The sequence below is a fragment of the Pseudomonas sp. BBP2017 genome (assembly GCF_003024385.1).
GTDB lineage: Bacteria > Pseudomonadota > Gammaproteobacteria > Pseudomonadales > Pseudomonadaceae > Aquipseudomonas.
The window spans coordinates 56,029-101,273 of sequence record NZ_PVZN01000019.1 but is presented as its reverse complement, the minus strand read 5'-3'; the positions used below and the strand labels follow the sequence as shown (position 1 = coordinate 101,273).

The 45,245-nt window shown below is 61.6% G+C and carries 42 protein-coding genes and 1 other RNA gene (1 of these 43 running past the window's edge); 14 read left to right on the top strand and 29 right to left on the bottom strand.

All coding sequences use genetic code 11. The features are described from left to right. Positions 1–124 precede the first annotated feature (124 nt). The 10 genes from gcvP to C6382_RS20515 form a co-directional block, all read right to left on the bottom strand. On the bottom strand, positions 125–3,001 hold the full coding sequence (gene gcvP, locus C6382_RS20560; RefSeq protein WP_107026171.1) for an aminomethyl-transferring glycine dehydrogenase: 2,877 nt from the start codon (positions 2,999–3,001) through the stop codon (positions 125–127). Between the two features lie 81 nt (positions 3,002–3,082). Further along, complete coding sequence (gene gcvH / locus C6382_RS20555) at positions 3,083–3,466, bottom strand: glycine cleavage system protein GcvH (RefSeq protein ID WP_107026170.1); 384 nt, start codon at positions 3,464–3,466, stop codon at positions 3,083–3,085. A 46-nt stretch (positions 3,467–3,512) separates the two neighbouring features. Then, positions 3,513–4,595: a glycine cleavage system aminomethyltransferase GcvT gene (gene gcvT, locus C6382_RS20550; protein WP_107026169.1), complete on the bottom strand. Its 1,083-nt coding sequence runs from the start codon at positions 4,593–4,595 to the stop codon at positions 3,513–3,515. A 121-nt stretch (positions 4,596–4,716) separates the two neighbouring features. Next, the gene (locus C6382_RS20545) at positions 4,717–6,339 is read right to left on the bottom strand and encodes an iron ABC transporter permease (RefSeq protein ID WP_107026168.1); all 1,623 of its coding nucleotides are present in this window, start codon (positions 6,337–6,339) and stop codon (positions 4,717–4,719) included. Between the two features lie 136 nt (positions 6,340–6,475). Next, positions 6,476–7,477 carry an extracellular solute-binding protein gene (locus C6382_RS20540; protein WP_107026167.1) on the bottom strand — a complete coding sequence of 334 codons (1,002 nt, stop codon included), beginning with the start codon at positions 7,475–7,477 and terminating at the stop codon, positions 6,476–6,478. 115 nt (positions 7,478–7,592) lie between these two features. Continuing rightward, on the bottom strand, positions 7,593–8,810 hold the full coding sequence (locus C6382_RS20535; RefSeq protein WP_178082810.1) for a 2-octaprenyl-3-methyl-6-methoxy-1,4-benzoquinol hydroxylase: 1,218 nt from the start codon (positions 8,808–8,810) through the stop codon (positions 7,593–7,595). A gap of 9 nt (positions 8,811–8,819) precedes the next feature. Continuing rightward, entirely contained in the window at positions 8,820–9,302 is a 483-nt protein-coding gene (locus tag C6382_RS20530; RefSeq protein WP_107026165.1) for a DUF4442 domain-containing protein, read from the bottom strand. A 2-nt stretch (positions 9,303–9,304) separates the two neighbouring features. Further along, positions 9,305–10,498, bottom strand: a complete 1,194-nt coding sequence (gene ubiH / locus C6382_RS20525; protein WP_107026164.1) for a 2-octaprenyl-6-methoxyphenyl hydroxylase — start codon at positions 10,496–10,498, stop codon at positions 9,305–9,307. Continuing rightward, positions 10,495–11,829: a Xaa-Pro aminopeptidase gene (gene pepP, locus C6382_RS20520; RefSeq protein WP_107026163.1), complete on the bottom strand. Its 1,335-nt coding sequence runs from the start codon at positions 11,827–11,829 to the stop codon at positions 10,495–10,497. The genes ubiH and pepP overlap by 4 nt, the downstream gene beginning before the upstream one ends. Before the next feature lie 22 nt (positions 11,830–11,851). After that, positions 11,852–12,406, bottom strand: a complete 555-nt coding sequence (locus C6382_RS20515) for a YecA family protein (RefSeq protein WP_107026162.1) — start codon at positions 12,404–12,406, stop codon at positions 11,852–11,854. A gap of 151 nt (positions 12,407–12,557) precedes the next feature. Here C6382_RS20515 and C6382_RS20510 point away from each other — a divergent pair, with 151 nt between their 5' ends. From C6382_RS20510 to C6382_RS20495, 4 genes are all read left to right on the top strand, one after another. Then, entirely contained in the window at positions 12,558–12,767 is a 210-nt protein-coding gene (locus C6382_RS20510) for a TIGR02449 family protein (RefSeq protein WP_010221172.1), read from the top strand. Beyond that, on the top strand, positions 12,764–13,081 hold the full coding sequence (locus C6382_RS20505) for a cell division protein ZapA (protein WP_107026161.1): 318 nt from the start codon (positions 12,764–12,766) through the stop codon (positions 13,079–13,081). The genes C6382_RS20510 and C6382_RS20505 overlap by 4 nt, the downstream gene beginning before the upstream one ends. An 18-nt stretch (positions 13,082–13,099) precedes the next feature. Continuing rightward, a non-coding RNA gene (ssrS, locus tag C6382_RS20500) (6S RNA) lies at positions 13,100–13,277 on the top strand. An 83-nt stretch (positions 13,278–13,360) separates the two neighbouring features. Then, entirely contained in the window at positions 13,361–13,969 is a 609-nt protein-coding gene (locus C6382_RS20495) for a 5-formyltetrahydrofolate cyclo-ligase (protein ID WP_107026160.1), read from the top strand. Positions 13,970–13,988: 19 nt separating this feature from the next. Here the strand turns inward: C6382_RS20495 and C6382_RS24165 are convergent, their stop codons facing one another. Then, entirely contained in the window at positions 13,989–14,129 is a 141-nt protein-coding gene (locus C6382_RS24165; RefSeq protein WP_165392175.1) for a hypothetical protein, read from the bottom strand. A gap of 180 nt (positions 14,130–14,309) precedes the next feature. Between C6382_RS24165 and C6382_RS20490 the strand changes: the two genes are divergently transcribed. The 4 genes from C6382_RS20490 to C6382_RS20475 all read left to right on the top strand — a co-directional run bounded on the left by C6382_RS20490 (position 14,310) and on the right by C6382_RS20475 (position 19,650). Beyond that, a complete protein-coding gene (locus C6382_RS20490) occupies positions 14,310–14,759 on the top strand; it encodes an EVE domain-containing protein (protein ID WP_107026159.1) in 450 nt (149 codons plus the stop codon). Positions 14,760–14,852: 93 nt separating this feature from the next. Next, a complete protein-coding gene (locus C6382_RS20485; RefSeq protein WP_107026158.1) occupies positions 14,853–15,812 on the top strand; it encodes an HlyD family secretion protein in 960 nt (319 codons plus the stop codon). After that, positions 15,809–18,532 (top strand): ribosome-associated ATPase/putative transporter RbbA, encoded by a 2,724-nt coding sequence (rbbA, locus tag C6382_RS20480; RefSeq protein ID WP_107026157.1) that lies wholly within the window; start codon positions 15,809–15,811, stop codon positions 18,530–18,532. The genes C6382_RS20485 and rbbA overlap by 4 nt, the downstream gene beginning before the upstream one ends. Continuing rightward, positions 18,532–19,650, top strand: a complete 1,119-nt coding sequence (locus C6382_RS20475) for an ABC transporter permease (protein WP_107026156.1) — start codon at positions 18,532–18,534, stop codon at positions 19,648–19,650. The genes rbbA and C6382_RS20475 overlap by 1 nt, the downstream gene beginning before the upstream one ends. Before the next feature lie 12 nt (positions 19,651–19,662). Here the strand turns inward: C6382_RS20475 and C6382_RS20470 are convergent, their stop codons facing one another. Beyond that, positions 19,663–20,067, bottom strand: a complete 405-nt coding sequence (locus C6382_RS20470; protein WP_107026155.1) for a flagellar basal body-associated protein FliL — start codon at positions 20,065–20,067, stop codon at positions 19,663–19,665. 156 nt (positions 20,068–20,223) lie between these two features. On the opposite strand from C6382_RS20470, the gene C6382_RS20465 reads away from it, so the two are divergent. Then, positions 20,224–21,204 (top strand): NADPH:quinone oxidoreductase family protein, encoded by a 981-nt coding sequence (locus C6382_RS20465; protein ID WP_107026154.1) that lies wholly within the window; start codon positions 20,224–20,226, stop codon positions 21,202–21,204. 37 nt (positions 21,205–21,241) lie between these two features. On the opposite strand, the gene C6382_RS20460 is transcribed toward C6382_RS20465, so the two are convergent. The 5 genes from C6382_RS20460 to trxA all read right to left on the bottom strand — a co-directional run bounded on the left by C6382_RS20460 (position 21,242) and on the right by trxA (position 26,554). Further along, positions 21,242–21,898 carry a gamma-glutamylcyclotransferase gene (locus C6382_RS20460; protein WP_107026153.1) on the bottom strand — a complete coding sequence of 219 codons (657 nt, stop codon included), beginning with the start codon at positions 21,896–21,898 and terminating at the stop codon, positions 21,242–21,244. A gap of 275 nt (positions 21,899–22,173) precedes the next feature. After that, entirely contained in the window at positions 22,174–23,142 is a 969-nt protein-coding gene (locus C6382_RS20455) for a CDP-6-deoxy-delta-3,4-glucoseen reductase (protein WP_107026152.1), read from the bottom strand. Next, positions 23,143–24,609, bottom strand: a complete 1,467-nt coding sequence (gene ubiD / locus C6382_RS20450) for a 4-hydroxy-3-polyprenylbenzoate decarboxylase (protein ID WP_107026151.1) — start codon at positions 24,607–24,609, stop codon at positions 23,143–23,145. Positions 24,610–24,735: 126 nt separating this feature from the next. Further along, a complete protein-coding gene (gene rho, locus C6382_RS20445) occupies positions 24,736–25,995 on the bottom strand; it encodes a transcription termination factor Rho (protein ID WP_028942380.1) in 1,260 nt (419 codons plus the stop codon). Between the two features lie 229 nt (positions 25,996–26,224). Beyond that, positions 26,225–26,554 (bottom strand): thioredoxin TrxA, encoded by a 330-nt coding sequence (gene trxA, locus C6382_RS20440; RefSeq protein ID WP_045201042.1) that lies wholly within the window; start codon positions 26,552–26,554, stop codon positions 26,225–26,227. A 242-nt stretch (positions 26,555–26,796) separates the two neighbouring features. Here trxA and ppx point away from each other — a divergent pair, with 242 nt between their 5' ends. After that, entirely contained in the window at positions 26,797–28,299 is a 1,503-nt protein-coding gene (gene ppx, locus C6382_RS20435; RefSeq protein WP_107026175.1) for an exopolyphosphatase, read from the top strand. On the opposite strand, the gene ppk1 is transcribed toward ppx, so the two are convergent. Together ppk1 and hemB are read right to left on the bottom strand one after the other, a co-directional pair. Next, the gene (gene ppk1, locus C6382_RS20430) at positions 28,286–30,472 is read right to left on the bottom strand and encodes a polyphosphate kinase 1 (RefSeq protein WP_371919641.1); all 2,187 of its coding nucleotides are present in this window, start codon (positions 30,470–30,472) and stop codon (positions 28,286–28,288) included. The genes ppx and ppk1 overlap by 14 nt on opposite strands. 79 nt (positions 30,473–30,551) lie before the next feature. Then, positions 30,552–31,562, bottom strand: a complete 1,011-nt coding sequence (gene hemB / locus C6382_RS20425; protein WP_107026149.1) for a porphobilinogen synthase — start codon at positions 31,560–31,562, stop codon at positions 30,552–30,554. Between the two features lie 207 nt (positions 31,563–31,769). On the opposite strand from hemB, the gene C6382_RS20420 reads away from it, so the two are divergent. Together C6382_RS20420 and elbB are read left to right on the top strand one after the other, a co-directional pair. After that, a complete protein-coding gene (locus tag C6382_RS20420; protein WP_107026148.1) occupies positions 31,770–32,390 on the top strand; it encodes a DedA family protein in 621 nt (206 codons plus the stop codon). A gap of 153 nt (positions 32,391–32,543) precedes the next feature. Then, complete coding sequence (gene elbB / locus C6382_RS20410; RefSeq protein ID WP_107026147.1) at positions 32,544–33,212, top strand: isoprenoid biosynthesis glyoxalase ElbB; 669 nt, start codon at positions 32,544–32,546, stop codon at positions 33,210–33,212. Positions 33,213–33,258: 46 nt separating this feature from the next. Here elbB and C6382_RS20405 read toward each other — a convergent pair whose 3' ends face one another. The 5 genes from C6382_RS20405 to C6382_RS20385 form a co-directional block, all read right to left on the bottom strand. Next, a complete protein-coding gene (locus C6382_RS20405; RefSeq protein WP_107026146.1) occupies positions 33,259–33,720 on the bottom strand; it encodes a YaiI/YqxD family protein in 462 nt (153 codons plus the stop codon). Between the two features lie 60 nt (positions 33,721–33,780). Beyond that, positions 33,781–35,679, bottom strand: coding sequence for an FTR1 family protein (locus C6382_RS20400; protein WP_107026145.1), 1,899 nt, complete (start codon positions 35,677–35,679; stop codon positions 33,781–33,783). Between the two features lie 237 nt (positions 35,680–35,916). Then, entirely contained in the window at positions 35,917–36,549 is a 633-nt protein-coding gene (locus tag C6382_RS20395; protein ID WP_107026144.1) for a LysE family transporter, read from the bottom strand. A gap of 82 nt (positions 36,550–36,631) precedes the next feature. Then, complete coding sequence (locus C6382_RS20390) at positions 36,632–37,219, bottom strand: mechanosensitive ion channel family protein (protein ID WP_107026143.1); 588 nt, start codon at positions 37,217–37,219, stop codon at positions 36,632–36,634. Next, positions 37,219–39,129, bottom strand: a complete 1,911-nt coding sequence (locus C6382_RS20385; protein WP_107026142.1) for an ATP-binding cassette domain-containing protein — start codon at positions 39,127–39,129, stop codon at positions 37,219–37,221. The genes C6382_RS20390 and C6382_RS20385 overlap by 1 nt, the downstream gene beginning before the upstream one ends. A 50-nt stretch (positions 39,130–39,179) precedes the next feature. Between C6382_RS20385 and C6382_RS20380 the strand changes: the two genes are divergently transcribed. Continuing rightward, positions 39,180–39,662 carry a TIGR02444 family protein gene (locus C6382_RS20380; RefSeq protein ID WP_107026141.1) on the top strand — a complete coding sequence of 161 codons (483 nt, stop codon included), beginning with the start codon at positions 39,180–39,182 and terminating at the stop codon, positions 39,660–39,662. On the opposite strand, the gene C6382_RS20375 is transcribed toward C6382_RS20380, so the two are convergent. Further along, on the bottom strand, positions 39,638–40,630 hold the full coding sequence (locus tag C6382_RS20375) for an AlgP family protein (RefSeq protein WP_107026140.1): 993 nt from the start codon (positions 40,628–40,630) through the stop codon (positions 39,638–39,640). The two genes, C6382_RS20380 and C6382_RS20375, sit on opposite strands and share 25 nt — an antisense overlap. Positions 40,631–40,856: 226 nt before the next feature. Here C6382_RS20375 and C6382_RS20370 point away from each other — a divergent pair, with 226 nt between their 5' ends. Continuing rightward, positions 40,857–41,522, top strand: a complete 666-nt coding sequence (locus C6382_RS20370) for an FKBP-type peptidyl-prolyl cis-trans isomerase (protein ID WP_107026173.1) — start codon at positions 40,857–40,859, stop codon at positions 41,520–41,522. Positions 41,523–41,537: 15 nt separating this feature from the next. On the opposite strand, the gene rsd is transcribed toward C6382_RS20370, so the two are convergent. The 4 genes from rsd to C6382_RS20350 all read right to left on the bottom strand — a co-directional run. Next, on the bottom strand, positions 41,538–42,008 hold the full coding sequence (gene rsd / locus C6382_RS20365) for a sigma D regulator (RefSeq protein ID WP_107026139.1): 471 nt from the start codon (positions 42,006–42,008) through the stop codon (positions 41,538–41,540). A gap of 223 nt (positions 42,009–42,231) precedes the next feature. Beyond that, entirely contained in the window at positions 42,232–42,750 is a 519-nt protein-coding gene (locus C6382_RS20360; RefSeq protein WP_107026138.1) for a disulfide bond formation protein B, read from the bottom strand. Between the two features lie 216 nt (positions 42,751–42,966). Further along, positions 42,967–44,205 carry a heme biosynthesis protein HemY gene (locus C6382_RS20355; protein WP_107026137.1) on the bottom strand — a complete coding sequence of 413 codons (1,239 nt, stop codon included), beginning with the start codon at positions 44,203–44,205 and terminating at the stop codon, positions 42,967–42,969. Beyond that, positions 44,202–45,245: the 3' portion of a uroporphyrinogen-III C-methyltransferase gene (locus C6382_RS20350; protein ID WP_107026136.1), read on the bottom strand. 51 nt of this gene lie beyond the right edge of the window; only the last 1,044 of its 1,095 coding nucleotides appear in the window; its start codon lies beyond the right edge, outside the window; its stop codon occupies positions 44,202–44,204. Before C6382_RS20350 ends, C6382_RS20355 begins: the two co-directional genes overlap by 4 nt.

Below are 45,245 nucleotides of genomic sequence, written 5' to 3'. Positions count from 1 at the left end.
GAAAGGTGGATGGCAGCTTTGCTCCCACTCGTGCTTTAAGCACCGCGGACTCACAGCTTGCCATCCACCTCTCTCACCCTAGAGTTTACTTCCGGCCATAGACACAAGCGGGCTTGCCCCGCGATCAACTGCGGTAGTCCTCCACCGGCACACAGGCGCAAAACAGGTTCCGGTCGCCAAATACGTTGTCCACCCGATTAACCGCCGGCCAATACTTGTGCAGGCGCGCATGCTCACTGGGTGCAACGCCCTGGGCAATGCTGTAAGGCCGCTCCCACACCCCAAGCACATCCGCCAAGGTATGCGGTGCATGTTTGAGCGGGTTGTCTTCTGCCGGCCAGTTGCCGTCCTGCACCTCCCGGATTTCCGCTCGAATGCTCAGCATCGCCTCGATAAAGCGATCCAGTTCGGCCTTCGGCTCACTCTCGGTCGGCTCGACCATCAGGGTACCCGGTACCGGGAACGACATGGTCGGGGCATGAAAACCGTAATCCATCAATCGCTTGGCCACATCCTCCTCACTAATCCCGGTCAAGGCTTTCAACGGCCGCAGGTCGAGAATGCATTCATGCGCCACCCGCCCATTGCGCCCCCGATACAGCACCGGGAATGCGCCATCCAGCTGCTCGGCAAGGTAGTTGGCGCAGAGGATCGCCACCTCACTGGCGTCGGCCAGCTGCGGGCCCATCATGGCGATGTACATCCAGCTGATAGGCAGAATGCTCGCGCTGCCCCAAGGCGCAGCACTCACCGCAGAATTCTGCGGGTCCGGCCCGGGAACGGGTATCACCGGGTGGCTGGCAACGAACGGCGCCAGGTGGGCACGCACGCCAATCGGGCCCATGCCCGGGCCGCCACCGCCGTGGGGAATGCAGAAAGTCTTGTGCAGGTTCATGTGCGAGACATCGGCGCCGATGTCGGCCGGTCGGGTCAGGCCGACCTGGGCATTGAGGTTGGCGCCGTCCATGTACACCTGACCACCCTGGTTGTGGATGACCTCGCAGATTTCGCTGATGCCCTCTTCATACACGCCATGGGTCGATGGATAGGTCGCCATCAGGCACGACAAGCGCGCTCCCGCCGCCTGCGCCTTGGCCTTGAGGTCGGCCAGATCGACGTTGCCGGCCTCGTCACACTCGACGATCACCACCTGCATCCCCGCCATCTGCGCCGACGCCGGGTTGGTGCCGTGGGCTGACGAAGGAATCAGGCAGATATCGCGCTGAGGCTGATGGCGACTGCGGTGATACTTGGCAATGGCCATCAGCCCGGCGTACTCGCCCTGGGCGCCGGAGTTGGGCTGCATGCAGATGGCGTCAAAGCCGGTGATCGCACACAGCCAGGCTTCCAGCTCATCGATCATCGCCTTGTAACCCTGCACCTGCGCCGCCGGGGCAAACGGATGCAACAGGGCAAAGCCTGGCCAGGTAATCGGAATCATCTCGCTGCTGGCATTGAGTTTCATGGTGCAGGAGCCCAGCGGGATCATCGACTGGTTAAGCGCCAGATCTTTGTTCTCCAGCTGTTTGAGATAACGCAGCATCTCGGTTTCGCTGTGGTGCAGGTTGAACACCGGATGCGTGAGAAAGGTCGAATGCCGCGCCAGCGCCGCCGGAATACCTTCCGGCAAGGCCAGGGCATCGAGGGTGGCGATATCCAGGCCGTGGTCGGCGCCGAGGAAAATATCGAACAGGCGCAGTACCGTGGATTCGTCACAGGTCTCGTCGAGACTCACGCCCAACTGGCCACGACCGAGGATGCGCAGGTTGATTTGCGCCGCCTCGGCGCTTTTGATGATCGCCGTCTGACTGCCGCCGACCTCCAGGGTCAGGGTGTCGAAAAAGTGCTCGTTAAGGCGCTTGATGCCCTTGCTCTCCAGCCCTGCAGCAAGCACGAAGGTCAGCGCATGCACGCGCTGGGCGATGCGCTGCAGGCCTTCCGGACCGTGATACACCGCGTAGAAAGCAGCGATGTTGGCCAGCAGCACCTGCGCCGTGCAGATGTTGGAGTTGGCCTTCTCGCGGCGGATATGCTGTTCGCGGGTCTGCAGGGCCATGCGCAATGCCACGTTACCGCGGGCATCCTTGGACACACCGATGATGCGGCCGGGCATGGCCCGCTTGAACGCGTCACGACAGGCAAAGTAGGCGGCATGCGGGCCGCCATAGCCCATTGGCACGCCAAAACGCTGGGACGAACCCAATACCACGTCGGCGCCCTGTTCTCCCGGTGGGGTCAACATCAGCAGGCTGAGCAAGTCCGCGGCAACACAGGCCAATGCCTGCTGTTTATGCAGTTGCTCGATCAACGGCCGCAGGTCGCGGATCTCGCCATGAGTGTCGGGGTACTGCAACAAAGCCCCGAACACCTGGTAATTGCCGAGGTTATCCACAGCATCGACGACCAGTTCGAAGCCGAAACCTTCGGCGCGGGTCTGCAGCACCGACAGGGTCTGCGGATGGCAGTGCTCGTCGGCAAAGAACACATTGCTTTTCGCCTTGGCCATGCGTTTGGCCAGGGCCATGGCTTCAGCGGCCGCGGTGGCTTCATCGAGCAAGGAGGCGTTAGCCAGATCCAGACCGGTGAGGTCGATGATCATCTGCTGGAAATTCAGCAAGGCTTCCAGGCGGCCCTGGGCGATTTCCGGTTGATAAGGCGTGTAGGCGGTATACCAACCCGGGTTTTCCAGGACGTTGCGCAGGATGACGTTCGGCGTGACGGTACCGTGATAGCCCATGCCGATCAGGCTGGTCCACACCTGATTCTGCTCGGCATAGCCCCTGAGTTTGTTCAGGGCGGCCTGTTCATCCAGGGCGGGGGGCAGCTCCAGTGGCCGATTCAGACGAATGCCTGGCGGCACGGTCTGTTCGATCAGCTCACCGCGAGTACTCAGGCTAAGACGCTGAAGCATCGCCTGCTGCTCCGAGGCATCAGGCCCCAGGTGGCGACGCAGGAACGGATTGGGGTCGTGCAGTTGGCTGAGGGACGGCGACTGGGACATAGCGGCTCTCTCTTCCTAGACCAAGCCTCGAGCACTCGAGGCATATTGAGTCTAGGAAGAGATTGCCGCTTTGTGTGAAAACTATTCGCCGATGGCGGCTTGGTAACCGGCGGCGTCGAGCAGTTTGTCCAGCTCGGCCTTGTCGCTTGGCTTGAGCTTGAAGATCCAGCTGCCGTACGGATCGCTGTTCAGCGAATCCGGGCTGTCGGCCAGCGACTCGTTCACCGCGATCACTTCGCCGCTGACCGGTGCGTAGATGTCCGAAGCGGCCTTGACCGACTCGACCACGCCGGCAGCATCGCCTGCGGCGAAGACCTTGCCGACTTCCGCCAGCTCGACGAACACCACGTCACCCAGGGCTTCCTGGGCGTGGTCGCTAATGCCGACGGTCACAGTGCCGTCAGCTTCCAGTTTGGCCCACTCGTGGCTTTCGGCAAAACGCAGGTCGGCGGGGATATTGCTCATCTTGTTGTCCTCGATAGGGTCAGCGGTAGGCCCGCCAGAATGTGGTTCAGATCAGAATCTTGCCATGGCGCACGAAGGTCGGCTTGACCACCCGCACCGGGTACCACTTGCCGCGGATCTCCACCTCGGCACGCTCGGCGGTTGCCATTGGCACCCGCGCCAGCGCAATCGACTTGCTCAGCGTAGGAGAGAAACTACCACTGGTGATCTCTCCTTCGCCAATCCCGGCGACGCGAACCACCTGGTGGGCGCGCAGAACACCACGTTCCTCCAGCACCAGGCCGATCAGTTTCTGCTCGACACCGTGCTCGATTTCCGCCAGCAAGCCTCTGCGGCCAATGAAATCGCGCTCTGCCGGCTCCCAGGCGACACTCCAGCCCAGGTTGGAAGTCAGCGGCGTATGCGCTTCGTCAATGTCCTGACCATACAGGTTCATACCAGCCTCAAGGCGTAGTGTGTCACGCGCACCGAGACCGCTCGGCGCAATACCCGCACCTACCAGATCGTTGAAAAATGCGGGCGCCTGCACAGCCGGGAAGATGATCTCCAGGCCGTCTTCGCCGGTGTAGCCTGTACGGGCAATAAACCAGTCGCCATCAGCGCGGCCTTCGAACGGCTTGAGCTCACGGATCAGGGTCGCCCGTGGCGCACTGACCAGCTCGGTAACCTTGTTGCGGGCTTCTGGTCCCTGGATGGCGAGTATGGCCAGCTCCGCACGCTCATGGATTTTGACGTAGAAATCACCCTTGCAAGCATTCAACCAGGCCAGGTCCTTGTCGCGGGTCGAGGCATTGGCCACCAGGCGATAACCGTCTTCGTAGCGGTAGACGATCATGTCGTCGATGACCTTGCCCTGCTCGTCGAGCATGGTGCTGTACAGGGCCTTACCGGTATCTGTCAGACGAGCGACATCATTGGCCAACAGACGCTGCAGCCAGACAGTGGCCTGCTCGCCGTGGATATCGATCACGGTCATATGGGAAACATCAAACACCCCGCAGTCACGGCGCACCTGGTGGTGCTCTTCGACCTGCGAGCCATAATGCAAGGGCATGTCCCAACCGCCAAAATCGACCATCTTGGCGCCTAGCGCCAGGTGCAGGTCATACAAAGGCGTGCGCAGTCCCATGGGTTTCTCCTTCCGGGCGTGGCGAAGCCACGGCTGTTGGCAGCATTTCAGCTACCCGGTCTGTAGGACCGGCCGCAACGAATGCCGCGCATTGTAGCTGCAAGCTCGATGGCTGACATCCTCAGCGCGTTTGACCGACGTGCCTCGCTGATCGTCGTATCAGGCCGATGACCGGCAACAGGCCGACCAGGATCAGGGTCAAGGCGGGCAGCGAGGCCCGTGCCCACTCGCCTTCGCTGGTCATTTCAAACACCCGTACGGCCAGGGTGTCCCAGCCGAACGGGCGCATCAGCAAGGTCGCCGGCATTTCCTTGAGCACATCGACGAACACCAGCAAGGCAGCACTCAAGGCACCCGGCACCAGCAGCGGTAGATACACCTTGAAAAACAATCTTGGACCACTGACCCCAAGGCTGCGCGAGGCTTCTGGCAACGACGGGCGAATCCGTCCCAGGCTGTTCTCCAGCGGCCCGTACGCCACGGCAATGAAGCGCACCAGGTAGGCCAGCAACAAGGCATACAGGCTGCCCAGCAACAGTGGCTTGCCGGCACCGCCGAGCCAGCTGGACAATGGCACCACCACCTGGTTGTCCAGGTAACTGAACGCCAGCATGATCGACACCGCCAGTACCGAGCCTGGCAAGGCATACCCCAGGTTGGCCAGCCCGACCCCAACGCGGATGCCCGGCGCGGACGATTGCCGACGGGCGAACGCCAGCACCAGGGCGACACAGACAGTGATCAGCGCCGCCATGGCCCCCAGGTAGAGGGTGTGCAGAATCAGGCTGGTGTATCGCTCATCCAGATCGAAGCGCCCGCGTTGCCAGAACCACACCAGCAATTGCAGCAGCGGGATGACGAAGGCACAGGCAAATACCAACAGGCACCAGCCACTGGCCGCCAGCGCCTTGATCCCGCGCAGCTGATACAGCGCCTTGCCCCGCGGACGCTCATTACTGCCGCGCACGGCGCCACGGGCACGGCGTTCACCGTAGAGCACCAGCATCACCGCCAGCAGCAACAAACTGGCCAGCTGCGTGGCACTCGACAGGCTGAAGAAGCCATACCAGGTCTTGTAGATCGCCGTGGTGAAGGTGTCGAAGTTAAACACCGACACCGCGCCAAAATCGGCCAGGGTTTCCATCAAGGCCAGGGCGACACCGGCGCCGATAGCCGGGCGGGCCATGGGTAGCGCCACCCGCCAGAACGCTTGCAACGGCGAATGCCCAAGCACCCGCGCCGCCTCCATCAGGCCTTTGCCCTGGGCCAGGAAGGCGGTGCGCGCAAGCAGGTAAACGTACGGGTAGAACACCAGCACCAGGACGATGATCACCCCACCGGTGGAGCGTACCCGCGGCAGGTGCATCGGACCGAACCACTCACGCAGCAGGGTTTGCACCGGCCCGGCAAAGTCCAGCAAGCCGACGAAGACAAACGCCAGCACATAGGCTGGAATGGCAAACGGCAGCATCAGCGCCCAATCCAGCCAGCGCCGTCCGGGGAACTCGCACAGGCTGGTGAGCCAGGCCAGGCTTACGCCGAGCAAGGTGACGCCGACACTGACACCGACAACCAGGGTCAAGGTGTTGCCCAACAGGCGGCTCATCTGGGTATCGAGCAGGTGCGACCAGATTTGCATGTCGACCGACTGCCAGGACAGCAGCAGCACGCTCAGCGGTAGCAGCACCAGGGCGGCAATGGCGAAAACCAGGGGATACCAGCGGCGTTGGGCGGGGTGAGCCAAAAGGAGAAATCTCTGGGTAGTTCAATAACATCGCGGGGCAAGTTGAGTCGTCGCACCGCCGCTCCCACGGTGGGAGCGGCGGTGCGACGACTCGACTTGCCCCGCGATAGGGCCCCGGAAGGATAAAGCCTTGTGCTTAGTTCCAGCCAGCCCGATCCATCAGGCGAATTGCCTCAGCCTGACGCTTGCCAGCAATCTCAACCGGGATGGTGTCAGCCTTGAACGTACCCCAGGCCGCTACTTCTTCAGATGGTGCGACTTTCGGGTTGGCCGGGAATTCCTGGTTCACACCGGCGAAAATCTTCTGCGCTTGTTCACCGGTCATCCACTCGACCAGCTTCTTGGCCGCTTCAGGATGCGGCGCGTACTTGGTCAGGCCAATGCCCGACAGGTTGACGTGGACGCCACGGTCAGCCTGGTTCGGCCAGAACAGCTTGACCGCCAGGTTCGGGTTTTCCTTGTGCAGACGACCGTAGTAGTAGGTGTTGACGATACCGACGTCGCACTGGCCGGCGTTGATCGCTTGCAACAAGGCGGTGTCATCGGAGAACACGTCAGTGGACAGGTTGTTGACCCAGCCCTTGATGATTTCCTCGGTTTTCTTCTCGCCGTGGGTTTCGATCAGGGTCGCGGTCAGCGACTGGTTGTAGACCTTTTTCGCCGTACGCAGGCACAGGCGGCCTTCCCAGTTCTTGTCAGCCAGGGCTTCGTAGGTGCTCAGTTCTTCAGGCTTTACCCGCTCGGTGGAGTAGGCAATGGTCCGCGCACGCAGACTCAGGCCGGTCCAGTCGTTGGACGAGGCGCGGTACTGTTTGGGAATGTTGGCATCGATAACGTCCGATTTGATCGGCTGCAAAATGCCCATTTGCTCGGCTTGCCAGAGGTTGCCGGCATCAACGGTGAGCAGCAGGTCGGCGGTGGCGTTCTGCCCCTCGGCCTTGATCCGCTGCATCAGCGGTGCTTCCTTGTCAGTGATGAACTTGACCTTGACCCCGGTCTTGGCGGTATAGGCGTCGAACACCGGCTTGATCAGCTCATCGATGCGCGAGGAATACACCACCACCTCGTCCGCCGCCTGGGCGGTACCGCCCAACAGGGTCAGAGCCAGGGCGGCCAATACGTGCTTGCGTGGCAACATGGTGCAGTCCTCGGAGTTCAAATAGAGGCGCAAATGGTAGTTAATCCCATTTACCTTCTCAACCGAACTCACCGGAGAGGAGTTACCAAATGTTTCAGCAGGAGAAGCGCTGGCTTCAGGCTCTCGCCAGTTCTGGCAAATCACCACTGAGCCCCAAGGCCTGACGAACGAACAGCGCCTTTGCTTCAGGCAGTTGCTCGACCCATTTCAGGCCACTGTTGCGCAACCAGCGCAACGGCAACGGATCGGCCTGGAACAGGCGCTCAAAGCCTTCCATGGCCGCCATCAGCGCCAGGTTGTGCGGCATGCGACGACGCTCGAAGCGGCTCAACACGCGTTCATCCGCCAGTCGTTCACCGCGCTCATAGGCATGCAGCAGCTCTTCAGCCAATACCGCAGCATCAAGAAAACCCAGGTTGACCCCCTGCCCGGCCAGCGGGTGAATGGTGTGCGCAGCGTCACCGATCAAGGCCAGGCCTTCGGCCACGTAGCGTTTGGCATGGCGCTGGCGCAGCGGTACACAAAGCCGTGGATCGGCCTGCAACACAGCGCCAAGGCGCCCTTCGAAGGCCCGTTCGAGCTGTGTGCAGAATTCACCATCGTCGAGCTTCATCAAGCGCTCAGCCTGTTCCGGGGTGGTCGACCAGACAATCGAGCACCAATCCTGCTGACCATCGCGCAATAGCGGCAGGAAGGCCAGCGGACCGTCATCAGTAAAGCGTTGCCAGGCGGTAGCCTGATGCGGCTCGGCGCAACGCACGCTGGTGACAATGGCGTGGTGAAGGTAGTCCCATTCGCGGGTCTCGCAGCCGGTCAGGCGCCGCACTGCCGAGTTCGCGCCATCGGCCGCGATAACCAGCGGCGCGCGTAACGTGCGGCCATCGGCGAGGGTCAGCAGCCACTCGTCACCGGAGCGACGCATCTGCTCCAGCCGCGCGTTGGCCAGCAGGCCGACTTCACTGTCATGCAGGCGTTCCAGCAGACCATCCTGCACCACCCGGTTCTCGACGATATGCCCCAGCACCTGGGCATGCACGCTGGCCGCCGAGAAATGGATCTGACCGGTGCCACTACCGTCCCAGACGCGCATGTCCGAGTAGGGACTGATACGTCGCTGCTCAATCCCCTGCCAGGCACCCAGGCGTTCGAGGATGCGCTGGCTGGCCATCGACAGGGCACTGACCCGTGGCTCAAAGGCGGCCTGCTCATCAAAGGGTTTGATCGACAGCGGACTGCCGTCGAGCAGGAGAATCTCCAGACCACTGTGCTGCAATGCCAGGGCCAGGGCGCTGCCGACCATTCCGGCACCGACAATCAACAGATCTGCGCGCATTTCCATGCCTTAAGCCTGTCTCGCTTGCGGCTTGAGCCGCACGTAAAGGGTTTTGTCGACCTGCGCCACCAGCTCGCCGGCAGCGTCACGGATATCGACCTGAAGTCGTGGCAGATATTTTTTGCCGCCTGCCGTGTGCTCGCGGATATCAGCCAGCAACTGGTCATCGATGCGCAGCTCGGCGAACACCGGGCCTTTGCCCGGGGCGATGAAATCGATGCTGGCGGCCTTGTCCCAGACAATGTACTCGCGGCCGAGCAGCTCCATCAGCATCAGCATGTAGAACGGATCGACCATCGAATACAGGCTGCCGCCAAACTGGGTGCCGACCAAGTTGCGATTGAACCAGCCCAGGCCCAGGCGCACCTTTATCTGGCGCAAGTCCGGACTGATGCTTTGCACGTGAATGCCAGCACCGATGTAGGGCGGATAAAAGTTCAGCCGCCAGCGCAGCTTGCGCGCACGCCGTGCCAGTTTGCGCGGATCGCCCATGCTCAGCTCCGTGGGTCCGGACGGGTTCCCAGGCCCATCGCCTGACGGGCAAACCAACGCTTGGCCGGCGGCAACAGGTCGAGCCCGAGCAGTCCCAGGTTACGCCCGGTGGCAACCAGCGGTTGGGCGCTGCCAAACAGGCGAGTGACCCGGTCAGAGAAGCCTACAGTCAGGTCCTGGTCCAGGCGCTGACGCTCGCGGTAAGCCTGTAGCGTGGCAAAGTCCCCCGGAGTGGCGGGGCCTGCCAACAGGCCTTCGGCCAGCGACTGTACATCGCGCAGCGACAGGTTGAAGCCCTGCCCGGCAATCGGGTGCAGGCTGTGAGCAGCATTGCCCAACACCACCAGGTGCGGACGTACCTGCTCCTGGGCTTCGATCAGCGACAAGGGGTACAGGTGCCGTGCGCCGACTTGGCGCAACAGGCCCAAACGGTAGCCGAACACCCCCTGCAACTCGCTCAGGAAGCTGCGCTCGTCCAGCTCGGCCAGACGTTTGGCGTCCATCCCGGCGCGGGTCCAGACCAGCGCACAGCGGTTTTCCGGCAAGGGCAGCAAGGCCATCGGGCCCTCGTCGGTGAAACGCTCGAACGCCTGACCACAGTGAGCTTCGCTCGGGGTGATGTTGGCAATCAACGCGCTCTGGTTGTACGGGCGCTGGCTGACATGGATGCCCAATTGTTCGCGCAAGCCGGAGCGGCCGCCGTCGGCGAGCACCGCCAGGTCGCACTCAACCTGGGTATCGTCATTGAGCGACAGGCGATAACCGTCTTCCAGCGCCTGCATGGCTGTCACTTCAGCCGGGCAGCGCCAGCTCACCACCTCGGTATCAAGGTCTTTCCACAGGCACTGCCCGAGCCAGGCATTCTCCACCACATAGCCCAGGGCCGGCACCCCCTCCTCCAGGGCATCCAGGCGCGTGGCGCCAAAGCGGCCACGGTCGGAGACCTGGATCTGGCGAATCGGCTCGGCCCGGCGGCTGATCTGTTGCCACAGGCCCAGGCGTTCATAGATCTGTCGGGTGCCGAAGGACAACGCCGAGGAGCGTGCGTCATAGCTCGGCTGATAGGTGTCGCCCGGTGCGAAGGGCTCGATCAGCAAAATCTTCCAGCCGCGCGCCTTGGCGCCCGCTTGCAAGGCGAGCGCCAGGCTGGCGCCGACCAGGCCACCACCGATGATTGCCAGGTTCACCCGGTTCATGCCGCCGCACTGCGCGCGGCAGCCATCAAGGCTTCGATTTCAGCGACCGTCTTCGGCACACCTGAGGTCAGGATTTCACAGCCCTGCTTAGTTACCACTACGTCATCCTCGATACGTACACCAATGCCACGCCACTTTTTCGCGACACTCTGGTTATCGGCACCGATATAGATGCCAGGTTCCACCGTCAGCGCCATGCCGGGTTCAAGTACGCGCCACTGGCCGCCGACCTTGTACTCGCCGACATCGTGTACATCCAGGCCCAGCCAGTGTCCGGCGCGGTGCATATAGAAGGCCCGGTAGGCTTCGCATTCGATCAGTTCCTGGACCTTGCCCTTGAGCAGCCCCAGCGCTACCAGCCCTTCAGTGATCACCTGGACCGTCGCCTCATGGGCGTGGTTCCAATGCTTGCCTGGCGCAATGGCGGCAAACGCCGCCTCCTGAGCCTTGAGCACCAGCTCATAGATCGCCTTCTGCTCCGGCGAGAACTGCCCGCTGACCGGAAAGGTGCGAGTGATGTCACTGGCGTAGCAGTCGATCTCGCATCCGGCGTCGATCAATACCAGGTCACCGTCCTTGAGCAGCGCGTCGTTCTCCTGATAGTGCAGGATGCAGCTGTTGCGTCCGGCCGCGACGATCGAGCCGTAAGCCGGCATTTTCGCCCCGCCTTTGCGGAACTCGTAATCCAGTTCGGCTTCCAGGCTGTATTCGCGCAAGCCCGCACGACAGGCCTGCATGGCCCGCACGTGAGCCCGCGCGGAAATCGCCGCAGCCTCGCGCATCACTTTCACTTCCGCCGCCGATTTATACAGGCGCAGGTCATGCAGCAGATGATCCAGGGCAACGAACTCGTTCGGCGGCTGGGCGCCAAGACGCGCCTTGGAGCGGATGACGTTGATCCACTCCATCAGGTGACGGTCGAATTCCGGATTGCTGCCCATCGCCGAATAGACCCGGTCCCGGCCTTCGATCAGGCCGGGCAGGATGTCGTCGATATCGGCGATGGGAAAGGCGTCATCCGCACCAAAGTCGCGGATCGCGCCTTCCTGACCGGCGCGCAAGCCGTCCCACAACTCACGTTCCGGATTGCGCTCACGACAAAACAGCACGTACTCGCCATGCTCGCGCCCGGGTATCAACGCGATGACCGCATCAGGCTCGGGGAAGCCGCTCAGGTACTGGAAATCGCTGTCCTGGCGGTACACATGCTCGACGTCGCGGTTGCGGATGACAACTGCGGCGGCGGGCAGGATGGCAATACTGTTGGGCTCCATCTGCGCCATCAGCGCCTTGCGTCGACGGGCGTATTCCGACTTGGGGATATGGCTCATGGGCAGTGGAGTCCCTCAGCAATCAGTGCAACGAAGGTTTGGCGGCAGGCTCGACCGGCTTGGCCAGCTCCGTGTACAGCAGCAGCGGTGCGACGCGCAGGTATTCCATCACTTCCATGTAGTCGCTTTCGCCGTCTTCGGATTCTTCCAGGGCATCCTGGACCTGGGAGATCGCGTCCAGGTCCTGCAAAACTTCCTTGGCTTCACCGCTCAGGGTCAAGCCACCCGAGTTCAAGCCAAAGCCATAGAGAAAGCCTTTGCACCACTCACCCAGGGCCGCAGCCCGGTCAGCCAGCGTGGCGTCATCGCCCGGCAGCAGCAATACAACAGTGATATCGTCGCCGGTGAGTTCGCCCTTGACCATCTCCTGCAGGCCGATCAGAGCGTTACGAACGTTATCTGCCGGGTCGTTTTCCAACAGGTGGGCGGCGTCGGCCAGCCAGGCCTCGGCATCGAAGCCGGCACCGGCGCAGCTGCGGCCGAGCAACAGCCCGTGCAGTTCGGCAGGGGAAACAGGATGCCCATTGCTGCTGAGCAAGGTGGCGAAAGCGGTGTACGGCGAATTGGTATTGGGCATGGGCAACTAGGCGCCAGACGGCGCAATGACTAGAATGAAGACCTTGTATCCTAGCACCGGCAGGCGCGCCAAGACCATCGACGTGGCCAACTCGGGGCAGGCCGGGGCATAAACCGGGCAACTACCCCCAGAGCGAATCGAGTGGCAACCAATGCAAGAGAACGATCTGCAAGCGCTGATGGGCCGATTCGAACTGCTGATTGAGCGAGTCGAGCAACTAAAACGGCAAAACGCACTCCTATTAGCTCAGGAAAAGTCCTGGCGCGAAGAGCGCGCCCACCTCATCGAAAAAAACGAAATCGCCCGGCGTAAGGTCGAATCGATGATTTTGCGACTCAAGGCCCTGGAGCAAGACTCATGAGTTCAAGCAATAGCGTCACCGTTCAGATCCTCGACAAAGAATATTCGATCATCTGTCCGCCCGAAGAGCGCAGCAACCTGGTCAGCGCCGCGCGCTACCTGGATGGCAAAATGCGCGAAATCCGCAGCAGCGGCAAAGTGATCGGTGCCGACCGGATCGCTGTGATGGCCGCGCTGAACATCACCCACGACCTGCTGCACAATCAGGAACGCCCTGAAGCGCCAGCAGGCGGCGCCACCCGTGAACAGGTGCGTGACTTGCTCGAACGGGTCGATCAGGCGCTGGCCGACGATCAAGATTCAAATAAGGGCTGAGTATCGGTATACTGGCGCCACTCCCTGGAGTGCTTGCCAGTCGGTCATGTCCCTGAGCCGATACGCACAACCACGGGGGTTGCACGTGGGGCCGGTGTGCATGTCCGCTTGACGGAAAGCCTTAACGCCTCCTGCAATCTCCACCTTGAACTTTCGGGTTCAAGGGCTACACCGACAGCGGTTCGTCGGGGAGCCTGAATTGCCTTTGCTCGCGTCATCGCGTGGGCAAATCGAGCTGCCCCCCTGCGCGAGGCAGCCCTCTCTGGGAACGCCCGTGCCATGACCGACACCGCGCCGCTCACCCGCCCCCAACTGCGCCGCCTGTTACGCGATGCCCGCCGCGCCTTGAGCCCGGCCGAGCAACGTCAGGCCGCGCTTGGACTGTACCGGCAACTGGCCCAGCATCCGCTGTTCCGCCGCGCCCGCCACATCGCCCTGTACCTGCCCAATGATTGCGAAATCGATCCGCGTCTTCTGCTGCGCGAAGCCCAGCGGCGCGGCAAGCGCACCTACTTACCAGTGCTGCACGCCTGGCCGAGAAGCAAAATGGTCTTTCAGCGCATCGAGCACGGCGAGAAGCTGCGCCCCAACCGCTTTCGCATCGCCGAACCGCACATCAACCTGGCGCGGCAACGACCGATCTGGGCGCTGGACCTGATCCTGCTGCCACTGGTGGGATTTGACGAAGAAGGTGGCCGGTTGGGCATGGGCGGCGGCTTCTATGATCGAAGCCTGGCCTATCAGGCACGGCGCAAGGCGTGGAAAAAGCCTATGCTGCTGGGCTTGGCCCACGAATGCCAGAAAGTCGAACGACTGGCCCAAGCCAGTTGGGACGTACCACTACAAGGAACGGTCTCGGACCGCGGATGGTACCTGGCGCCGGTCTAAAAAGGCGCCAGCATGGCGGTCAACGCTGTTGCGGATTGACCGGCATTTCGTACGGAGCGTCAAGTTTGCGCTCCCAAAGGCTTTGCGCATAACCGGTAGTGACCACACCCAAACCGAACAGAAACACCAGAATCCAGAGCAAGTCCGGTTTGCGATTCATTGATTGCCCCCCTCAGGCAAACTGATCACGTTGTCAGCAACGTTTTTTAGTGGTTGCAGCAGCGTCAAGCTTGAAAGTGGCGCATTCTCCGACAACCTGAGACGACACGCAAACCTTGACGCCAACCGACTGTCGGTTTCATGCAACAGGTTATTTCAAATCTTTATCAGGAGCAGCCCCATGGCCTATTGGCTAATGAAATCCGAGCCCGATGAACTCTCGATCAAGGACCTGGCACGCTTGCAGGAAGCGCGCTGGGACGGCGTGCGCAACTACCAAGCACGCAATTTCCTGCGCAGCATGGCGCTGGGCGACCAGTTTTTCTTCTACCACTCCAGCTGCCCTGAGCCTGGCATCGCCGGTATCGCCCGAATCAGCGCCGCTGCCTACCCCGACCCGACAGCCCTGGATCCGCAAAGCCATTACTTCGACGCCAAGGCCAATGCAGAGAAGAACCCCTGGAGTGCCGTCGACGTTGCTCACGTAGAAACTTTCAGCACGGTGTTGGGCCTGGGTTACCTCAAACAGCAAGCGACCCTCGCCGAACTGCCACTGGTACAGAAAGGTAGCCGCCTCTCGGTCATGCCGGTGACCCCGGAACAATGGGCCGCGGTACTCGCTCTGCGCTAAAATCAGGTAGGGTACTATCAATTTGACCAACATCAACACACCTGGATTGGTGGTGCGTCACACTCTGACGTGAATGCAGCAGGATGCAGACTGATGAGCCAACATACCCCGAAATTTTTCGCCGGTGCCTTGATCGCCCTGCTTCTGGCCGCAGGTGGCCTGGGTTACTGGAAATCCCTGCACGATCGTCTGCCAGATGGCCTGAGCATGGGTAACGGCCGGCTTGAAGCCACTGAAGTGCAGATCGCCAGCAAGATCCCCGGACGCCTGGCTGAAGTGCTGGTCGACGAAGGCGACAAGGTTCGCCAGGGCCAGTTGCTGGCACGCATCGACACCCGCACCCTCGAAGCCCAACGCAACCAGGCCGAGGCCGAAGTGCTGCGGGCCGAGGAAAACTACGCCGCCGCCCAGGCCAACGTGCAGCTGCGCCAGAGCGAACTGCTGCTGGCCAGCCAGGAACTCAAGCGGGTGCGGGAAATCTTCCAGCGCAAATACGCCAGTCAACAGTTGCTCGACCAGCAGCAGGCACGCTACGACACCACCAACTCCGCCGTGGTCGCCGCGCGCGCGCAACTGGCCGCGATCAAGGCGGCGATCGGCGCCGCCCAGGCCCAGGTCGCGCAACTCACCAGCGAGATCGACGACAGCAGCCTGCGTGCGCCCATCGACGGCGTCATCCAGCTACGCCTGGCCGAACCTGGCGAAGTACTCGGCGCCGGTGGCCGGGTATTGATGCTGATCGACCCCAACGACCAGTACATGAACCTCTACCTGCCGGCCTCGACTACCGGTCGCCTGACCGTCGGCGATCAGGCCCGGGTGGTGCTCGACGCCCTGCCGGAAAAAGCCCTGCCGGCGAAAATTGCATTTGTCGCCGCCAAAGCCCAGTTCACCCCGAAACAGGTGGAAACCCGCGACGAACGCCAGAAGCTGGTGTTCCGGGTCAAGCTGCGCCTGACCGAACCCAGTGCCGTGCCTCAGGCCAAGCCCGGCATGCCCGGTGCAGGCTATGTGCGCAGCGCTGAAGTGGACTGGCCGGCCAACCTGCAATGAACGCACTGGCGCTGCAGGGCGAGGGCATCAGCCACCGTTACGGCAAGCTGGACGCCCTGCAGGACATCACTTTCAACCTGCCAGCCGGCATCCGCTGCGGCCTGATCGGCCCGGACGGTGCCGGCAAGTCCAGCCTGCTCGGGCTGATTGCCGGGGTGAAAAAGCTGCAAAGCGGTGAGCTGTCGGTACTCGGTGGCTCGATCCGCAAGCGCCGTCACCGCAACAGCCTGTACCCGCGCATCGCCTTTATGCCTCAGGGCCTGGGTAACAATCTCTACCCCGAACTGTCGATCAGCGAAAACATCCGCTTCTTCGCCACGCTGTTCGGCCTCAGCAGCGCCGAGTGCGAGCAGCGCATGCATAACCTGCTGCTGGCCACCGACCTCGCCCGCTTTGCCGAACGGCCTGCGGGCAAGCTGTCCGGCGGCATGAAGCAAAAGCTCGGCTTGTGCTGCGCACTGATCCATGAGCCAGACCTGCTGATCCTCGACGAGCCGACCACCGGCGTTGATCCGTTGTCACGCAGACGTTTCTGGGAGCTGGTCGAACAGGTTCGCCAGGAGCGCCCGCAATTGACCCTGCTGGTGGCCACCGCCTATATGGAAGAGGCCGAGCAGTTCGAACATTGCCTGATGCTCGATCGCGGCAGATTGATTGCCTCGGGGCTCAGCCACGAGCTGGCCAGTGTCACCGCCAGCGGTAAGCTGGATGATGCCTTCACCCACTATCAAGGTGACCGCACACACGACGCGCAGCCGCTGCAGATTCCACCGCGTCCTGACCGGGACGCAACAATTGCCATCGAAGCCCATGAGCTGACCCTGCGCTTCGGTGACTTCACTGCCGTGAACAAAGTCAGCTTCGCCATCGGCCGTGGGGAGATTTTCGGTTTTCTCGGCTCCAACGGCTGCGGCAAGACCACCACTATGAAGGTGCTCACCGGCCTGATGCCGGCCAGCGAAGGCAGCGCCATGCTGTTGGGCCGCCCGGTGGACGCCAAGGACCTGGCAACGCGCAAGCGGGTCGGCTTCATGTCCCAGAGTTTTTCGCTGTATGGCGAGCTCAGTGTGCGGCAGAACCTCGACCTGCATGCACGGCTTTTCGACCTGCCCAAAGCCGAAAGCGCGCCGCGTATTGCCGAGCTGATCGAGCGCTTTGATCTCGGCGCTATCGCCGACCAGCAATCCGACGCCCTGCCCTTGGGTTTGCGCCAACGCCTGTCGTTGGCGGTTGCGGTGCTGCATCGCCCGGAAGTACTGATCCTCGACGAACCCACTTCTGGGGTCGATCCGGCCGCCCGCGATGATTTCTGGCGCTTGCTGATCGAACTGTCGCGGGATCAGGGCGTGACCATTTTCCTGTCCACCCACTTCATGAACGAGGCGCTGCGCTGCGACCGTATTTCCCTGATGCACGCCGGCAAGGTGCTGGCCTGCGACACCCCGGCTGCGCTGCAACAACAGTTCGCCGGTGCGACCCTGGAAGACGCTTTTGTCACCTGCCTGGAACACGCTCAGGAACCGAGCGAAACGCCTGTAGTTACAGCCCAGCTGGATGCGCCGGCCTCGGCCACGCCAATGGTCATGTCGCAAGGTTTCAGCATCCGCCGCCTGTTTGCGGTGGCCACGCGCGAAGGCAAAGAACTGCTGCGTGACAAAGTGCGCCTGGCATTTGCCCTGCTCGGCGCGTTGTTCATGATGGTGATTTTCGGCTACGGCATCTCGCTGGATGTGGAGAATCTGGCCTTCGCCGTGTATGACCAGGACCACAGTCCGCAAAGCCGGGCCTACCTGGAAGCTTTCCGCGGCTCGCGCTACTTCGCTGAACAGACGCCTATCCGCGATTCGGCACAGCTGCACCAACGCCTGCAGCGCTCGGAAATCAAACTGGCCCTGGAAATACCCCCCGGCTTCGGTCGCGACCTGCACGCCGGGCGCCAACCGGTGGTGGCCGCCTGGCTCGACGGTGGCATGCCGTTTCGCGCCGAGACCAGCCGCAACTATGTCGAGGCGGTGCATCAGGCCAACCTCGAACAACTGGCGGCCCTGAGCAGCAAGGCGCAGCCCGGACAATCCCCGGTGCGCCTGGAAACCCGCTTTCGCTATAACCAGGACGTGGTCAGCGTCAACGCCATCGGCCCCGGGGTTATGGCACTGATTCTGGCCTTCATTCCGGCCATGCTCACGGCGCTCGGGATTGTCCGCGAAAAAGAGCTGGGCTCGATCACCAACTTTTACGCCACACCGCTGACCCGCCTGGAGTTCCTCCTCGGTAAGCAGGTACCGTACCTGGCGATCAGCCTGATCAACCTGGCGCTGCTGGTGGCGATGAACCGCTGGCTGTTCAGCGTGCCGTTCAAAGGCAGCGCCCTGGCCCTGGCCTGTGGTGGTCTGCTGTACCTGCTGGCAACCACCAGCCTGGGCCTGCTGATCTCTGCCTTCACCCGCACCCAGATTGCCGCGATCCTCGGCACCATGATCATCACCAGCCTGCCCACCATCCAGTTCTCCGGGCTGATCGTGCCGCGCTCCTCGCTCGATGGCTCGGCTGCATTGATGGGCCAATTGTTCCCGGCCGGCTACTTCCTCGATATCGCCGTCGGCACTTTCACCAAGGCCCTGAGCCTGCGTGAGCTGTGGCCACAGTGCCTGGCGTTGCTGGGATTCTTCCTCGGGTTCACCGGCCTGAGCCTGGCCATGCTGAAGAAGCAGGAGGTCTGATGCATCGCTTGGCACACACCCTGCGCCTAGGCCTCAAAGAGCTGACCAGCCTGCGCCACGACAGCGTACTGCTGCTGTTTCTGCTCTATGCCTTCAGCGTGGCGATCTACATGCCGGCGGCCGGATCGGTCATCGGCGTGCACAACGCCAGCGTGGCAGTGATCGACGAAGACCACAGCCAGCTTTCGCGCAAGCTGGCCGAGGCCCTGCAACCGCCCGAATTCCAGACGGCCGTGCCATTGGCCTATAACCATCTCGACCAAGTCATGGACAGTGGTCTGTACACCTTCGTCATCAATATACCGGTCAACTTCCAGGCGGACCTGCTCGCCGGGCGCTCGCCGGAGCTACAGGTCAATGTCGATGCCACGGCCATGAGCCAGGCGTTCATGGGCGCCGGCTACATCGGGCGAATCTTCGAACGCGAGCTGCTGGACTATGCCAACCAGGGTTCGGCAGCAACCAGCAGCCCGGCGCTGATCAGCCCAAGGGCGCTGTTCAATCCGAACCTGGAAGGTGGCTGGTTTCTGGCCGTGATCCAGATCGTCAACAACATCACCATCCTGGCCATTATCCTCACCGGTACCGCCCTGCTGCGCGAACGCGAACACGGCACCCTCGATCACCTGCTGGTATTGCCACTGACGGCGTTGGAAATCATGCTGGCGAAGATCGGCAGCAATGCCCTGGTGGTGGTGCTGTGCACCTGGGTGTCGCTGGAAGTAGTGGTCAAAGGGGCATTGGGCGTGCCGCTGGCAGGTTCGCTGGGCTTGTTCCTGGCCGTGACCGCACTGTACCTGTTTGCCAGTACCGCGCTGGGGATCTTCCTCGCCACCCTGGCCCGCTCGACCCCGCAGTTCGGCCTGCTGGCTATTCCGGTGATCATCCCCATGCTTTTGCTGTCCGGGGGCAGTACACCGCTGGACAGCATGCCGCAGTGGCTGCAGTGGGTCATGCAGCTTTCGCCCTCGACCCACTTTGTCAGCCTCAGCGCCGCGATCCTGTTCCGCGACGCCGGGTTGACAGTGGTCTGGCCCGACCTGCTGGCCCTGGCAGCCATTGGCCTGGCGTTTTTCGCCGTTGCCCTGGGACGCTTTCGCCGTAGCCTTACGTCCTGAGGGCCGGGCGGGTTACTGCACGATCAGGTTGTTGAACAGCAGATCATCAACCAGTGGCTTGCCTTCTTCATTCTCCAGTACCTGCTGGACCTGCTTCAGGGCTTCCTGACGCAGCTTTTCCTTGGCCTCGACATTGCTCATGCTTTCCAGATTCTGCTGGGTGAACAGCGCCACCAGCTGGTTACGAATCAGCGGCTCATGATGCTTTACCGCGGTCGCAGCAGCGTCGCTGTTGACCCGCAGGGCTACGTCGGCTTTGTACACATGCAGCTTCGGCCCACCACCCAGGGCGTAGTTACCCACGAACGGTGGGCTCAGGGAGATGTAGGAGACCTTAGGCTCCCCTTCTTTGGCTTCTTCGGCCATGGCCGCCATCGGCAGCATCAGCGCCAGTACCATCAAGATCCACGCTTTCACGAATTCGCTCCTCAAACAGTTGGCGCCAGCATACCCAGCGCACCGGTCAAACCCAAGCCCGGGCTTATGCCGGCCTATCAGGACGGATCATGCTCGTTGACCCGGCACCTGACCCACCTACACTTATCGGCCACTACGCGCAAAGGAATAGTCCCGATGAAAGCAGTGTTGTGCAAAGCCTTGGGGCCGGCTCAAAGCCTGGTCCTGGAAGAGGTAGCAAGCCCGGTACCGAAGAAGAACGAGATCCTCCTCGATGTGCATGCGGCCGGGGTCAACTTTCCCGACACCCTGATCATCGAGGGCAAGTATCAGTTCCAGCCGCCTTTGCCCTTCTCTCCCGGTGGTGAGGCAGCGGGGGTGATCAGCGCGGTGGGAGAAAAAGTCAGCGACCTCAAGGTCGGCGACCGGGTCATGGCCCTGACCGGCTGGGGCAGCTTTGCCGAGCAGGTGGCGGTGCCGGGCTATAACGTGCTGCCGATCCCTGAGCAAATGGACTTCACCCACGCCGCCGCCTTTGGCATGACCTACGGCACCTCGATGCATGCCCTGCAGCAACGCGCTCAGCTCAAGGCCGGCGAGACCCTGCTGGTACTCGGCGCCTCGGGCGGTGTCGGGCTGGCGGCGGTGGAAATCGGCAAGGCCATGGGCGCACGTGTCATCGCCGCGGCCAGCAGCGCCGAGAAGCTCGCCGTGGCCCAGGCCGCCGGCGCCGATGAACTGATCAACTACGGCGAGCACAGCCTCAAGGACGAAATCAAACGCCTGACCGCTGGCAACGGTGTCGATGTGATCTACGACCCGGTCGGTGGCGACCTGTTCGACCAGGCAGTACGCGCCATTGCCTGGAATGGCCGACTGCTGGTGGTGGGCTTTGCCAGCGGGCGCATCCCGCAGCTACCGGTAAACCTGGCACTACTCAAGGGTGCGGCAGTGCTCGGCGTGTTCTGGGGCGCTTTCGCGCAGCGTCAGCCAGCTGACAACGCGGCAAACTTCAAGCAGCTGTTTGCCTGGTTCGCCGAGGGCAAGCTCAAGCCACTGGTGTCACAAACCTTCCCGCTGGCCGAGGCTGGAGCGGCCATCGACCTGCTCGGTCAGCGTAAAGCGGTGGGTAAGCTGGTGGTGACCATGCCGGAATAGGACTGCTTCACAGCCGATCGCAGACTGCCGCCAGCGCCTACAGGTTATGCATTCGATCTTTGTGGCAACGTCGGAACCGGGCCTCCAGGTTACGATCCGGCATGGCATGCGTGCGCAATGCGTTGAGGGTCTGCTCGACGTAGTCACGTGTACTGCCGTAGCGCCCCTTGGCGTTGGCGAAAATCTGACTGAGCAGATCGTCAGGCAGGTTACCGGCGTAGCACGGCAAGTGTCGTTCCAGCACAAAACCCAAGGCCTGGACCTTGCTGCCATCATCGAGGCGGCAGTTCAGCCAATGTGGCCGATAGGCCGGATAGGGCATTTCGCGTTGCCACAGGGCCAGCAGGGAATCTTCCAGGCATTCGTCTGGCAGGCGGTAGGCAAAGCCGCTGCATGAACCGCCACGGTCAAGGCCGAAGACCAGGCCCGGGCACTCCGGGGTCCCCCGGTGCTCGTGCGACCACAGGTAAAGCCCGCGATGGTAACCATGCACCCTGGCACGCCGACGCTCGGCGGCATTGCACTCCGGGCGCCAGATCAGCGAACCGTAGGCAAACAACCAGACCGGACCACCCTGGTGGCGCGACAGGGTGTGCTGAACTGAAAGTTGAAGTTGCTCGCGAGACAGTTGCTGTCCGAAATCGAGCAACGGAGGATACGCCACAGGCAAAGATGCAGTTTCAATCGCCGACATAGCTGCCGCCAGAATTCCCCGTGAACTACTGAAGTGAGTCACTGTAAACGAATACGTTATCAGCGTACTTACCGTACGGCAGATTGGGTATTGAACACAAGCCTCACCTCGCCCCGGAAACTCTCTGCAGCAAGGCGTTGAGCAAACTGCCGGGTGTCATTTCAAGTGTAGCGAAAGTTAATTACGCTGCCGGTAATAATAATTGCCTATGCCCGGTACAAACAGCCGCGGTTATTTAGCCCGGCACGCTATTGCAGCGTGCCGTATTCCGTCATTCAAGCGCGCGGCGCATAAGCGAATACATCGGCACGCATCTGGTGAGCGTCCATTCCCGCTTCGACCAATGCATCGAGGGTGGCATAAATCATATTGGGCGAACCGCTGGCATAAACGTGCACACCCGCCAGATCGTTCAAGTCCTCGCAGACTGCCTCATGCAACATCCCGCAGCGCCCTTCCCAACCACACAGGTCGCTGACCACCTTGTGCAGGAACAAGTTCGGCAGCCGCTCCCATTCAGCCCAATGCTCGATCTGATAAAAGTCTTCCGGAAGACGAACCCCCCAGTACAGATGAACCGGATGCTTGAAGCCCTGGGCCCGGCAGTGCTCGATAAGACTGTGCATCTGCGCCATACCGGTGCCTGCGGCAATCAGCACCAACGGACCATCGGGCAACTCGGCCAGATGCGTATCACCGAAGGGCATCTCCAGCCGCGCCATACCATTGCGCTGCAATTGAGCGATCAACTCCACCGCGCTGTTCTCACGGGCCAGCACATGCAACTCAAGGTCGCGCCCGCTGTGCGGTGCCGAGGCCAGGGAGAAGGCCGCCTTGTCGCCCGCTTCGCGTTCGATCATCAGGTATTGGCCAGCGTGGTAACGCGGCGGTTTGCCCGCTGGCGCCCGCAGGCGTACCCGCCAGACGTCGCCACCGACCTCAACGCACTCACTCAACTGACAGGCCAGTGTCCGTACCGGCAACTCGCCTAACGCGAGCACGCCATCCCATAACAAGACACAGTCCTCCAGCGGTTCGGCGATGCAGGTGAACAGCTCGCCATGATCACGCTCCTGCCCGTCCTGAAGTACTCGTCCTTCCACCAGCAACGCAGCGCAGACATGGCAGTTGCCATTGCGGCAGCTCTGCGGGCAGTCGTAGCCAAGACGCCGCGCCCCATCCAGAATCCTTTCTCCGGGGTTGAGCATCAACACCGCCCCGGAAGGCTGCAAGGTTACCTGCATTTAGTCTATTCCCAACTGGTTCCACAGCTCATCGATCCGCCGGGTGACAGCTTCATCCTTGACGATGACCCGTCCCCATTCACGGGTGGTTTCTCCCGGCCACTTGTTCGTCGCGTCCAGGCCCATCTTCGAGCCCAGGCCGGAAACCGGTGAAGCAAAGTCCAGGTAGTCGATCGGAGTGTTGTCGATCATCACCGTATCGCGCTTGGGGTCCATGCGCGTGGTAATCGCCCAGATCACATCATTCCAGTCTCGGGCATTGATGTCGTCATCGGTGACAATAACGAACTTGGTGTACATGAACTGTCGCAAAAACGACCAGACCCCGAGCATGACGCGCTTGGCGTGCCCCGGATACTGCTTCTTCATGGTCACCACCGCCATGCGGTAGGAACAGCCCTCAGGCGGCAGGTAGAAGTCAGTGATCTCCGGGAACTGCTTCTGCAGGATCGGCACGAAGACTTCGTTGAGCGCCACACCGAGAATCGCCGGTTCATCAGGCGGGCGGCCGGTGTAGGTACTGTGATAGATCGGGTTCTTGCGGTGCGTGATGCGCTCGACGGTGAACACCGGGAAGCTGTCCACTTCGTTGTAGTAGCCGGTGTGATCGCCGTACGGGCCTTCTGGAGCGATCTCGCCCGGATGAATCACACCTTCGAGGATGATTTCGGCGGTAGCCGGAACTTGCAGGTCGTTGCCACGGCACTTGACCAGCTCGGTACGGTTACCACGCAACAGGCCCGCGAAAGCGTATTCGGACAAGGTGTCGGGCACCGGGGTGACAGCCCCGAGGATGGTTGCCGGATCCGCACCCAGGGCCACAGAAACCGGGAACGGCTGGCCCGGGTGTTTCTCGCACCACTCGCGGTAGTCCAGGGCGCCGCCGCGATGGCTGAGCCAGCGCATGATCACCTTGTTACGGCCGATCACCTGCTGGCGATAGATCCCCAGATTCTGGCGCTCCTTGTTCGGCCCGCGGGTCACGGTCAGGCCCCAGGTAATCAGCGGCGCCACATCACCCGGCCAGCAATGCTGCACCGGCAGCATACCGAGGTCGACGTCGTCGCCCTCGATGATCACTTCGTGGCAGGCCGCATCCTTGACCACTTTCGGTGCCATCGATACGACCTTCTTGAAGATCGGCAGCTTCGACCAGGCATCCTTGAGGCCCTTGGGCGGCTCAGGTTCCTTGAGGAAGGCCAACAGCTTGCCGATTTCGCGCAGTTCGCTGACCGACTCGGCGCCCATCCCCATGGCCACCCGCTCCGGGGTGCCAAACAGATTGCCGAGCACCGGAATGTCGAAGCCCGTGGGTTTTTCGAACAAGAGCGCCGGGCCTTTGGCGCGCAGGGTGCGGTCGCAGACTTCGGTCATTTCCAGGACTGGAGAGATCGGAACCTGGATGCGCTTGAGTTCGCCGCGCTGTTCCAGGCCACGGATAAAGTCGCGCAAATCGCGATACTGCATGCAAAAGCCTCGTATTCGCCGTACCGGTCGGGGTGCAAAGTGTATCGCCTAACCCGGCCGGCCAGAATAGCCAAAGTACAGATAGCAAAAAGCCGGGTTGCCCCGGCTTTTGCGCAACGCACTCGTTTACTTGCGCTTCATCGACAAGAAGAACTCGTCGTTGGTCTTGGTCTGCTTGAGCTTGTCGATCAGGAACTCAATGGCCGCGACTTCATCCATCGGGTGCAGCAGCTTGCGCAGGATCCACATGCGCTGCAGCTCGTCGTCGGCGGTCAGCAGCTCTTCGCGACGGGTACCCGAACGGTTGATGTTGATGGCCGGGAATACACGCTTCTCGGCGATCTTGCGGTCCAGTGGCAGCTCCATGTTGCCGGTGCCCTTGAACTCTTCGTAGATCACTTCGTCCATCTTCGAACCGGTTTCAACCAGCGCAGTGGCGATGATGGTCAGCGAGCCGCCTTCTTCGATGTTACGCGCAGCACCGAAGAAACGCTTTGGCTTCTCCAGGGCGTGGGCATCGACACCACCAGTCAGGACCTTGCCGGAGCTCGGGATCACAGTGTTGTAGGCACGCGCCAGACGGGTGATCGAGTCGAGCAGGATGACCACGTCTTTCTTGTGCTCAACCAGGCGCTTGGCCTTTTCGATGACCATTTCGGCAACCTGCACGTGGCGGGTTGGTGGCTCGTCGAAGGTCGAGGCCACCACTTCGCCGCGCACAGTGCGCTGCATTTCGGTTACTTCTTCCGGGCGCTCGTCGATCAGCAGGACGATCAGGTGGCACTCGGGGTTGTTACGGGTAATGTTGGCCGCGATGTTCTGCAGCATGATGGTCTTGCCCGCTTTTGGCGGCGCAACGATCAAACCACGCTGGCCTTTACCGATCGGGGCGCAGAGGTCTATCACCCGGCCGGTGAGGTCTTCGGTGGAGCCGTTACCGGCTTCCATCTTCAGGCGCTCGTTAGGGAACAGCGGCGTCAGGTTTTCGAACAGAATCTTGTTCTTCGCGTTTTCCGGCCGGTCGAAGTTGATGGTGTCGACTTTCAGCAGGGCGAAGTAACGCTCGCCTTCTTTTGGCGGACGGATCTTGCCGACGATGGTGTCGCCGGTACGCAGGTTGAAACGGCGGATCTGGCTTGGCGAGACATAGATGTCGTCCGGGCCGGCCAGGTAGGAAGCATCCGCCGAGCGCAAGAAGCCGAAGCCGTCCTGGAGAATCTCCAGCACGCCGTCACCGGAGATTTCCTCGCCGCTTTTCGCATGCTTTTTCAACAGGGAGAAAATCACATCTTGCTTGCGCGAACGGGCCATATTTTCTATGCCCATCTGTTCGGCCATTTCGAGCAGATCGGTAATCGGCTTTTGCTTGAGTTCAGTCAGGTTCATAAGGGGAGTGACGTAATCATGTAAGAAGGGGAAATTAAGCTTCTGGCTTAATGAAGCCGCGCCGCAAAGAAGGCGACAGGATCGCGTACTGATTCGAATTAGGGATGCGTCGGCGACGGCGTGCAGAGGGCACCGAAGAAGCAGTGCGAGGCCGAATGTAACACCTGCTTTTTCTGGCGTCTAGTCACCCGATAAAGAAAAGCCCCGGCGAATGCGGGGCTTTTTTCACTCAGATATTGGCGTCCAGGAACGCTGCCAGCTGAGACTTGGACAGTGCGCCGACCTTGGTGGCCTCGACGTTGCCGTTCTTGAACAGCATCAGCGTCGGGATGCCACGCACGCCGTGCTTGGCCGGGGTTTCCTGGTTATCGTCGATGTTCAGCTTGGCGACGGTCAGTTTGCCCTGGTAGGTAGCGGCGATGTCGTCCAGAACCGGAGCGATCATTTTGCAAGGGCCGCACCATTCAGCCCAGTAGTCGACCAGCACCGGGCCTTCAGCCTTCAGGACTTCGGCTTCGAAGGTGGCGTCAGTGACGTGTTTGATAAGATCGCTGCTCATGGAAGTCTCCAAGGTCGTAAGCAAAAAAACGTGGCCCATCATAGCTGCACCGGCGACTTACAGGAAGTCACGGACGATTGAGTGTAACTATAGTTGTGCATGACCGCGCATATCAGTGCGGTCACAGGAAAGTCATATTTCCTCCATCAACCTGCCCCACATCAAGCCTTGATAAGCTGCGCGTTGGCGTCAGCCCTGGATCGTGGCAGGATTGCCGGGTTATCGACCGAGAAACCATGACCATGCCGCAAACCACAGCCAAGAATCTGTCCTTGATCGCTGCCATTGACTTGGGCTCCAACAGTTTCCATATGGTTGTGGCCAAGGCCCACCATACCGAGATCCGCATCCTAGAGCGGCTCGGGGAGAAGGTTCAGTTGGCCGCTGGCATCAACGAAGAGCGCCAGCTCAACGAAGAGTCGATGCAACGCGGCCTCGATTGCCTGAAGCGCTTCGCCCAACTGATCAGCGGCATGCCGGACGGCGCGGTGCGTATCGTCGGCACCAACGCCCTGCGCGAAGCACGCAACCGCAGCGAATTCATCCGCCGCGCCGAAGAAATTCTCGGGCATCCGGTCGAGGTAATTTCCGGCCGCGAGGAAGCCCGCCTGATCTACCTCGGCGTTTCCCATACCCTGGCCGACACACCCGGTAAACGCCTGGTCGCCGATATCGGCGGCGGCAGTACCGAGTTCATCATCGGCCAGCGTTTCGAGCCGTTGCTGCGCGAGAGCCTGCAAATGGGCTGCGTCAGCTACACCCAGCGCTACTTCCGCGACGGCAAAATCACCCCGGCGCGCTATGCCCAGGCCTACACCGCTGCGCGCCTGGAGCTTATGAGCATCGAAAACGCCCTGCACCGCCTGACCTGGGACGAAGCCATCGGTTCCTCCGGGACCATCCGCGCCATCGGCCTGGCGCTCAAGTCAGGCGGCATGGGCAACGGCGAGGTCAACGCCGAGGGCCTGGCCTGGCTCAAGCGCAAGCTGTTCAAGCTGGGCGAAACCGACAAGATCGACTTCGACGGCGTCAAACCGGACCGCCGGGCAATCTTCCCGGCAGGCCTGGCAATCATGGAAGCGATTTTCGATGCCCTGGAATTGCAGCGCATGGACCACTGCGATGGCGCCCTGCGCGAAGGCGTGCTCTACGACCTGCTCGGCCGCCATCACCATGAAGACGTGCGTGAGCGCACCCTGACCTCGCTGATGGAGCGTTATCACGTCGATCAGGGTCAGGCGGCGCGGGTCGAGCGCAAAGCCCTGCACGCCTTCGACCAGGTGGCCGAGGCCTGGGACCTGGAAGACGGCATCTGGCGTGAGCTGCTCGGCTGGGCGGCCAAAGTGCATGAAGTGGGCCTGGATATCGCCCACTATCAGTACCACAAGCACGGCGCCTACCTGATCGAACACTCCGATCTGGCAGGCTTCTCCCGCGAAGACCAGCAAATGCTTGCCCTGCTGGTACGCGGCCATCGCCGCAACATTCCCAAGGACAAGTTCGCCGAATTCGGCGATGAAGGCGTCAAGCTGATTCGCCTGTGCGTGCTGCTGCGCTTTGCGATTCTGTTCCACCACATTCGCGGCACCCAGCAGATGCCCACCGTCACGCTGCACGCTGCTGGCGACAGCCTCGATGTCGAGTTCCCGGCAGGCTGGCTGGAAGAGAATCAGCTGACCCAGGCCGACTTCGGCCTGGAGGCCGAGTGGCTGGCCCGGGTCGGCTTCGTCCTCAGCGTACGCTGAGGACCGGGTTGCTCAGGCGCTCGAGCAGAGCCGCCTGGGCACTGCGCGGGTTCTGGTTGCCGGTCGGCGTGCTGCGCACATAGCGGCCGTCCGGTTGCAGGATCCAGGCGTGGGTGTTGTCGGTCAGGTACCCTTCCAGCTCCTTTTTCACCCGCAGGATCAGCTTCTTGCCCTCGACCGGGAAACAGGTCTCGACCCGCTTGTCGAGGTTGCGCTCCATCCAGTCGGCGCTGGAGAGGAACATCTGCTCTTCTCCGCCGTTGAGGAAGTAGAACACCCGCGTGTGCTCGAGGAAGCGACCAATGATCGAACGCACCTGGATGTTGTGCGACACCCCGGCAATCCCAGGACGCAGGCAGCACATGCCGCGCACCACCAGATCGATACGCACGCCTGACTGACTGGCCTTGTACAAGGCACGGATGATCTTCGGATCGGTCAGCGAGTTGAACTTGGCGATGATGTGCGCAGGCTTGCCCTCCAGGGCAAACTGGGTCTCGCGCGCAATCATGTCGAGCATGCCCTTTTTCAGGGTAAACGGCGCGTGCAGCAGCTTCTTCATGCGCAGAGTCTTGCCCATGCCGATCAACTGGCTGAACAGCTTGCCGACGTCTTCACACAAGGCATCGTCCGAGGTCAGCAGGCTATAGTCGGTGTACAGGCGGGCATTACCAGCGTGGTAGTTGCCGGTACCCAGGTGCGCGTAGCGGACGATCTCGCCGGCCTCGCGACGCAGGATCAGCATCATCTTGGCGTGGGTCTTGAAGCCGACCACGCCGTAAATCACCACTGCACCAGCAGCCTGCAGACGGCTGGCCAGCTGCAGGTTGGACTCTTCGTCGAAGCGCGCACGCAATTCGATCACCGCGGTGACCTCCTTGCCGTTACGTGCGGCATCTACCAGTGCGTCGACGATCTCCGAGTTGGCACCGCTGCGGTACAGGGTCTGGCGCACAGCCAGAACGTGCGGATCCTTGGCGGCCTGGCGCAGCAGATCGACCACAGGCGTAAACGACTCGAAGGGGTGCATGAGCAGGATGTCCTGCTTGCCGACCACGCTGAAAATGTTCTCGGCGTTCTGCAACAGCTTGGGGATCGCTGGCGTGAACGGTGTGTATTGCAACTCAGGGTGACTGTCCAGGCCGGTAATGCTGAACAGCCGGGTCAGGTTGACCGGGCCATTGACCTGGTACAGCTCACTTTCACTCAGACTGAACTGCTTGAGCAGGTAGTCCGAGAGGTGTTTAGGGCAGGTGTCGGCCACCTCCAGGCGCACGGCATCGCCATAACGACGCGAGAACAACTCACCCCGCAGGGCCCGGGCCAGGTCTTCGACGTCTTCGGAGTCCAGCGCCAGGTCGGCGTTACGGGTCAGGCGGAACTGATAGCAGCCCTTGACCTTCATGCCCTGGAACAGGTCATCGGCGTGAGCGTGGATCATCGAGGACAGGAAGACGTAATTGTCACCCGGTCCACCCACGTCCTCGGGCACTTTGATCACCCGTGGCAACAGGCGTGGCGCCGGAATGATCGCCAGACCGGAATCACGGCCGAAAGCGTCGACCCCTTCAAGCTCGACGATAAAGTTCAGGCTCTTGTTCACCAGCAACGGGAACGGGTGCGTTGGATCGAGGCCGATCGGGGTGATGATCGGCGCGATCTCGTCGCGGAAGAAGCGCCGCACCCAGGTCTTGAGCTTGGTGTTCCAGTGACGGCGACGGATAAAACGGATCTGGTGTTTTTCCAGCTCCGGCAGCAGCACATCGTTGAGGATCGCGTACTGACGATGGACCTCGCTGTGTACCACTTCACTGATCCGCGCCAGCGCCTGGTGCGGCTGCAGGCCGTCAGCGCCGGCCTGCTCGCGGGCAAAGGTGATTTGCTTCTTCAGGCCCGCCACGCGAATTTCGAAGAACTCATCCAGGTTGCTGGAAAAGATCAGCAGGAACTTCAGCCGCTCCAGCAGCGGGTAGCTCTCATCCAGTGCCTGTTCCAGCACACGGATGTTGAACTGCAGCTGGGACAACTCGCGGTGAATGTACAGACTGCTGTCATCCAGACCGGGGATAGCGATGGCCGGTGCAGCCGCCACCGGGGCGGGCGCAGGCGCTGGCGTCTCGACCTCGGCCACAGGCTCAGGCACCGCAGCAGGCTCCGGCGGTGTTTCGAGCATCGGCTCCGGCACGGGCTGGGCTTGCTTCATCTCGATATCACTGAGTACTTCGTTATTCATCTGGCGTTCCTGAAGGGCGTTACTGCCCTCTCATCAATTGAGCAGCGCGAACAGCGAAATAGGTCAGGATGCCATCGGCTCCTGCCCGTTTGAAGGCCGTGAGGGATTCCAGGATCACCCCTTCACTGAGCCAGCCGTTCTGGATCGCGGCCATGTGCATGGCGTATTCGCCACTGACTTGATAGACAAAGGTCGGGACCTTGAATTCATCCTTGACCCGATAAAGGATATCCAGATACGGCATACCTGGCTTGACCATGACCATATCGGCACCTTCGGCCAGGTCCGCCGCCACTTCATGCAGGGCTTCGTGGCTGTTGGCCGGGTCCATCTGGTAGGAGGCCTTGTTGGCCTTGCCCAGGTTCAGGGCCGAGCCGACCGCATCGCGGAACGGGCCGTAATAAGCGCTGGCGTACTTGGCCGAGTAAGCCATGATACGCACGTTGAGGTGGCCAGCCAGCTCCAGAGCTTCACGAATGGCCTGGATCCGGCCGTCCATCATGTCCGACGGGGCTACCACCTGGGCACCGGCTTCGGCATGGGACAAGGCCTGACGCACCAGGGCATCGACGGTAATGTCGTTCTGTACGTAGCCTTCTTCGTCGAGAATACCGTCCTGACCATGGGTGGTGAACGGGTCCAGGGCGACGTCGGTGATCACACCCAGCTCCGGGAAACGCTCACGCAAGGCACGGGTGGCGCGCTGGGCGATACCGTCCGGGTTCCAGGCTTCGGCGCCGTCGAGGGATTTTTTCTCGGTTGGCGTCACCGGGAACAGGGCCAGGGCTGGAATCCCCAGCTTCACCCACTCTTGCGCCGCTTCCAGCAACAGGTCGATGCTCAGACGCTCGACACCCGGCATCGAGGCGACTTCCTCACGGCGGTTTTCGCCATCGAGGACAAACACCGGCAAAATCAGGTCATCGACGGTCAGCACGTTTTCGCGCACCAGGCGACGGGAGAAATCGTCACGACGGTTGCGGCGCAGACGGGTGGCAGGAAACAAACGGTTAGCGGGGGTAAAGCTCACGGCAGACTCCTGAGCCCGCGCAGGCGGGCGAGCGCGACAGTTATAAGCGGCCATTATGACGCTTGAATGACAGCCTGGGACAACCCTGCGACTTGAGGACGCAGTCATTGTCCTTGTAGGAAATGTTAACGTCGAGACACATTTGGATACTTTCCCCAACGGCCACGAAGGGTTAGGCTGCGCGTTCATTTCGCCAGCACCCAGAAAATGCTCCAACAATTCCTGCAGGATTTTGGTTACTTTGCCCTTTTTCTCGGCACGTTTTTCGAAGGTGAGACCATCCTGGTTCTCGCAGGCTTCCTTGCGTTCCGCGGATACATGGATATCAACCTGGTGTGCCTGGTGGCCTTCTTCGGCAGCTATGCCGGCGACCAGCTGTGGTACTTCATGGGACGCAAGCACGGGCGCAAATTGCTGGCGCGCAAACCGCGCTGGCAGCTGATGGGCGACCGGGCGCTGGAGCACATCCGCCGCCACCCGGATATCTGGGTCCTGAGTTTCCGTTTCGTCTACGGCTTGCGCACGGTCATGCCAGTGGCCATTGGCCTGTCCGGCTACCCGCCACGCCGCTACCTGCTGCTCAACGGCATCGGTGCGGCGGTCTGGGCCCTGGCCCTGGGCGCTGCCGCTTATCACTTCGGCGCCATTCTCGAAGGCCTGCTGGGCAACGTGAAAAAGTACGAGCTATGGGTGCTCGGTGGCCTGCTGGCCTTCGGCGGCTGCCTGTGGTTGCGGCGTCGCGTCAATGCGGCACGCGTCGCCCGCAAGGAAGCGGCGGCCATGCAGGCCGAACAGCGCGCCCCGGACCAGGACAGCGACCGGCCCTAAGCCAAGCAATTTTCGTTGTCGTCCTCACCCTGAACAATTAACACTGCGCCGTTTCCAGAATCCAACTACAAAGGATTTTGAGAAGATGGACGCGGTGATCGGACATCTGCCAATTTAGAGGCGATCTAACGCCTCGACTCGGGAGTAGTGAGCATGACCAAAAAAAAAGTTGCAGTGATCCTTTCCGGCTGTGGTGTCTATGACGGCGCCGAAATCCACGAGAGCGTGATCACCCTGTTGCGCCTCGACCAGCGCGGCGCCCAGGTGCAATGCTTTGCGCCGAACATTGCGCAGATGCATGTAGTTAACCACCTGACCGGCGAAGAAATGCCCGAATCGCGCAACGTCCTGGTGGAATCGGCGCGCATCGCCCGCGGCAATATCAAGGATCTGCGTGAAGCCGATGCCAAGGACTTCGACGCCCTGATCGTGCCCGGTGGCTTTGGTGCAGCCAAGAACCTGTCGAGTTTCGCCGTTGACGGCCCCGGTTGCAGTGTTCACCCAGATGTACTGGCCCTGGCCGAAGCCTTTGCCGAAGCCGGCAAGCCGGTCGGCCTGATCTGCATCTCCCCCGCCCTGGCGGCGAAGATCTACGGCCCTGGCGTGGTCTGCACCATCGGCAACGACGCCGATACCAGCGCAGCCATCGTCAAGATGGGCGGCACCCACGAAGAGTGCGATGTCCATGACATCGTCGAAGACACCCAGCGCAAGCTGGTCAGCACCCCGGCCTATATGCTCGCGCAGTCGATCAGCGAAGCCGCTGGTGGCATCTACAAGCTGGTCGACCGGGTGCTGGAACTGACTCACGAGAACGATTGAGCCCGCTCCCAAAGTGATCACCGGTGGGAGCGGGCTTGCCCCGCGATCAGTTGGGAAAGTCGCGCGCCAGACGCGTGAGGATGCGGTCCAGAGAATTGGCGAAAACCTGCTTCTCGCGATCTCCATAAGGCGCCTGCCCACCGCCGACCTGCCCCTGCTCGCGCAGGTCGGTGAACAGGTTACGCACCGCCAGACGTTCACCCATGTTGCGCTCGTCGAACTCTCGCCCACGCGGGTCAAGGCAGGCCACGCCGTTCTTGACCAGCCTGTCGGCCAACGGCACATCACTGCAGATCACCAGCTCACCCGGCACCGCATGCTCGACCAGGTAATCGTCGGCAGCATCCGGCCCGCTGGGCACGACGATCAACCTGACGCAGGTGAAAGCCGGTTTGATCTGGCTTTGCCCGGCCACCAGCACCACCTCCAGCTGACGTTTCAGGGCAAATTTGACGACCTGATCCTTGGCCGCCTTGGGGCAGGCATCGGCATCAATCCAGATACGCATGACAACAGATTCCAAAGAATACGGGCGGACAGTATCCCTGCTCGCCCGCTCGCCTTCAAATCAGCCCGCTGACACCCGGCGTTTCTCGGCCAGACGGCTGCGTCCGTACAGAATCGCAATGGCCAGCAAGGCAACCACTTGCGCCGCCAGCGAATAGGCATCGGCGTGGATGCCCAGCCAGTCGAAGTCAAAGAACGCCACCGGACGGGTACCGAACACCCCGGCTTCCTGCAGTGCCTTGACCCCGTGACCGGCAAACACCACCGACAACGCACACAGCAGTGCGGCGTTGATGCTGAAGAACAGCGCCAGCGGCAGCCTCGCCGAACCGCGCAGGATCACACAGGCCAGCCCCACCAGCAGCACCAGCGCTGTAGCACCACCCGCCAGAACTGCCTGATGCCCGGCAGGTCCGGCCTGCAGCCACAGCGTTTCGTAGAACAGAATCACTTCGAACAGCTCGCGGTAAACTGAGAAGAACGCCAGCAAGGCAAAGCCGAATCGCCCGCCACCGCTGACCAGGCTGCTCTTGATGTAGTTCTGCCAGGCTGCCGCGTGCCGACGATCGTGCATCCACACGCCCAGCCAGAGCACCATGACACTGGCGAACAGCGCCGTGCAGCCTTCAAGCAGTTCGCGCTGAGCGCCACCGACATCGATGACATAGGCCGCCAATGCCCAGGTGCCGAAACCGGCCAGCAACGCCAGGACCCAACCGATGTTGACGCTACGTACCGCCGACTGCTGGCCGGTGTTGCGCAGGAAGGCGAGAATCGCTGCGAGCACCAGAATGGCTTCCAGGCCTTCGCGCAGTAGGATCAGCAGGCCGGAAATGTAGCTCAGCGACCAGCTCAGGCCATCACCGCCGAGCAAGTCGGCGGCTTCCTTGAGTTTCGCCTTGGCAGCCTGCAGACGCTGACTGACCCGCTCAAGCGGCAGGCCGTCCTGGAGCGACTGGCGGTAGGCCATGAGCGACTTTTCAGTGTCCTTGCGCACATTGGCATCGACGTTGTCGAGGGAGCTTTCGACCAGCTCAAAGCCTTCCAGGTAGGCCGCCACCGACAGGTCGTAGGCCTGTTCATGGTCACCGTTCTGGTAGGCCGCCAGGCTCTTGTCCAGGGTGTTGGCGGTGTAGTCCAGCAACTGCGCAGGGCCGCGTTGCACCTGCGCAGGTTGGGCGCGCTGGGCGCGGAACACTGCCGCCGCTTCCAGCCCTTGCGATGCTTCAACCTCAAGCGGCGTCTGGCGCGCCAGATCAGCGAGGTTGTAGGTTGTTTCGCCCTTGGCCTTGGCCGGATCTGCGGTGAAGCTGGCGATGTAGGTGGCCAGGTCCCAGCGCTGACGCTCGTCGAGCTGGTCGGCAAAGGACGGCATGTCGGTGCCTTCGATGCCTTGCCCCAAGGTGTTGTAGAGATCGTACAAGCTCAGTCGAGCAAGGCGCTCGCCGCTGCGCAGGTTGGCCGGCGGCGGCTCCAGGCCTGCCCCTGCCGGGCCGTCACCAGCACCGCTGTCGCCATGACAGACCGAGCAGTGCTGTGCATACAAGGGCGCACCGCGGGTGGGGGCTGGGGTGATGAGGGGGGCCTGGCTCACTTCATAGGCAACAGCCAGCTGCGCGCCGAGATGGCGCGCCTGCTGCGCGACACTGGCACCGTCCTGACGCTGATTGATCGCCTGGCGCAGGCTGACCACACCCTGCTCCAGCGCTTGCCGCTCGCCACGGGCCGGCAAGCCAGCGATCAGACCTTGCAGCACGTCGGTAAACTCCAGCTGCTCGCGGTATTCGCCGTCATCCACGACCTTGCCCGCCTCGACTGTCGCCGGATAGTCGGCACCGATGTAGTCAAGCAGGTGCAAGGCCTTGGCGGCGTTTTCGACAGTGTCGGCCAGCAGCACAGAACTGCTCAGTGCCAGCACTGGCCAGAGCAACCAGGCGAGCAAGCGGGAACGGGGAATCATGAGCCAATCTCAAATAACAATGCGAGGTATTGCATTGTTCACTTCCAATGGCGATCGCTCAAGGTTTGCGGGGCAATCTAAGTAAAATTTAGTGACAATTTCATCTCAGGCACAAAAAAGGCGACTCTGAGGTCGCCTGTATTTTTTACGGTGGGAGCGGGCTTGCCCCGCGATAGCGATCTGTCAGTCGCATCGCCTCGCGGGGCAAGCCCGCTCCCACAGTGAACAATCACGCATTCAGACCGGCGCCCGACGAATCGTCGCCAGCAAGGTCGCAGCCCCGAGGAACAAGCCGGCAAATGTGCGGTTCATCCGTCGCTGCTGCTTAGGTGTGCGCAGCAAACGCAATACCCGCGCCGCCAGACCGGTGTATCCGGCCATGACCAGCAGATCGACGGTGACCATCGTCGCGGTGATGATCAGGTACTGCGGCAGCAGTGGCGCATGCGGGTTGATGAACTGTGGCAGTACCGCCAGCATGAAGACCAGCGCCTTGGGGTTGCTGACGTTGACCAGAAAGCCGCGAAACACCAGTCCCAGCGGCTTGCCGATAGGCCGTACGGCAGACTCGTCGCTGAGGTCAGCCGGCAAGGCGCGCCACTGTTTGACCGCCAGGTAGACCAGATAGGCGACGCCGAACCATTTGATCACCTGGAACGCGGTAGCTGACGCTGCGAGGATGGCACCAACGCCGGCGGCAATGATCGCAATCTGCAGCACCAGGCCCAGCTGCAGGCCCAGGGCGTTCCAGTAGCCGCGCCAAAAGCCGTACTGCAGGCCACAGGACATCGAGGCAATTGCCCCGGCGCCCGGTGAGAGACTGATCACCCAGCAAGCGGCAAAAAATGCCAACCACGTTTCCAACGACATCGCACACCTCGGCCATGGCTTGTTGCAAAGCTCTAAGCTAGTGCGCGGGCGAAAAAATAACCACAATTTTTTCAGCGACCGGTCAATTACCAGCGGTTTTGTCTTCACCCACCAGAGGCACAATCTCAGCGCCGCGCCAGCGCCTGACCGACTTCTGGAAAAACTGGCTGTTGGGCACCTGGACAGTCGCACCACCGGCCTCTGGCAATTCGATCAGGGTAGTGAACAGCAGGTTGATGGCCACCACTCGCCCTTTCACGCCGGGTTTGTCGATGGTCTCGACCAGTTCCACCACGTCGCCGATACGAAACGGCCCGACGGTGAAGATCAGCACCGCACACAGCAGGTTCGACAGCACACTCCACATGGCGAAGAACGCCACCGCCGCGACAGCGACGAAGCCGGACAAGGCCGTCCACAGCACCGTGGCGGAAACGCCCAGACGCTCAAGTACGAATACCAGCGCACTGCCCATGATCAACCAGCGCAGGCCGCCGCGCACCGGCACCATCAGCTCCGGTGGTAAGGCATAACGCTCGCACAGGCGCTTCAGGCAACGCCCGACCAGGCGCTGCAGGACAAACGCGGCGCACAGGATCAGCAAAATCTTCAAGCCCAGCCAGAATGGTGCAATCCACTCCGGCGGCACTGGCAATTGCAATGATGCCATCAAGACAACGCCTCCAGCTCCGCCTGCATGGTCTCCAGCTGCTCAAGGGCGGCCATCCAGGCTTCTTCCAGTTCTGCTTCGCGGACTTTGAGCCTGGCCTGTTGGGCCAGCAAGTCGCGCAACTCATCCTTGCGTGCGGCCTCGTAGAGGGCACTGTCACCGAGGCTGGCATCAATTTTTGCCAGCTGCTCATGCAGGGTTCCCAGCTCGCGCTCAAGCTTGTCGGCTTCACGCTTGTGCGGGGCCAACTGCTGACGCAACGCTGCCGCCGCCTGACGCTGGGCTTTTTTGTCGGTCTTGTCGGCGTTGACCGGCGCAGTACTGACTGGCGCGTTGCGCTGGCGGTACTCGACCAGCCAGCGGGTGTAGTCGTCAAGGTCGCCGTCGAAGGTCTCAACCTTGCCGTCGGCCACCAGCAGGAAATCGTCGGTGGTGCTCTTGAGCAGGTGCCGGTCGTGGGAAACCACCAGTACCGCACCGCTGAACTCCTGCAGCGCCATGGTCAGCGCCAGACGCATTTCCAGGTCCAGGTGGTTGGTCGGCTCGTCAAGCAGCAGCAGGTTCGGACGCTCCCAGGCGATCAATGCCAGGGCCAGGCGGGCCTTTTCACCACCGGAGAAGTTCAGCACCGGCTCATCGATACGCCCGCCACGGAAGTCAAAGCCGCCGAGGAAGTCGCGTAACGTCTGTTCGCGCTCGCTCGGTGCCAGACGCTGCAGGTGCAGCAACGGGCTGGCCTTGTTGTCTAGCGAATCCAGCTGGTGTTGGGCGAAGTAACCCACCGACAGGTTCTCACCGCGCACCAGGCGTCCGCTCAAGGGCTCCAGCTCACCGGCCAGGTTCTTGATCAGGGTCGACTTGCCGGCACCGTTGGGGCCGAGCAAACCGATACGCGCACCCGGAGTGAGCTGCAACTTGACCTTCTCAAGGATGGTCTTGTCGCCGTAACCCAGGCGGCCTTCGGACAGGTCGAGCAAAGGGCTGGAGATCTTCTCCGACTCCCGGAAGGCGAAGTCGAACGGCGAATCGACATGGGCTGCCGACAGCTCTTCCATACGCTCCAGAGCCTTGATCCGGCTCTGCGCCTGGCGTGCCTTGGTGGCCTGCGCCTTGAACCGGGCGATGTACTTCTCCATGTGCGCGCGCTGGGCCTGGTGCTTCTCGTAGGCCTGTTGCTGTTGCGCCAGACGCTCGGCACGGGTGCGCTCGAACGCAGTGTAACCGCCACGGTAAAGGGTCAGCTTGCACTGCTCGACATGGGCAACATGATCGACCACCGCATCGAGAAAATCGCGGTCGTGGGAAATCAGTAACAACGTGCCCGGATAACCCTTGAGCCAGTCTTCCAGCCAGAGGATCGCATCGAGGTCCAGGTGGTTGGTCGGCTCGTCGAGCAACAGCAGATCGGAGGGGCACATCAGCGCCTGGGCCAGGTTCAGGCGCATCCGCCAGCCACCGGAGAAGTCGCCAACGCGGCGGTCCATCTGCTCGTTGGTGAAACCCAGACCGGCCAGCAGTTTGCGTGCACGGGCATCGGCGGTGTAGCCGTCGGCGCTGTCGAGGTCGATATGCAGACGCGCCAGCGCCGTACCGTCATGCGCGGCCTCGGCTGCGGCAAGATCCACCTGAACCTTGCGCAGGCGGGCGTCGCCATCGAGCACATAGTCGACCGCCAGCCGGTCGAGGGTGTCGACCTCCTGGCGCATGTGCGCAATACGCCAGTCGGCCGGCAGCTGACAGTCGCCCGAATCAGGCGTCAGCTCACCGCGCAGCAAGGCGAACAGGCTGGATTTACCGGCACCATTGGCACCGATCAGGCCGGCTTTCTGACCGGCGTGCAGGGTCATCTCGGCGCCTTCTAGCAGGCGCTGGGGACCACGCTGTAAAGTGAGGTTCGATAGTCTGATCATAATGGCCGCGGAGTCTACCAGCTTCGTCGGCAACTGGCGCGAGTGGGACCATGCACACCGACCTGTGGAATTTTGCCCTGAATCTCTACGCCCGCCCAGGCGTCGAGGCCGCCTGCCTGCAATGGCAGGAGCAAGGTGGCGATGTCTGCCTGCTGCTGTGCGCGGCCTGGCTCACTCGCCGTGGGGTAGCGCCGAGCGGGCAACGTGTACACGCCCTGCGTGAACAGGCCGAAGCCTGGCAGGCCGAAGTGGTCAAACCGTTACGCAGCTTGCGCCAGCAATGGCGCCAAGCGGCCACGCGGGATGCGCAGTTGGCGAGATTGCGTGAGCAGGTGAAGGGACTGGAACTGGAGGCAGAGCGCGTTTTGCTTGAGCGCCTGCAAGGGATCTGTGAAGGCTGGGCAGCCAGCAGCGAATCAGGCGGTGACTGGCTGCGCGACCTGGCACCAATGGACACCGCTGTGCATCACGACGCGCTGCACAAGCTGCGCGTCGTGATGCAGTCGACTCAAGATGCTGAAGACGGTGTCTGAGACGGCACTACCGAGGATGCAGGTGCAGTCGGCGCACTGGTCGCCGGTGCAGTGGCTGCAGGTGCTGGAGCGGTGGCAGGCTTGGCGGCAACAGGCTGAGCGGTAGGCTTGGCAGGCGCTTTCGCCGCTGCCGGTTTGGCTGCTGGCCTGGCTGGCGCTTTCGCCGCAGCAGGCTTCGCTGCGGCTGGTTTGACGGCTGGTTTCGCCGCGGCAGTTCTGGCCGCTGGTTTCGCAGCGGCGGTTCCGGCCGCAGGCTTGGCAGCGGGTTTCGCAGCGGCGGTTCTGACCGCAGGCTTGGCAGCGGGTTTCGCAGCGGTGGCTTTGGCTGCCGGTTTAGCAGTTGGTTTTGCCGCTACAGATTTCGCAGGCGCTTTAGCGGCAGCAGGTTTTGCCGCTGCGGTTTTGGCTGCGGGCTTAGCAGGTGCTTTTGCTGCGGCAGGCTTGGCAGCTGCGGCGCGCGCAGGGGCTTTTGCCGCTGGCTTGGCGGCGGCTCTGACCGCAGGTTTGGCGGCAGGCTTGCTCACGGTCTTGGCGGCTGGCTTGGCCGCTGCAGGCGCAGGTTTTGCTTCACGCTGAGTCAGCGCCTTGGCAGCCGCTTCCTTGACCTTGCCAACGCCCTGGGCCAGTTTCAGGCTTTCCTGGGCGTCACGCTTGAGCTGCAGAATGTAGGTGCGGGTCTGCGACTGGCGCTCTTTCAGCGAGTCGAGCAACTCTTCCAGTTCAGCCGCTACCGACTTGGCCTTGGCTTGTGCCTTGGCTTTTCCGGACTTGGCTGCGTCTTGCAGCTTGAGGCGAGACTTGTGCAGTTTTTCTTGTGCCTTACCGCGTTGTTTTTCCAACTTGGCGAGCAATTTTTCAGCATCAGCCAGCGCTTGCGAGCAGGCATTTTCCAAATGATCGAGCAGGCTGCCCGAGAGTTGCTGGAGCAGGTGCAACGGCGTACTTACTGGCTTCTTATTGGCCGACATGGTTTACCTCCTGGCTGACGAGAGTGCGGCTCATACTATGCTTCTGCTGCTACCGCCGCTAGGGCATGTTGACAGTATCGAAGGCGCCGCGTTGCATGCCTGGGCAAAGTTGTTATCGCTGCAGCTGGAATCAAGTGTAGATGCTTCACAAAGTGTTGCTGATATTTACACGAAGTCGCAGGCCAAGGCTGGCATACTTTATTTCCGCCGAAGCAGGAGTGAGCCCGTGCCGCGCTATCTAGTGTTAGCTGTTTTTCTATTGCCGGCAGCGCTCATGGCAGCGCCCGCCGATACCCCGACAAATGACCATGACCTGGCGTACAGCCTGGGCGCGAGCCTGGGTGAACGTCTGCGTACAGAAGTTCCCGACCTGCAATTGCAAGCCTTGCTTGAAGGGTTACGTCAGGCCTATCAGAACAAGCCGCTAGCCCTGAGCAAAGAGCGCATGTCGGTAATACTCAGCGAACATGAAGCCCGCGCCAATGAAGCAGCGCTACACGCGCAAAGTGAACAGCTACTGAGCGCGGAAAAGCGCTTTATGGCCGCTGAGCGAACCCACGCAGGAGTGCGCGAATTAGCCGCAGGCATTCTGGTGACAGAACAGGTCAAAGGCAGCGGCGCCAAACCCGACGCGCAGGGCAAAGTCCAGGTTCGCTATGTCGGCAAGTTGCCAGACGGCACTGTCTTCGATCAGAACCAGCAAGCGCAATGGTTCAATCTGGACAGTGTGATCGAGGGATGGAAAATAGCGCTACCGGAGATGGCGACAGGGTCCAAGTGGCGTCTGGTAATTCCTTCAGCCCAGGCTTATGGTGCCGAAGGCGCGGGCGACTTGATTGCGCCCTATACGCCACTGGTATTCGAGATCGAGTTGCTCGGAGTGGCCGACTGAAGGACGGCGCCTCAGTTACGCCTGAACGGCGCCCTCTTCGCTGTGCGCAGTGTGCAGCACCTCGATAAGGCAATCTTCAAGCTCGAAGCGTTCGCGTAGCTGGCCACCGAGATTTTTCAGTTCCTCGGCGAAACGCTCAACATCGTTGCAGTCACCTTTGTGGCAGTGATCGTTGAACCACAACGCCTTTTCCGTGCTCACATCGATACGCGGATTAATTTGCTCGGCCAGCTCCAGTCCGCGCGCATCACCAAATGCCTTGGCCTCGCTGGCCAGTTGTTCACATACTTCGAAGTGCCAGGCGGAAACGTAATCCACAAGGATTTCGCAAAAGCGCCCATTCAATGACTTGTCGGCAAAGGCAGGCTTTGCATTGCGCAGCTCACGGAAAGCTTTAACCAGCTCTTCACGCTCCTTCAGCAAGCGGTCAATGAGCTGATGAACCCCACCCCAGCGTTCCTGAGCATTCTGACAACTATCTAGCATGGCGATCTCTTCCCTTCTGGGTAATGCGCCTGCCCCCGCTCGCAAGTGTGCGCAGCAATGGTGAAATCAGCAGACGGCATCGAGCAGCTGTGTTTTCGGTATGCGTGCAGGGAGATTATTCCCGTGCGCCCTTGGCTTCAAGGTACGCAGACGACAAAGTTCATACAAGTGTTTAATACTTTCTGAAGCTGCCGCCGGTCGTTTGCACCTGCAATCGATTGCGTCAGTTTTTTGCCGAACAGCCGATGAGCGAACGCTTGTGCGCACACAGGCGCAAAAGTAGCAGTGCGGCCAACAGTACAAATGACAGCAAGCTCCACTCAGGGACCGTCAAGTCGAGAAAACTCCAGCTGATGGGCGTGCACTCAGGACTGCCGAGCACCATGATTTTGAGCGACTGGCTCAGTGGCAGGCTTTCGAAGAAATAGCTCATTGATGGCTGGCAGCCCATGTTCGCAAGCGGCGCGCCTTGCAACCACACATGTCTGGCAGCGAGCAGCGCTCCACCCGTGGCGAAGAACAGCGCCAGCACCACATAAATGCGTGCGCCCAGGCGTCCGGGAGCGTGTACTACCGCGCACAGGCAGACCAGTGCAAAGCTCCCCAGAAACAACCGCTGGCTGTAGCACAGTGGGCACGGCTCCAGCGCCATACCCCATTCAAGATAGAACGCAGCAGCCAGCATCAGTACCGAGGCCAGTAAGGCCGGAAGGAACATTGAGCGCAAGCGAGCCAACGGCATGGTAGTTCCGCAATCGAGATAGACAGACTTCAACGGTAGAGGATTGCCGCATCTTGTTTCAAGGCGCGACAAATAGGATAAGTCACTGACTTAAAAGGGAATGGTCGCAAAGCAAACAAGAAATAGACTCAGCCATTGTCGGACGCAGGAGTAGGAGTTTGTAGGCATTTTCGCCGAGGGCTTGGGCTCGCGTCTTAGCACAAGCCCAAGGGTGGCTTAAGCACGAACCGCTTCCGGCAAGGGCAGCGCCAGCAGGCGTTCGTCCAGCAGGCCCAGCCCCTCCTGGAACAGCTGGTTGCTGCGCTCGGTATCACCCAGCCCGGCCAGCAGGCGTGCCAGTTCGGCGCAGGCCTCGGGATTGCGTTGCAGGCGCAAGCTACTTTCCAGGTAATCGCGCGCCTTGCCCCACAGACGGTTTTGCAGACTCAACCGCCCCAGGGTGAGCAACAGGCCAGGGTCATCGCCATGCTGCTTCAACCAGCCTTCGGCGGTTTGCAGCTGGCGCGCCAGGTCGGTGCCGCGCACCAGGCCATAGAGCCGCGCCAAATGGCTCTCATACTGACGCTTGAGCGCTGTACGCAGCACTTCCTCGGCCTCGCTCTCCGCCCCCAATTGACGCAATTGCTCGGCATAGGCCAACACCAGCTGCGGCTCTTGGCGCTGAGCGGCAGTCAGCTGCTGCCAGGCCCGTTCCAGGGACTGACGGGCACTTTGCTCTTCACCTTCACGGCTAGCGGCCAGGCTGAGGTTCTCGCCCCAGGCGCGTCGCTCCAGCTCCGCCAGTTCAGTGGCGGGCAAGACCTTGTCTTTGCGCAGTTCAGGCAACAGCCGGATCAACGCCGACCAGTCCCCACGCTCGCGATACAACCGTTGCAGCAAGCGCAACACCTGGGCGTTATGCGGATGACGCTCCTGCATGGCTTGCAGGGTGACCAGGGCCGCATCGCTCTCACCGTGATCCATCTGCAACTGGGCATGGCTCAAGGCAATCGCCAGCTCGGCTTGCGGCTGGCGCTCAAGGGCGCGTTCAAGCAGGTTGTCACGCTCTTCGCTGCGTCCCAGTTCGTTTGCGGCTCGCGCAGCGCCAAGGTAGTACAGCAGCGGTTGACGCTCTGCCTCGGCGGCGCGCTGCAGGTGGCGCTGGGCGCTGGCCCAGCGACCCTCGGCAAGGTCCAGCTGGCCCTGTTCAATGGCCAGCCGGGTACGACGACTGCGATTACGGCGCGACCAGGGATTGACCACACCGCTGGAGGTCAGCACCAGGCCGACCAGATAGCGCACCAGCAGCACGGCGAGAATGATGCTGGCCAACACGGCCAGTGCCGCCCAGAGCCCGGATTGATAGCGAAAGCTGCCGTAGGAAATCAGCACATAACCGCTGTGCTTGGCGATCGCGATCCCGAGTGCGGCAGCGGCCGCAATGGCCACCACCGCCAACAGGTAGACGCGCTTCATGGTTTGCCCTCCTCGGCCGGCAAGTACCGACGCTCAAGGTAAGCTTGAACCGCGCTGAGGCTGTCGGCCAAGTCCGGGACCACCACCGATACCGGCTCTTCGGCCAGGGCATTGAGGCTGTCGAGCATTGCCTTGCTTTGCGGATTGTCCGGGTTGAAATTGGCCAGCAGAACACTGCGCGCATCATCCAGGGCCTGGGTATACACCTTGGCTTCGCCATTCAGCGCAGCCCACTGGGCCTGTTCGATGGTCAGGCTGAGCGCCAGGCGCAGTTGATTGAGCGACTGCCCGGTAAGCAATGGACGAACATTTTCGTCAGCGTTGAAATCAATCTGGAAGTACTTGGACAGCTCCGCCCACCACTGCGACCAGCGACTGGCGCCATCGCCATCAGCGGTCAAGGCACCCAGGGCATCGGCATCGCTGTTGAATTCCGGCGACACCGCACTGAGCTGCTGCACCTGTTCACGTTGGGCCGCCAGTTTCAGGAATAAGCCGGTACGATCCGGTTGCTGGACGCTGCTCAGGGTGGCCAGGCTTTTGGCCAACTGCTCACGAGCAGCAAAGGCACCCGGGTCGCTCTGCTCGCGCAGAATGTCATCGGCACCCTGGACCAGCGCGCGGGCACTGACGATGTCCTGCAGGGCCGACAAACGCAGGCTGGCCAATCGCAGCAAGTGCTCGGCTTCGGCCAGACGCCAGTCCTTGCGGCTGGCGCCAAGAATGCTTTCCAGGCGCTGGCTCAGGCGTTGCTGATCGCCCTGCAGTTGCGCCACCAGACGGCGGCGGTCTTCAAGTTCGGCAGCAGCAGGCAAACCCGCCAGCTGCGCTGACATCTGCTGCTCACGCAACTGCAGCGCCTGGGTCTTTTCGCTCAAGGCTTGCAGGTACTGACCCTGGCCTTGTTCGGCGCCCTGGAGCTGGCGCACCTGCCATACCCCCCAACCGCCAACGGCAATGCCCGCAGCACCGAGCAGCAAAGCCAGGATTGCCAGGCCATTACCCGAACGTTTGGCCGACGTGGTGGCGGAGGGTTCAGA

Bases quoted from the DNA above. Each gene is read 5' to 3' on its own strand.
- gcvP (WP_107026171.1), bottom strand. From the start codon at position 3,001: ATGTCCCAGTCGCCGTCCCTCAGCCAACTGCACGACCCCAATCCGTTC.
- gcvH (WP_107026170.1), bottom strand. From the start codon at position 3,466: ATGAGCAATATCCCCGCCGACCTGCGTTTTGCCGAAAGCCACGAGTGG.
- gcvT (WP_107026169.1), bottom strand. From the start codon at position 4,595: ATGGGACTGCGCACGCCTTTGTATGACCTGCACCTGGCGCTAGGCGCC.
- C6382_RS20540 (WP_107026167.1), bottom strand. From the start codon at position 7,477: ATGTTGCCACGCAAGCACGTATTGGCCGCCCTGGCTCTGACCCTGTTG.
- C6382_RS20535 (WP_178082810.1), bottom strand. From the start codon at position 8,810: ATGCGCGCAGATCTGTTGATTGTCGGTGCCGGAATGGTCGGCAGCGCC.
- C6382_RS20530 (WP_107026165.1), bottom strand. From the start codon at position 9,302: ATGGGCGATCCGCGCAAACTGGCACGGCGTGCGCGCAAGCTGCGCTGG.
- ubiH (WP_107026164.1), bottom strand. From the start codon at position 10,498: ATGAACCGGGTGAACCTGGCAATCATCGGTGGTGGCCTGGTCGGCGCC.
- pepP (WP_107026163.1), bottom strand. From the start codon at position 11,829: ATGAGCCATATCCCCAAGTCGGAATACGCCCGTCGACGCAAGGCGCTG.
- C6382_RS20515 (WP_107026162.1), bottom strand. From the start codon at position 12,406: ATGCCCAATACCAATTCGCCGTACACCGCTTTCGCCACCTTGCTCAGC.
- C6382_RS20510 (WP_010221172.1), top strand. From the start codon at position 12,558: ATGCAAGAGAACGATCTGCAAGCGCTGATGGGCCGATTCGAACTGCTG.
- C6382_RS20505 (WP_107026161.1), top strand. From the start codon at position 12,764: ATGAGTTCAAGCAATAGCGTCACCGTTCAGATCCTCGACAAAGAATAT.
- C6382_RS20495 (WP_107026160.1), top strand. From the start codon at position 13,361: ATGACCGACACCGCGCCGCTCACCCGCCCCCAACTGCGCCGCCTGTTA.
- C6382_RS24165 (WP_165392175.1), bottom strand. From the start codon at position 14,129: ATGAATCGCAAACCGGACTTGCTCTGGATTCTGGTGTTTCTGTTCGGT.
- C6382_RS20490 (WP_107026159.1), top strand. From the start codon at position 14,310: ATGGCCTATTGGCTAATGAAATCCGAGCCCGATGAACTCTCGATCAAG.
- C6382_RS20485 (WP_107026158.1), top strand. From the start codon at position 14,853: ATGAGCCAACATACCCCGAAATTTTTCGCCGGTGCCTTGATCGCCCTG.
- rbbA (WP_107026157.1), top strand. From the start codon at position 15,809: ATGAACGCACTGGCGCTGCAGGGCGAGGGCATCAGCCACCGTTACGGC.
- C6382_RS20475 (WP_107026156.1), top strand. From the start codon at position 18,532: ATGCATCGCTTGGCACACACCCTGCGCCTAGGCCTCAAAGAGCTGACC.
- C6382_RS20465 (WP_107026154.1), top strand. From the start codon at position 20,224: ATGAAAGCAGTGTTGTGCAAAGCCTTGGGGCCGGCTCAAAGCCTGGTC.
- C6382_RS20460 (WP_107026153.1), bottom strand. From the start codon at position 21,898: ATGTCGGCGATTGAAACTGCATCTTTGCCTGTGGCGTATCCTCCGTTG.
- C6382_RS20455 (WP_107026152.1), bottom strand. From the start codon at position 23,142: ATGCAGGTAACCTTGCAGCCTTCCGGGGCGGTGTTGATGCTCAACCCC.
- ubiD (WP_107026151.1), bottom strand. From the start codon at position 24,609: ATGCAGTATCGCGATTTGCGCGACTTTATCCGTGGCCTGGAACAGCGC.
- rho (WP_028942380.1), bottom strand. From the start codon at position 25,995: ATGAACCTGACTGAACTCAAGCAAAAGCCGATTACCGATCTGCTCGAA.
- trxA (WP_045201042.1), bottom strand. From the start codon at position 26,554: ATGAGCAGCGATCTTATCAAACACGTCACTGACGCCACCTTCGAAGCC.
- ppx (WP_107026175.1), top strand. From the start codon at position 26,797: ATGCCGCAAACCACAGCCAAGAATCTGTCCTTGATCGCTGCCATTGAC.
- ppk1 (WP_371919641.1), bottom strand. From the start codon at position 30,472: ATGCTCGAAACACCGCCGGAGCCTGCTGCGGTGCCTGAGCCTGTGGCC.
- C6382_RS20420 (WP_107026148.1), top strand. From the start codon at position 31,770: ATGCTCCAACAATTCCTGCAGGATTTTGGTTACTTTGCCCTTTTTCTC.
- elbB (WP_107026147.1), top strand. From the start codon at position 32,544: ATGACCAAAAAAAAAGTTGCAGTGATCCTTTCCGGCTGTGGTGTCTAT.
- C6382_RS20405 (WP_107026146.1), bottom strand. From the start codon at position 33,720: ATGCGTATCTGGATTGATGCCGATGCCTGCCCCAAGGCGGCCAAGGAT.
- C6382_RS20400 (WP_107026145.1), bottom strand. From the start codon at position 35,679: ATGATTCCCCGTTCCCGCTTGCTCGCCTGGTTGCTCTGGCCAGTGCTG.
- C6382_RS20395 (WP_107026144.1), bottom strand. From the start codon at position 36,549: ATGTCGTTGGAAACGTGGTTGGCATTTTTTGCCGCTTGCTGGGTGATC.
- C6382_RS20390 (WP_107026143.1), bottom strand. From the start codon at position 37,219: ATGGCATCATTGCAATTGCCAGTGCCGCCGGAGTGGATTGCACCATTC.
- C6382_RS20385 (WP_107026142.1), bottom strand. From the start codon at position 39,129: ATGATCAGACTATCGAACCTCACTTTACAGCGTGGTCCCCAGCGCCTG.
- C6382_RS20380 (WP_107026141.1), top strand. From the start codon at position 39,180: ATGCACACCGACCTGTGGAATTTTGCCCTGAATCTCTACGCCCGCCCA.
- C6382_RS20375 (WP_107026140.1), bottom strand. From the start codon at position 40,630: ATGTCGGCCAATAAGAAGCCAGTAAGTACGCCGTTGCACCTGCTCCAG.
- rsd (WP_107026139.1), bottom strand. From the start codon at position 42,008: ATGCTAGATAGTTGTCAGAATGCTCAGGAACGCTGGGGTGGGGTTCAT.
- C6382_RS20360 (WP_107026138.1), bottom strand. From the start codon at position 42,750: ATGCCGTTGGCTCGCTTGCGCTCAATGTTCCTTCCGGCCTTACTGGCC.
- C6382_RS20355 (WP_107026137.1), bottom strand. From the start codon at position 44,205: ATGAAGCGCGTCTACCTGTTGGCGGTGGTGGCCATTGCGGCCGCTGCC.